At 70.6% G+C, this 57,671-nt stretch carries 42 protein-coding genes (1 of these 42 cut by a window edge); 25 read left to right on the top strand and 17 right to left on the bottom strand.

Going from position 1 to position 57,671, the window contains the following annotated elements:
* Positions 1-170: 170 nt before the first annotated feature.
* Positions 171-2,936, bottom strand: a complete 2,766-nt coding sequence (locus M8445_RS16580) for a DEAD/DEAH box helicase (RefSeq protein ID WP_273991282.1) — start codon at positions 2,934-2,936, stop codon at positions 171-173.
* Positions 2,936-6,883, bottom strand: coding sequence for a hypothetical protein (locus M8445_RS16575; protein ID WP_273991087.1), 3,948 nt, complete (start codon positions 6,881-6,883; stop codon positions 2,936-2,938). The genes M8445_RS16580 and M8445_RS16575 overlap by 1 nt, the downstream gene beginning before the upstream one ends.
* A gap of 251 nt (positions 6,884-7,134) precedes the next feature.
* Here M8445_RS16575 and M8445_RS16570 point away from each other — a divergent pair, with 251 nt between their 5' ends.
* Positions 7,135-7,875 (top strand): hypothetical protein, encoded by a 741-nt coding sequence (locus tag M8445_RS16570; RefSeq protein ID WP_273991086.1) that lies wholly within the window; start codon positions 7,135-7,137, stop codon positions 7,873-7,875.
* Here the strand turns inward: M8445_RS16570 and M8445_RS16565 are convergent.
* From M8445_RS16565 to M8445_RS16555, 3 genes are read right to left on the bottom strand one after another with little or no spacing between them, the layout of a single operon-like run.
* Positions 7,790-9,259 carry a sensor histidine kinase gene (locus M8445_RS16565; RefSeq protein ID WP_273991085.1) on the bottom strand — a complete coding sequence of 490 codons (1,470 nt, stop codon included), beginning with the start codon at positions 9,257-9,259 and terminating at the stop codon, positions 7,790-7,792. The genes M8445_RS16570 and M8445_RS16565 overlap by 86 nt on opposite strands.
* Positions 9,259-9,897, bottom strand: a complete 639-nt coding sequence (locus tag M8445_RS16560) for a response regulator (protein ID WP_273991084.1) — start codon at positions 9,895-9,897, stop codon at positions 9,259-9,261. The genes M8445_RS16565 and M8445_RS16560 overlap by 1 nt, the downstream gene beginning before the upstream one ends.
* Entirely contained in the window at positions 9,884-11,185 is a 1,302-nt protein-coding gene (locus M8445_RS16555) for a hypothetical protein (protein ID WP_273991083.1), read from the bottom strand. The genes M8445_RS16560 and M8445_RS16555 overlap by 14 nt, the downstream gene beginning before the upstream one ends.
* Before the next feature lie 316 nt (positions 11,186-11,501).
* On the opposite strand from M8445_RS16555, the gene M8445_RS16550 reads away from it, so the two are divergent.
* The 7 genes from M8445_RS16550 to M8445_RS16520 all read left to right on the top strand — a co-directional run bounded on the left by M8445_RS16550 (position 11,502) and on the right by M8445_RS16520 (position 17,413).
* Positions 11,502-11,960 carry a hypothetical protein gene (locus M8445_RS16550; RefSeq protein WP_273991082.1) on the top strand — a complete coding sequence of 153 codons (459 nt, stop codon included), beginning with the start codon at positions 11,502-11,504 and terminating at the stop codon, positions 11,958-11,960.
* Between the two features lie 68 nt (positions 11,961-12,028).
* Positions 12,029-12,487 carry a spore coat protein U domain-containing protein gene (locus tag M8445_RS16545; protein ID WP_273991081.1) on the top strand — a complete coding sequence of 153 codons (459 nt, stop codon included), beginning with the start codon at positions 12,029-12,031 and terminating at the stop codon, positions 12,485-12,487.
* A gap of 56 nt (positions 12,488-12,543) precedes the next feature.
* The gene (locus M8445_RS16540) at positions 12,544-13,458 is read left to right on the top strand and encodes a hypothetical protein (protein ID WP_273991080.1); all 915 of its coding nucleotides are present in this window, start codon (positions 12,544-12,546) and stop codon (positions 13,456-13,458) included.
* A gap of 76 nt (positions 13,459-13,534) precedes the next feature.
* On the top strand, positions 13,535-14,050 hold the full coding sequence (locus tag M8445_RS16535; RefSeq protein WP_273991079.1) for a hypothetical protein: 516 nt from the start codon (positions 13,535-13,537) through the stop codon (positions 14,048-14,050).
* Positions 14,051-14,052: 2 nt separating this feature from the next.
* On the top strand, positions 14,053-14,469 hold the full coding sequence (locus M8445_RS16530) for a hypothetical protein (RefSeq protein ID WP_230284219.1): 417 nt from the start codon (positions 14,053-14,055) through the stop codon (positions 14,467-14,469).
* Between the two features lie 162 nt (positions 14,470-14,631).
* Positions 14,632-15,267, top strand: coding sequence for a fimbrial biogenesis chaperone (locus M8445_RS16525; RefSeq protein WP_273991078.1), 636 nt, complete (start codon positions 14,632-14,634; stop codon positions 15,265-15,267).
* Positions 15,257-17,413, top strand: coding sequence for a fimbria/pilus outer membrane usher protein (locus tag M8445_RS16520; protein WP_273991077.1), 2,157 nt, complete (start codon positions 15,257-15,259; stop codon positions 17,411-17,413). Before M8445_RS16525 ends, M8445_RS16520 begins: the two co-directional genes overlap by 11 nt.
* A gap of 375 nt (positions 17,414-17,788) precedes the next feature.
* On the opposite strand, the gene M8445_RS16515 is transcribed toward M8445_RS16520, so the two are convergent.
* The 6 genes from M8445_RS16515 to M8445_RS16490 all read right to left on the bottom strand — a co-directional run bounded on the left by M8445_RS16515 (position 17,789) and on the right by M8445_RS16490 (position 22,949).
* The gene (locus M8445_RS16515) at positions 17,789-18,967 is read right to left on the bottom strand and encodes a zinc-dependent alcohol dehydrogenase (protein WP_273991076.1); all 1,179 of its coding nucleotides are present in this window, start codon (positions 18,965-18,967) and stop codon (positions 17,789-17,791) included.
* The gene (locus M8445_RS16510; RefSeq protein ID WP_273991075.1) at positions 18,964-19,734 is read right to left on the bottom strand and encodes an SRPBCC family protein; all 771 of its coding nucleotides are present in this window, start codon (positions 19,732-19,734) and stop codon (positions 18,964-18,966) included. Before M8445_RS16510 ends, M8445_RS16515 begins: the two co-directional genes overlap by 4 nt.
* A 160-nt stretch (positions 19,735-19,894) precedes the next feature.
* Positions 19,895-20,917 carry an SDR family NAD(P)-dependent oxidoreductase gene (locus M8445_RS16505; protein WP_273991074.1) on the bottom strand — a complete coding sequence of 341 codons (1,023 nt, stop codon included), beginning with the start codon at positions 20,915-20,917 and terminating at the stop codon, positions 19,895-19,897.
* A gap of 223 nt (positions 20,918-21,140) precedes the next feature.
* Positions 21,141-21,887, bottom strand: a complete 747-nt coding sequence (locus M8445_RS16500; protein WP_273991073.1) for an MBL fold metallo-hydrolase — start codon at positions 21,885-21,887, stop codon at positions 21,141-21,143.
* On the bottom strand, positions 21,865-22,281 hold the full coding sequence (locus M8445_RS16495; RefSeq protein WP_273991072.1) for a MerR family transcriptional regulator: 417 nt from the start codon (positions 22,279-22,281) through the stop codon (positions 21,865-21,867). The genes M8445_RS16500 and M8445_RS16495 overlap by 23 nt, the downstream gene beginning before the upstream one ends.
* A gap of 74 nt (positions 22,282-22,355) precedes the next feature.
* Positions 22,356-22,949 (bottom strand): DUF1990 family protein, encoded by a 594-nt coding sequence (locus M8445_RS16490; protein WP_273991071.1) that lies wholly within the window; start codon positions 22,947-22,949, stop codon positions 22,356-22,358.
* 390 nt (positions 22,950-23,339) lie between these two features.
* On the opposite strand from M8445_RS16490, the gene M8445_RS16485 reads away from it, so the two are divergent.
* Both M8445_RS16485 and M8445_RS16480 read left to right on the top strand, forming a co-directional pair.
* Positions 23,340-24,272, top strand: a complete 933-nt coding sequence (locus tag M8445_RS16485; RefSeq protein WP_273991070.1) for a hypothetical protein — start codon at positions 23,340-23,342, stop codon at positions 24,270-24,272.
* 221 nt (positions 24,273-24,493) lie between these two features.
* Positions 24,494-25,654, top strand: coding sequence for an acyl-CoA dehydrogenase family protein (locus M8445_RS16480; protein ID WP_273991069.1), 1,161 nt, complete (start codon positions 24,494-24,496; stop codon positions 25,652-25,654).
* A gap of 43 nt (positions 25,655-25,697) precedes the next feature.
* On the opposite strand, the gene M8445_RS16475 is transcribed toward M8445_RS16480, so the two are convergent.
* From M8445_RS16475 to M8445_RS16465, 3 genes are all read right to left on the bottom strand, one after another.
* Positions 25,698-27,977, bottom strand: coding sequence for a putative bifunctional diguanylate cyclase/phosphodiesterase (locus M8445_RS16475; RefSeq protein WP_273991068.1), 2,280 nt, complete (start codon positions 27,975-27,977; stop codon positions 25,698-25,700).
* Positions 27,978-28,459: 482 nt separating this feature from the next.
* Positions 28,460-29,584 (bottom strand): GGDEF domain-containing protein, encoded by a 1,125-nt coding sequence (locus tag M8445_RS16470; RefSeq protein WP_273991067.1) that lies wholly within the window; start codon positions 29,582-29,584, stop codon positions 28,460-28,462.
* A gap of 237 nt (positions 29,585-29,821) precedes the next feature.
* Positions 29,822-32,092: a putative bifunctional diguanylate cyclase/phosphodiesterase gene (locus tag M8445_RS16465; protein WP_273991066.1), complete on the bottom strand. Its 2,271-nt coding sequence runs from the start codon at positions 32,090-32,092 to the stop codon at positions 29,822-29,824.
* 310 nt (positions 32,093-32,402) lie between these two features.
* Between M8445_RS16465 and M8445_RS16460 the strand changes: the two genes are divergently transcribed.
* Together M8445_RS16460 and M8445_RS16455 are read left to right on the top strand one after the other, a co-directional pair.
* On the top strand, positions 32,403-33,890 hold the full coding sequence (locus tag M8445_RS16460) for a diguanylate cyclase domain-containing protein (RefSeq protein ID WP_273991065.1): 1,488 nt from the start codon (positions 32,403-32,405) through the stop codon (positions 33,888-33,890).
* A 68-nt stretch (positions 33,891-33,958) separates the two neighbouring features.
* On the top strand, positions 33,959-35,137 hold the full coding sequence (locus tag M8445_RS16455) for an HD domain-containing phosphohydrolase (protein WP_337961627.1): 1,179 nt from the start codon (positions 33,959-33,961) through the stop codon (positions 35,135-35,137).
* 90 nt (positions 35,138-35,227) lie between these two features.
* Here M8445_RS16455 and M8445_RS16450 read toward each other — a convergent pair whose 3' ends face one another.
* Together M8445_RS16450 and M8445_RS16445 are read right to left on the bottom strand one after the other, a co-directional pair.
* Complete coding sequence (locus M8445_RS16450; RefSeq protein ID WP_273991064.1) at positions 35,228-35,545, bottom strand: metal-sensitive transcriptional regulator; 318 nt, start codon at positions 35,543-35,545, stop codon at positions 35,228-35,230.
* A 1-nt stretch (position 35,546) separates the two neighbouring features.
* Positions 35,547-35,768: a CopZ family metallochaperone gene (locus tag M8445_RS16445; protein WP_273991063.1), complete on the bottom strand. Its 222-nt coding sequence runs from the start codon at positions 35,766-35,768 to the stop codon at positions 35,547-35,549.
* Between the two features lie 729 nt (positions 35,769-36,497).
* On the opposite strand from M8445_RS16445, the gene M8445_RS16440 reads away from it, so the two are divergent.
* From M8445_RS16440 to M8445_RS16385, 12 genes are all read left to right on the top strand, one after another.
* Positions 36,498-38,951 (top strand): heavy metal translocating P-type ATPase, encoded by a 2,454-nt coding sequence (locus M8445_RS16440; protein ID WP_273991280.1) that lies wholly within the window; start codon positions 36,498-36,500, stop codon positions 38,949-38,951.
* Positions 38,952-39,135: 184 nt separating this feature from the next.
* Entirely contained in the window at positions 39,136-40,527 is a 1,392-nt protein-coding gene (locus M8445_RS16435; RefSeq protein WP_273991062.1) for an NAD-dependent succinate-semialdehyde dehydrogenase, read from the top strand.
* A gap of 148 nt (positions 40,528-40,675) precedes the next feature.
* Positions 40,676-41,719: a GGDEF domain-containing protein gene (locus M8445_RS16430; RefSeq protein ID WP_273991061.1), complete on the top strand. Its 1,044-nt coding sequence runs from the start codon at positions 40,676-40,678 to the stop codon at positions 41,717-41,719.
* A 263-nt stretch (positions 41,720-41,982) separates the two neighbouring features.
* Entirely contained in the window at positions 41,983-43,203 is a 1,221-nt protein-coding gene (locus tag M8445_RS16425; protein ID WP_273991060.1) for a hypothetical protein, read from the top strand.
* Complete coding sequence (locus M8445_RS16420) at positions 43,184-45,139, top strand: glycosyltransferase (RefSeq protein WP_337961626.1); 1,956 nt, start codon at positions 43,184-43,186, stop codon at positions 45,137-45,139. The genes M8445_RS16425 and M8445_RS16420 overlap by 20 nt, the downstream gene beginning before the upstream one ends.
* Positions 45,136-45,453 (top strand): STAS domain-containing protein, encoded by a 318-nt coding sequence (locus M8445_RS16415; protein ID WP_273991059.1) that lies wholly within the window; start codon positions 45,136-45,138, stop codon positions 45,451-45,453. Before M8445_RS16420 ends, M8445_RS16415 begins: the two co-directional genes overlap by 4 nt.
* A gap of 8 nt (positions 45,454-45,461) precedes the next feature.
* Entirely contained in the window at positions 45,462-47,069 is a 1,608-nt protein-coding gene (locus M8445_RS16410; protein WP_273991058.1) for an ATP-binding SpoIIE family protein phosphatase, read from the top strand.
* A 69-nt stretch (positions 47,070-47,138) separates the two neighbouring features.
* Positions 47,139-47,453, top strand: a complete 315-nt coding sequence (locus tag M8445_RS16405) for an STAS domain-containing protein (RefSeq protein WP_273991057.1) — start codon at positions 47,139-47,141, stop codon at positions 47,451-47,453.
* Complete coding sequence (locus tag M8445_RS16400) at positions 47,450-47,860, top strand: response regulator (RefSeq protein ID WP_273991056.1); 411 nt, start codon at positions 47,450-47,452, stop codon at positions 47,858-47,860. Before M8445_RS16405 ends, M8445_RS16400 begins: the two co-directional genes overlap by 4 nt.
* A gap of 166 nt (positions 47,861-48,026) precedes the next feature.
* A complete protein-coding gene (locus tag M8445_RS16395) occupies positions 48,027-51,191 on the top strand; it encodes a hypothetical protein (protein ID WP_273991055.1) in 3,165 nt (1,054 codons plus the stop codon).
* Positions 51,188-52,228, top strand: a complete 1,041-nt coding sequence (locus M8445_RS16390; RefSeq protein WP_273991054.1) for a hypothetical protein — start codon at positions 51,188-51,190, stop codon at positions 52,226-52,228. Before M8445_RS16395 ends, M8445_RS16390 begins: the two co-directional genes overlap by 4 nt.
* Complete coding sequence (locus M8445_RS16385; protein WP_273991053.1) at positions 52,216-53,646, top strand: YdgH/BhsA/McbA family protein; 1,431 nt, start codon at positions 52,216-52,218, stop codon at positions 53,644-53,646. Before M8445_RS16390 ends, M8445_RS16385 begins: the two co-directional genes overlap by 13 nt.
* A gap of 19 nt (positions 53,647-53,665) precedes the next feature.
* Here M8445_RS16385 and M8445_RS16380 read toward each other — a convergent pair whose 3' ends face one another.
* Positions 53,666-55,063, bottom strand: a complete 1,398-nt coding sequence (locus tag M8445_RS16380; protein ID WP_273991052.1) for a hypothetical protein — start codon at positions 55,061-55,063, stop codon at positions 53,666-53,668.
* Between the two features lie 103 nt (positions 55,064-55,166).
* Between M8445_RS16380 and M8445_RS16375 the strand changes: the two genes are divergently transcribed.
* Positions 55,167-57,671, top strand: the 5' portion of a protein-coding gene (locus M8445_RS16375) for a hypothetical protein (protein WP_273991051.1). 705 nt of this gene lie beyond the right edge of the window; 2,505 of the gene's 3,210 nt are visible here — the first part of the coding sequence; it begins with the start codon at positions 55,167-55,169; its stop codon lies off the right edge, out of view.

Below are 57,671 nucleotides of genomic sequence, written 5' to 3'. Positions count from 1 at the left end.
TCGCACGCAGCTGCGCGAGCGCGTCGATGAACTGCGTGTTCAGCTGCTGCCCCTGTTCAATGAGACGGACTCCGATTAGGTCAGTTCCACGCATGGAGGCATCGGGAATTGGGACTTCTGGTGCATCCATTGTGCGTTCTGTTGAGTGAGGGAAACAGACGGAGTTCGTCTCAGTCGGCGTTCCATGCCACGCCGGTCACGAGGTACCCGGCTGGGTGCAGGTCGTCGCTGGCACTGGCGGCGAGAAGGTCGTGCAGGGCGCGTTCGAAGTCCGGCCACGCCTCGGGCGTGAGCATCGGCATGCCCGGCGTGTCTGCGGCGGGTTGCAGGAGGTGCCGGCTGAACGCCGGCGGATTGACTGTGACACCGTCCTGCTGCCGCTGGAGAACCACGAACCGTTCACTAAGGGGTCGGCCGCGGTCGTCCTGCCAGCGCAGCGTCGCGCAGGCCGTGCCGCCTTCCCCGAGGGGCGTCTGGGCGACGTGACCACTGAAAGCGTACGTTCCGGCCGTTTCGAGGAGGGCGCTGAGCAGGGGAGAGCGGCTGTCGAGCAGCGTGGCTTTGTGCTTGCTGGCTGAGAGGCGGTTGAACGCGACGCGCTGGTTCTGCTTGAGGTTCAACTGGCGCTGCAGGTCCTCCGGGAGCTTGATCTCCCAGACCTGACCTGCGTGGAGGCGGTGGGTGACGGTCACGCCGAGCTGCTCGAACATCCCGTCCACGAACGCGGTCAGGTGCGCCTCGCCCACTGGGAGTTCGCCGCGCAGGGCGTCCGGGTCGAAGCCGCTGGAGTGGCGCAGCAGGTCGTCCTGCTGCCGCGCGGCCTGCCGGGCGCGTTCAAGGGCTTCCTCGATGCGGGCCTGCGTGCGGCTGGGCGTGTGCGTGGCGGCCTCGGCCAGGATGGCGCTCACGTTGAGGAAACTCGCGACTTCACCGACGATGTCTTCCTGCAGGCCCTCGCGGTACTCGTCGGCGACGGAGGCGAGGTCGGCGGCGACCGCATCGAGCCGCGTGTACATCTGCCGCAGGATCTCGTCGTCGAGGCTGCCCGCGACGCTGAGGTTGAACACCACGACTGGTCGCTCCTGCCCGTATCGGTAGAGGCGCCCGACGCGCTGCACGAGCCGCATGGGATTCCACGGCAGGTCGTAGTTCACGAGGACGTGACAGCGGCGCTGCAGGTTGAAGCCCTCCCCGCCGGCCTCGGTGGACACCAGAAACTGCCCGGCGTCCTCGAAGTGAGCGATGGCCGCGGCGCGCTCCTCCAGGTTCTGCCCGCCGTGGATGACGTCCACGCGGCCCGGCGCGAGCCGCTCGAGGGTCTGAACGAGGTAGTCCTGCGTGGAGCGGTACTCGGTGAAGATCAGCACCCGCTCGTCCGGGTTGCCTGCCAGGATGCCGCCGATGAGGGTCTGCGTGAACGCCTGCAGTTTCGTGTCGTGCGCCCGCAGTTCCCGCGCGAGGCTGATCAGACCGCGCAGCATCTCGGTCTCGCCGGAGAAGAACTCGCTGCGGGTGCCGCTGACCTGCTCCTCGCTTTCCACGAACGGGCTGCTGTCGTCCGGGTCGTCCGGCTGGGTGGGTACTGGCTGAACCGCCGCCTGCTCCTGGCGTTGCAGGCGCAGCAGGCGGCGTTCCAGGGCGCCCTGGATGGCCGTCACACTCGACGCGGCGAGTTTGCGGTAGATGGTCATCACGAACCCGATCGCAATGGCTTTCCGGTTTTCCCTGCTGGCGTCGTAGCCCTGCCTCAGGTAGCGGCGCAGCGCCCGGTCGAACACCTCCTCCGGCTCGTTCTGCGGCGCGGTGACTGCGCGGGTAACTTTACCCTTGAAGATGAAGTTCCCCTGCGCGTCGGTCACGTCCGCCTTGCGGTTGCGGATGACCAGCCCCGCGAGCAGCTGCGGTTCGAGGCGCAGCCGCGCGATCCGCTCCCGCCAGACCGGGCCGGGCCGCAGCAGTTCGAGCAGCGCCTCGAAGCGGTCGAGATTCCCCTGGTGCGGCGTGCCGCTGAGCAGCACGACGTTCTCGGTCAGCGTTCGCAGCGTCGCGGCCAGCCTGTAGCGTTCGGACGTCTGGTATGTCAGGCCGTACAGGCTACGGGAGAGGCGGTGCGCTTCATCGAACACCACCACATCCCAGCGGCCCGACTGCCGCACGAGTTCCAGTTGCCGCTCGTGTTTCAGGCGGTCCATGGAGGCGATCACCACCTCGAACAGCGGCCACTGGGCGGGGTCGCTGATCTCGAAGTCCTGCCCGTAGATCACCGCCTGGGTCATCCCGAAACGGATGCGGAGTTCCGCCTGCCACTGCCGGGTCAGGCCCGCCGGGACGACCAGCAGGAAGCGGCGCAGGCCCCGCGCCCGCAGCGCGGCGAGCAGCAGTCCCACCTCGATCGTCTTGCCCAACCCGACGTCGTCCGCGATGAGCCAGTTGAGGTTCCCGCTCTGCAGGATGCGCTGCACGAGGTGCAACTGGTGCGGCAGCGGGTCGATGTCCACCTGCGCCAGCGCGCCCGTCGTGCGGTGCCAGTGCTGCAACGCCAGCGCCAGGTGCCGCAGCCGGAAGCGCTCCGCGAAGCCCGGCAGGGGCGTCACGCCCTGCTCGAACAGGGACTGGGCGCTCCAGACGGGCACGAGCTGCTCCCACGGCAACCACTGCCGCTCCCCGGCCGCCCAGAACTCCACCAGGGCCTGTTCCCGCCCGCCGAGGGTCCGCACGTCCAGCACGCGGCCCTCCCCGAGGGATGGGCGCAGGCTGCGCGGCTGATCCTGCACGACCTGCCCGGCGCTCAGGCCGCAGCGGACGTCCGCCCGGGCCACGCGCGTCACGTGCCCGGACGGCCACGTCACGACCAGCCGGCCCCCCTCATGCCCGGTGACCGTGCCGGTCTGCCCGTCCCGGACGCCCGTGACGAACGCCCCGATCGCCGGGAGCATCACCGGCCCTCCCGGGTGCTCAGCCAGTAGTCCAGGTCCACGTCCGGGTCCGCCTGATCGAGGATCGCCCCGAGCCGCTGCGAGAACGCCGGCAGGGACCGTGGCGAGCAGGCCACCTGCGCGTACTCGTAGAGCCGCTCGAGCAGCAGGATCATGTCGTCCAGGCACGGCACGCCCGCGCAGCGGCGGATCAGGGCGATCCCCAGACTCCACGGCAGGCTGTCGTACCGGGCGGTGTACGGCGACTGGTAGTGCGTCTGATCATGCCAGTACGCGCGCAGTTCCAGCAGCAGTTCGAACTCGTCGGGCGTCATGCCCCGCTCGATCTCCCGCTCGATGCTCTCCCGCAGCTGCCCCCAGCGGTCCCGGTCCAGGGCGTCCGCGATGAGGTGGAAGCCCTTCTCCCAGTCGTACTGGTCACTGATGCGCACCGCTTCCCGCTCGGCCCGCTGCCGCCGGGTGAGTCGTCCGGTCGCGGGCTCCGGCAGCGGCCCCCTGGGCTCCGGGGCCGAAGGCCGCGCGACCGGGAGGGGCGGCAGCGGCACGCCACGCACCGGGGGCAGGAGCGGGGCAGGCCGGACCACCGGCCGGGACGGGCCGGGACCGGCCAGGGGACGCGGCGGCGGCGTGGTCGGCATGGGTGGCGGCGTCACGGGAGACGGCCGGACGGGTGCTGAAGAGACGGGCCAGGGCAGGCTGAGCGCCGGAGTGGTCAGGGGCAGCGTCATCCCACGTGCGGCGGGCGGGACGGGCAGAATCACGGCCGGGCCGGTCTGCATGTCCGGCGCGACGGGAGGCAGCGGCGCCGGACGCAGGACCGGGGCAGCCACGTTCTGTACGGGCACACTCGGTACGGACGGACGGGCCACTGGGGCCGGGCGGACCGGTGTGGGCTGAACCGGGCGCGGAGGAACGGGCCATCGCGGAGTCGCCTGGTCCACCGAAGGGGCCATCGCTGGCGATCGCCCGGGGAGTGGCGGCCCCGTGGAGGCAGACCGGGCCGGGCTGGCGGGCGCGGCGCGTGCCGCGTCCGGGATGGGTGCGGGGGGCCGCGCGGGGGCTGCCGGTGCTGGAAGATTCCGTGGCGGTCTGTCTGGCACGGGGCGGTCCGGCAGCGTGGGGCCTGGCAGGGCGCCCATCCCAGTGAGCCACGCCGCCTGACGCAGGGCGGCCACCGTGCGCGCTCCGGCCGGCCAGGAGGCGCACAGGGCCGTGAGGTCTTCCTGTGCGGCCTGCTGCTCCCGCCGGGCGTCCTGCAACTCCGCCCAGAGTTGCTCGCCCTCGGCGCGGCGTGGCCACAGTGACCGCGCCCAGGTGTCCGGGTGCAGGGGCAGCCCGTGGCGGCCGCTCACCGCCGCCCACGCCCGCTTCCACCCGCCGGGCAGAGCCGGGGGCGCGGAAGCGGGTGCGGGCCGGTTCACGAGCGCCTTCCACTGCGCGTCCAGGGGTTGCAGTCGCCGGTTGAACGCCGCGAGTTCCTCCTCGATCAGCGTCTCGATCCGCCGGAGCGCCGGAGCCGGAGAGAACCCCAGCGCGGCGGCCTGCGCGGCGTACGCCTGCCGGACGTCGTACAGGCGGCGTTCCGCGCGCGGCAGCGCCGCCCCACTGGCACGCGCCAGTTCATGCTCCGCCTGCCTGACCGCCCGCGCCTGCTCCTGCAGCGCCCGCAGCGGGCCGAGTACCGCCGCCGACCGGTCCTTCTCAGCCTGCACGGCCGCCTGCACCTGGGCCCTTTCTGTCTGCGTGCTCAGATCCGCGGGCAGGGAGCTGCGCGTCCACGCCTCGAGTGCCTGCGTGATCTCACCGGGCAGGGGACCACTGACCAGCTGGCCGAGCCGCACACCGTCCAGGCCAGGGCCGGCCCAGCGGTCCAGCGCGGCACGCCCCCTGACCTCGCGGGCGCCCGCCGAGTCGAACCGGGCGAGCAGCGCCCGCACCTGCCGCACCTGCGCGGCCGTCAGTGAAGGCGCGGCAGGCAGCGCGGAACGCCCGGCGGCCTCGACCGCCTGACGCAGCGCCCCGACCTGCCGGGACGCGGCGGGCCACTCGGCCCACAGCGGCGTCATCTGCCCTTCGAGATCCGTCATGGTGTCCCGCGCACCCTGCCACTGACGCCAGAACGTCATTCCCTTCTCACGTGCCGTCCACAGGCGGCACCAGGTGTCCAGCGTGACCGGCACGTCCAGAGTGGCGCGGAACGCCAGCCAGGCCGCCGCGTCCTCTGAGCCTGTGACGGGCAGTGTGGTCTCACCCCAGGACGTGGCGGGCCGGGCGTTCCAGGCCGCGACGAGATCCTGCATCCCGGCCGGGAGTGGACGCGTCACCAGCTCCGCGAGCCGCGGGGCGTCCACTCCGGCCCCGGCCCACTCCACGAGTGCCTCAAGGCACATGGCCGCCTGCGCCGCCGCGCCCGCATGCCGGACCAGCAGCGCCTTCGCGTCCGCCAGTTGTGTGCCTTCAAGGCGCACCGGAGCAGCGGCGACCGGCGAGGCTTCCCGCGGCTGAGGCGCCGGAACGTGAGGAGCTGCCACTGGCGCGGTCACTGGCGCAGGCGACGCAGCGCTCACCGCTGCTCCGCCCGCCGCGCCACGTTCCTCCTGAGCTGATCCCAGCGCGAGGACCTGCGCCCCGGCCTGCCTTACGCGGTCCGCTGCCTCCGCGTGCCGCTGCACCGCCGTCAGGGCCGCCCGTCTCTCCTGCAGGGCGTCCAGGAAGGTGAGGCGACCCTCGTGCCGGCGAGCCGCCTGTGCTTCCTGAATCCGCTGCGCCTCCTGAATCCGCTCCGCTTCCACGGCGCGCTGCCGCTCCTGCTCCTCGTGAAGGCGGGCCTCGTGAATCCGGGCCGTTTCAAGCGCCCCGGCCCGCCCCTGTAACGTCCACAGGAGCGCGGCGCGCCACGCGTGCCGTTCGACCTGCTCGCGCGCCGCCTGCCGCCGGGTACGGGCGGCCTCCCCGAGCGCGCCGAGCTGCCGCTTCACGTCCACCGGGTCACGCAGGTGTGCCGGGAACGTCGCCAGGTGACCCTCCAGGGCGCCCATGGCGTCCTCCAACTGACGTTCCGCGTCCGCGTGCCGTTCCCAGAGGGGACGCGCGTCCTCCCGGCGGCCCCAGAGGTCCACCCAGCGGTCCCAGGCGGGCAGCGCGTGAACCTGCTGCGCGGTCTCCCAGGCAGAGGCTGCCCGCTGGCGCAGCGTCCGGATCCTGGCGCGTGTCCCCTCGTCCTGGTCGTCCAGTGCCGACAGCTCACTCAGGATGGCGTGGTGCTGCCGGGCCAGTTCCCGCCCCTGCTCATTGAGGCGGCTCTGTTCCCGCGCGACCTGACCAGCCACGCCCGCCGCGTCCGGCACCGGCTGCACGCCCAGCTGACGGGCGCGGGTTTCGTATGCCTGCAGGGCGCTCACCTCATCCTGGCGGGCCTGATCCACCTCCCGCTGCAGGGCGCTGGCCTGTCCGGACACGGCGCTCCACAGGGTGGCGAGGCCGCGCCCCTGCAGGCCCGCCAGTCGGGTCAGCGCCTGCGCGAGCCGCGTACGCACGGTATTGAGCTGATCGGCGCTCGGCTGCAAGGCTGCCAGCGCCTTCACGTACCCCGACTCCTGCTCGTGAGCAGTGCGTTGCGCCGTGACGACCGCGAGGTCCGCCGTCCGCTGCGCCCGTTTCTCCTGCCGGCGCGTCAGTTCCTGCTGCATGTACAGGGCGCGGTTCTCTGCATCCTGCTGCTTCCAGACAGCCGCCGCGACCGCGCCGGGCAACTCAACGGAATTCAGCAGCAACAGGCCGGCGAACGCCACGTCCGGGCCCGCCCAGGCGACCAGGGCTTCCCGGCACCCGGCGAGGTGCGCGGCTGCCTCATCCCGCTGCCACGACAGGGCGCGGAACGCAGCCAGTTGCTGTTCATCCGGCCCGGCAGAAGCTGCGGGCAGCAGGTCGGCGCGCACGCCTGTCACGCTGTCACGCCGGATCCTCGGTCCGCTGGAGCACACGCTTTGTTCGGGTGGCCCCTTCCGGCCACCAGCTGGGACACCTGTTCATGCTGTGCCCATTGTGTCACCCGGTCGGATCGCCCGCTGCCGCACCTGCGGACGGATCACCTGTGGAGGGACGGTGGCGGAAGCGTGGAACTGCGGAGCCGGGCTCGACTCTGCCGGCAGACGTCATTCTCTCTTTCCGCTCCTGCAAGCTGTTCTAGACTGCGGGTGTGGATCCACGCACACACGACCTGCACCTGCTGCACATCACCGGAGATGAACGGCGGTCCTTCGAGGAGAAACGCTGGATTCTCGTGTTGCTGATCCTGTCGCCCCTGGTCGGGTTTACCGCCACGTACGCCGTGCAACTCACGCAACCGGTGCGGGAACCGTACGTCATCTACCTGTACCCGGTCATGGCGCCCGTGATGCTGGGCGCGCTGCTGTGGAACCTGCTGGGCGGGTACAGCCGCCTCGCCGAGCGGATCGCAGTGGTGGTGCAGGTGGCGCTGGCCCTCCTGCACAACCTGTCGTTCGCGTTGCAGCCGACCCTGCCGGACTCGCCGTCGTTCGTGGGCAGCGCGTCGTACTGGACGCTGGTCCTGAACGCCTGCGTGATCCTGCTGCTTGTGCCCGTCCAGCGCGCCGCGTGGCTGGTCGTGACGCTGTACCTGGTGTGCGTGGCGTTGCCCTGGACGCTGAATTTCGACGTGTTCAGGCCGTACCTGGGCGCCATGGTGCGCACGCAGGGGGGCGTGTTCTCGGTCCTGCTGGCCATCCTGTGCCTCGCATGGTACCGGCAGCGGTACGTGGAACGCGCCCGTGAGGCCCTGATGCTCCGGCAACTGGCGACCACGGACCTGTTCGCCGTCCGCACGCCGGACCTCAGTGCGGAGCGGGCGGCAGGTACAGCGGCAGGCACAGCTGGAAGACCGTCCACGGGTGATCCGATCCGCTCCGCGCGTACGTGACCGTTCCCCCGTACCGCTCCGCGATGCGCCGCGTCAGGTACAACCCGAAGCCCGTGCCGCTTCCCCGCGTGGACGTCCGGAAACGCTTGAACAGGTGCGGCACCTGCCCCTCCGGCACGCCCGGCCCCTGATCCATCACCTCCACCACGGCCGACGCGCCCTGCGCGCGCAGAGTGACCTTCACGAACACTCCCTGCGGGCTGAACTTCATGGCGTTCTCCAGCAGGTTCTGCACGGCCCGGCGCAGGTCGTACGCGTGCCCGATCACCTGACAGGCCTGCAGGTCCAGCTCGAAGTGAATGCCCCGCTCGCGCCCACGCACCTGCACGTCACTGATCACGCTGCGGATCACGCCGTCCAGGTCCACGGTGCCGTCCGCCTCGCCGGTCAGGTCGCCGCTCTCGTACTCGGCCAGCAGCATCAGTTGATCCGATACGGTCAACAGGTCCCGGTTCCCCTGTTGCGAGTGCCGCAGGAACTCCGCCAGTTCCGGTGACAGCGGCCCGTACAGCCCCCCGAGCGCCGCTTCCGAATGCAGGATGTTCGCGGTGATGGGCGTGCGCAGGTCGTGCGAGAAGGCGTACACGAGGTCCCGCAGCAACTCACGCTGCGTATGCACCTGACTGACCAGCGCAGCGCGTTCCAGCTGTAGTTGCAGCACGCGCGCGGCGTCCTCGATGAACGATGTGGGCGCATTCGGGCGCGTCAGTTCCACCAGCAGGTCCCGCTGCCCCGGTTGTGCGAAACGTACGAGCACGTGCCCCGCTGCGGTCTGCCAGACGGTCCGTCCCGCTGCCGGCGGCTCATGCAGACGCGTGCCCGGCGGCTGGAACAGGCGGCGCCGGCCAGGGTCCATCTGACCGGCCAGTGGCTGACGTTCAGCCCACTCGCGGGCATTCTCGACCCGGTGCACCTGATGACCGCGCGCCCCGGACAGGTACGCCAGCATCTGCGCGGCCCGCTCGGCTGGCAGTACGTCGCCCTCCAGAACAGGTAACGTCATCGGTTCGGCGCGCGTGACGGTCCCCTGCCGCGCCTGCCACGTCGCCCAGATGCCCGCCAGCAGGACAAGGAGCGTGACGCCCAGACGCATCAGGATTACCTGCGGGTCCAGGCCGCTGCGCAGCACGTCCAGCGTACCGGCGGCGGCGCTGCCGAGCACGGACAGCGCCGTCAGGCGCGACGTGAGCCGCTCGGAGCGCCCGATCAGAGACGCGAACGGCAGTGGCGCGAGCCCTACCGCCATCGGCAACGAGGTGGGGGTCAGGGCGTCCACGATCACCACGACCACCACCGTGATCAGCGTGGCCCGCGCGATGGGTGCCTGCTCGGGCTGGTCGAGCAGGCGCAGCAGGTCGCTGGTGGCGGGTGGCGCGCGCCGCATCAGATCAGGCCCGCCCGGAAGGCCTTGATGGCCGCCTGGGTGCGGTCCGTGGCCTGGAGTTTCTCCAGGATCTCACCGATGTGCTTTTTCACCAAGCCGACACTGATGCCCAGCGCAGCGGCAATGTCCTTGTTCGCGTTGCCGTCCGCCACGAGCCGCAGGATGGCCATGTCCCGCTCGGTTAGGGGGGCCAGGGGCGCGCTGCCCTGCACGGTGTGCAGCAGGTGCCGCGCACTTTCCGGATCGAAGAACACCGCGCCCGACGCGGCCGAACGGATCGCCTGGAACATCACCTCCGGCGGCGCGGACTTCAGGCAGTACGCCACCGCCCCCGACGCGAGCGCCGCGAACAGCTGATCGCGCCGGTTGGACGCCGTGAACATCACCACCTGCGCGTCCGGCCGGACCCGGCGCACCTCCTGCGCCGCGTGAATGCCGTCCATGCCGGGCAGGTTGATGTCCATCAGGACGACGTCCACCTCGAACCGCGCGAGCCCCTCGAGACCCTCCTCGGCGGTGCGGGCCTCAGCGGTGACCTGAAAGTCCGGCTGTGCGGACAGCAGCATGCGCAGGCCAAAGCGGGTCAGGTCGTGATCCTCGACCAGTTGCAGGCGGATAGGGCGGTCAATCGTGTCCATCAGGTGATCCTTTCCTGAGCTGAGCAGGAAAGCGTTCCGTACTCGGGCGGGTGGGGGAGGGGGGCATCAGGCCCAGAGTGTAGAGTCCGGGCGAGTCGGGACCGCGCATAGACACGCGGTTCGATGAGGAACGCGGCGGGGGTCCAGTGGCACCGTGGGCGTGCCGTGGCTTCTGCGCGTGCCGGACACTGTGCGCGTGACCGGTCACGTCGCCACCTGCGTCCCTGTGCCGCCTCCCGGCGGGGCGCGTCCGGGCATGCGCCGCTGGACGGGATGCGCGGGTCGCATGGGGGCTCCCGGCAGGACGGCCGCCACGCAGGGCCGGGGCGTGAAGCGTGAGGCCCAGGCCCACACCGGCTGCAGGTGCGCCACCCAGCACGACGAACCGGACGTCCAGCCAGCCTGTCAGTGCCTCCGCCAGCGCCGCGCTGTTCAGGGTGTCTGCCTCTCCGCGCAGTACGACGGTCAGTGCCTGCGCCGGGCCGTCCTGACAGGCTCGCGCCACCTGAGTGCCTAGCTCGTGCGCGTACGCCTGCGCCGCCATTCCGGGCGGCACGTGCAGACTCAGGACGCTCTGCCCGTCAGCTTCCAGCAGTGCCTGCACGCTGCCCATGGGCCGTTGCCACTTCGCCGCGTCACCGGCCAGCCACGTCGCGCCACCTTCCAGCCAGCCGGCCAGCAGCGCCTGAGCCAGTGGCTCTTGCGTGGGCAGGGTTCCGTCCCACAGTTCTGCCAGTTCCGCGCTCAGCGACCCGTGAAGCGCCGTCCCGGCACGGCACAGCGACAGGAACCGCGCCAGCGTACCCGCCGACGGCAGGGGCGCCCCCGGCACGCACCACGCCCGGCCCAGCAGCTCCTCCCGATCCGTAACGCGCGCCGCCTCGCGCAGCAGGGCCTCCTGCGCCTGGGCGGCCAGCCCTTCACGACGAGTGAATACCCAGTCCTCCAGCTCGGGACTCACGCCAGACAAGTCCACGCCCCATAGGAACTCGGCGCCAGGACCAGAGGCCTCGCCAGCCAGATGATCGCTCGGATGCTCGGCACTCAGATACTCCCCGTCCGTGGTGACGGTCACGCCCCAGCCCCTGAGTTTGCACAGGCTGACACGCAGGTTGTTCTTCGGATCGGCTGTACCCGCCCACAACAGCTGAGCAAGCCGGTCACGCGGCGTGGCTCCCTCGATCAGCAGGTAGGCCAGCAGCAGCAGCGGTTTCGGTTCCTGAACCGTGCCCAGACTCAGACCGCCCAGTGTCTGAAGGGAACAGGCATTGATGAAAGTGTCAGGCATGGCGTGAGGACCCCCTCACCAACCTTAGAAAACCTGTGGCGGTTTCTCATGTCTATCTGGACATGTCGTGTGGCCATATGGCCACAGCTGCCCACTTTCCGCCGCGATAACCAGGGTCTCGCCGCCCATCAGCTGCGAAGAAGCTGCATCAGTCACTGTTTCCAGGCTTCAGTTGTACCGGCATGGGGAGACGAGATCTTACAAAATTCCCACTTAACGCTTCGTTAACGCCCCGCCCCTTAGTGTGGCCCCATCGGAAGACAGATCACCGATACCAGGCGCTGCTCTCATAGGGGCACACGCCACAGGAGAACTCATGAAAAAAATCGTTGCTCTCGGTCTGGCCACTGCCCTCTTCACCTCCACCGCCCTGGCGGGCACGGCCAGCGCGCCCATCACCGTGAACGCCACCGTCCTGAGCTCCTGCATGTTCGACAGCGCGGCAACCGGCAGCGCCAGCTTCAGCTACGACGCCATCACCGGATCGGCCAGCGCGATGTCCGGTAGTGCCACCCTGTACTGCAACTCCGGCACGACCATCACGCTGAACACGGCTGCCAACGCTTCCCTGATCCTCACCAGCGCCAGCAAAAGCAAGTCCCTGAACGCCAGCTACACCCTGACGAGCGTTGCAACCCCCGGAGCGGGAACCGGCACCTTCGCCGGCGCCGACAAATACGTCTACACCGTTGCACCCAGCGCCGTGGCTGGTCAGTGGGGCGCGCCGACCGCCACCGATTACACCGGCATCGTCAACGTTAACGTCACGTTCTGACCCGACACCGGATGAACCGGCCGAATCCTGACCGGTTCATCCTTCTTCTGCTGCAACCAAGGAGTGCCATGCACCTGAATACAGTTCCCTTCCTCCTGGCCGCCACCCTGCTGAGCGGAGCGGTGGCTGCCAGCCCCGCCAACGCCCCGGTCGCCGTGAACGCCACCGTGACGGATGCCTGCGAAATCACAGCGGCCGACCAGATCCTGTTCAACTACCAGGCAGCCACCTCGACGGCCGCCACCGGTTCCGGCAAGGTCAGCGTGCGCTGCAACCTGGACTCCAGCCCGTTCCTGGGCTACTGGGACGACACCCAGTGGAATGCCAACGGCAGCATCGATCTGATGAACGGCGCCAACAAACTGAACGTGGTGCTCACCACCGACATCGACCCCACGCTGGTCCCCAGCAACCCTGCTGACGGCAGCCGCTACACCTACGGCCTGACGGCGACGGCAGCGGCGCAGCAGTGGACAGCCCCGAACGGTTCGTACAGCGCTGTCGTTGACTACTACATCGGCTGGTAACTCCACTCTGTACACCTACCGAGGCCAGCACCAAATAGTTTTCTACAGTACAACCGTTGACGATTGAGCTGATTACCAAGTACTTAATCGCCTTACTTTCAGGAGAAGTTATGAAAAAGTTGTCTTTTTTGTTGGGAGTATCAATCGTTCTTGCTTCATGTGGTCAGGTGCCTTCTGCTCCTGTGTCCGCCTACTCGCCAGATCGTCTTAAGATTTCGTCATTCGTTACTGAATTTGAAGCGCGGGTTCAATTGGATATTCAGCGTCTTGGATTGAGTAGCGCGGTGACGAGTCAAATTGTTTCTGCTCCTAAATCCTATTTAAATGTCTTGAAGGTGACCAGTAGCACGGCTCGTGCTTACTTTAAGACTACCTATCCGCAAAGCACTCCCTGCAGTATTGAATGGGGCGATGGATCTATTAGCACAGTGACAACGCCAACGCCCAGCTCGCTGAGTAACCAGACCCAGAATCATGAGTACGTCAATAGCGGCACGTACGCCATTAGACTCATCTGTGGAAATGACATAAAGACTGTAAATTTCACGGCAGTCGTCTCGGATTCCGGAATAGACTTTGAGGATGTAGGCGCAGGTATTGGAGTGGGGAATGCTGCGTTTGTTGGCTCTCCCTATATTTACAAAGGCTTCGCGCTAGGAGCTCCAACTCTTGTTCTTGACAATAGCATTTATTTACCACAGGGTCGTACTGGTATCTACTTTTCGGGTGGAGGAACCATAGGAAAAGTAGACGGAAGCACATTTAATCTTAAATCTATGACTGTTGCTTCGGATGGTTCGCCCGTCACTCTGACGGCAATAGATAACAGCGATCAGGTTATTGGTCAGATTACTTTCAGCAACACCTATAACCAGGGCTACGCCACACTTGCCTTGAACTGGAGAGGGGTCAAACGTGTCACGAGTTCTTCGCCACAATGGTGGATGGACGACTTGACGCTGGTGCAGTGAGTCATATTGCTGTCATCATGCAACTGACTGAGTTGTCTCTGTTGAATAGTTCTTTCCCGTTCATAGAGGAAGATAAGTGAAACTCCATCGGATGATCATTGCAATAGTGCTGCCCAGTCTCTGGAGCGCGAATGCCACTGCGGCCACCACGACCAACACAGTTACCGTCAATGCGGCAACCCAGTCGGCCTGTCAGTTTAGTACGGGCAACAGTAATTCCGAAATTAATATGAGCGATTACGAGGCGGCCCTGGCTAGCGGATACAGTGATAGTGCCGATTCGGTGGGTGTAAGCGTGTTCTGCAACGCGGGCACGTCATTGACAGGCCGCCGCATCGGTGGGAGTGCCGCTGCCACTGCGAGAGGGACGGCCATCACGGTGCCCCTGACGTTGGATGGCACTCCGGGCAATCCGACTCTCAATACGCTGGTCTGGTACTCGCCTGTTAGCAGTAACATCCAAGCCAATGGCCCTTTCAAGGGCGCCGTGAGGTACCCGTCGAACATTTTCGCGGGTTACCCCCAGCAGGCGCAGTTCGGTGCGCCGACCGGGTTCTATACCGGCACGGTTGATTTCACGGTGGAGTTCTAATCGTGCCTGGACGGGCTGCTGCGGGCCACTGGGTCAGGAGTGGGGCGCTGATCGCCTGCCTGTGCGGGGCCGTCCAGGCGTCGTGCGTGTTCGGCGCGCCGGTCGCGGGAAGCGTCGGAGCTTACCAGTACGCGCAGGACTGGCGGGTGTCGTTGCAGGTGCCCGTTACGTGCGCCAGTGGCGAGTCCGTTAGTGGTGTGGAACTCAGTAGTGCTGGCGGCAGGGTCGAGGTGAGTACGGGCCGGTTCCTGGGCGTCATGCGGTTCGGGGCGTCCTCGCTGGCGTACGTGATTCCGAACGCGGCGGCCCTGCGGGTGGTGGGGGGGACGCTGACCCTTCCCGTGACGGTCCCGGCGGGGCAGTGGGGCGCGGTGACGGGAGAGTACACGGACGACCTGACGTTGACCGTCATTTTTTGAACCCGGGCGGGCCGCGTCCTGTCCGGGTTGCTCATTAACAGAGGAAGCTTTTTTCAGGCGTTCACCGCCGCAGACCTAAGGATGATCATGTCAAATTTGAGAAGAGTTGCGTTGTTGATGGGTGTGTTGCTCGCCGGGCAGGTTGACGCGGCGAGGTTCGTGATGAGTCCGGTCCTGCTGAACCTGAACCCGGCGCAGGGTCTGACGACGTCCACGACCGTCACGAACACGGACACGGACGAAGCGGCGTTCACGGCGGAAGTGGTGGCGTGGACGCAGCGGGACGGGCAGGAAGTGCTGGTGCCCACCCGGGACGCGGTGGTCAGTCCGGGGTCGTTCACGGTCGCGGCGGGCCGTAGTCAGGTGGTGCGCGTGGCGTTGCGGCAGACGCCGACGTCGGCGTCGGTCACGTACCGGTTGATTCTGCGGCAGAAGGTGACGGCCGCGCCGTCCGGGGCGTCGGGGACCACGGGGGCGACCATCACGCCCCGGTACGTGTTCAGCCTGCCGCTGTTCGTGGAGCGTCCCGCCGCGAAACCGCAGATCAGCGTGACGCTGTCCCCGGCGGGTGCGCCCCGGGCGCTGGTGCTGCGCAACAGTGGGGATGGGTACGGCGTGTTCCGGAACATCCGCGTCACGGCGGGCGGGCAGGCGTTCGATCTGGGCGCGCAGTACGTGCTGAGTGGTGCCACGATGCAGGTGCCGCTGCCGGCGGAGGCGCAGAACGCCGCGACGCTGGAGTTCACGGCAACGGACCTGAATCAGAAGCCCGTGAGGTTGATGGTCGATGCGAAGTGAGCGGCCCGAGCGGCTGTTCGTGAGGCGGTGTGCGGTTCTCACGGCGTTTCTGGCCGTTCTGAGTGCCTCGGCGGGAGCGCAGCAGGTCTCTTCCGTCTGCGACGCTCCGGAGGAACTGGCGGATGTGCGCGTGGGCGGCGTGAACCGGGGGACGTTCCTGGTTCGCCGGCCGGCCGGTCAGGTGTGGGTGCAGATCGACGCCCTGAAACCCGGCGAGGAACGGTACGGTGAGGAACGCGCCGTGTGCGACAGTCTGGCCTTCACGCGGCTGAGTGCCGCGCTGGGCGCCACGTTCGACCCGGAGCAACTGTCCGTCACGTTCGAGCCGCAGCTGAAGCTGCTGCCGGACTACGTGGTGAACGTCGGAACGCCGCCTGAAGTGGCCGCTCCGGACACCGTGACGGACATTCCGCTGTACTCGGTGGAATACGGCTTGGACCTGTACCGGTCCGGCGCGGGCGTCCTCGAGCAGCGGGCCCGGCTGGAAGGTGCGTTCACGCAGGGTCCGGTCAGTGCCCGGGTGGGTGTCACGGAAAGCGGGTCGTCGGTACGGGCCGTGCAGGTCACGCCGTCCGCGTCGGCGCGCTATCAGCTGGACCGGGATTCTCACGTGCAGGTCGGCTGGAACGTACCGCCGCGCCTGACTGGCGGGCAGGAACTGCTGAGTGGCGTTCAGGCGACGGGCGAGATCCGCGCGGCGCGCCTCACGGAATTCACGGTGAACCTGCCGTTGCCGGGTACCGTGACCCTGACCTCCGGCGGGAAGCGACTGGGCCGCTGGACCCTCGGTGCGGGCCGCGTCCTGTTCCAGCAGGTGCCGCTTGCCGGAAGTTCCGGCAGCATTGTGGCCACTGTGGAGGACGCCGCCGGGCGGCGCGAAGTGTCGGCCGATTACCGGTTCCCGGCGGCCCTCCTGCCGCCCGGCACGACCCGGGCGACCGTGGAAGCGGGCGCGCTGGGCGCTGCGCCTTACGCGGCAGCCCAGGCCGCGTACGGGCTGTCTTCCGCCGTGATGGTCAGCGGGCAGGCCAGCGTGAAAGGAGGTGAGACCAGTGGCGCTCTGGTCGTCACGACCGCCGGTGAGAACCACGAGTTGAACGTGGGCCTCTCCCGGAACGTGGGCGTACCCGGCACGTCGCTCTCAGCGGCCTTCAGCACCCGGCTGAACGATCAGGTGGGCCTGGGGATCAGGGCACAGATCCCACTTCAGAACGCCCGCGCAGGCACGGGAGAAGTGAACGTCGCCTCCACCCTCAGCGGCATTGCCACCTCGGCGGGTGTGGGATTCAGTGGCGCGCAGGACGGCTGGTTCGGCCGGGTGCAGGCCAGCGGCGACCTGACCGAACAGATCCGCGTCAGCGCCGCCGCGCGCGTCGGTGAACGCTCCCGGCAGTTCAGTCTGACGCTCGGGTACAGACCGGACTCGCAGTGGAGTTCCGTCGTGAGTGCCGCCGGGGGCACGGGCGCGCCCTCCGTGCGTGCCACCACGACCTTCACTCCCACGCCGGGCCAGCGGGCCACCCTGACCTACGGTGCGGGCCTGCTGTACGGCGAGTACGAACGGCAGGGCGTCACGGACGTGAAGATCGGAGCAGGATCGGACGGACAGGTGGCCCTGAACGTGGCGGGGGCCGCCGCGTTCACGCAGGGCCGCGCGTACGCCCGCTCGGTGCGCGGAGGGACGGTATCTGTCCTGCTGGAAACCGGAGTTCCCAACCTGCCCATCTTCGTCTCGGGAGTCCTGCAGGGCCGAACGGACGCCAACGGGTCGCTGGTACTCGCGGTCTCTCCCGGAGAAGAGGCAGAGATTCAGGTGGACACCGCCACGCTCCCCATCGAGATCACCGTGCGGGAAGCCAAGCTGCAACTCGGCACACTGGAGGCCGGAGCGGTACGGGTGAACTGGCGAGGAAACTTCCAGCGGTCCCAGGTCCTCCAGTTCCTGACGTTCGCCGGAGCAGAAGCGACCTACGGCACCGTTCGCCTGCCGGACGGGCAGGAATTCACACTGGACGGATTCGGCACCGCCCTGATTCCCGATCAGCCGGCCGCGACGACGGCGGAACTCATTCTGGAAAACGGGGAACAGTGCCGCGTGACACTCGGCCAACCGGGCACCCAGGGCACCGTCCGCTGCAACCCGTGACTGCGGCCTGATCCAGTCACGCAGTTTCCCCTTTCGGGAGCTGCTGCCGCAACAGCCTGAAGCCTCACCGAGAGATGAGGCTTCTCGAAGGGCAGTTCCAGACGCGGTTCTGGAACCGCTGGCGGTGACAGGCTCAGTTGGAGCCGCTGTCCGCGAACGGACGATGGAGCGCCGTCTGTCCGTGACGATCCGGAACGACACCGCGCCGTCTACGCCCGGCACCCGCCCCGGCTCCCGAGGCTCCCGCATTCCGGACAGAGGGAGCCCTGAAAGGCTGCGCCTGTATGCACTGGGCGGACACTGATGGGCCTGTCGAGTGCATACAGGCTGCGATCCGCGAGACTTCCCCGCAAGAACTCAGGCGAACCACCCGGCTTACGCCCAGGGGTTGAGGACGACCTTAACGCAGCCGTCGTGTTTGTCGCGGAAGGTCCTGTACAGGTCCGGGGCCTGGTCCAGTGAGGCGCGGTGCGTGATCACGAAGCTCGGGTCGATTTCACCTGCTTCGATGCGGGAGAGCAGCGGCCCGATGTGGCGGTGCGTGTGCGTCTGCCCCATCTTGAAGGTCAGGCCCTTGGCGAACGCGGCGCCCATGGGGACCTTGTCGATCAGGCCGCCGTACACGCCGGGCAGGCTGACCGTGCCGCCCTTGGCGCAGCTGAGCAGGGCCCAGCGCAGAGCGGTGATGCGGTCGAAGCTGAGTTTCAGGCGCTGCTTGGCCGTGTCGACCAGCGCGCCGGGGCCGTGTCCGTGGGCTTCCATGCCGACGGCGTCGATCACGTGGTCCGGGCCGCGCCCGCCGGTCGCTTCGCGCAGCGCGATCAGCACGTCCTCCTGCTCGTAGTTGATGACCTGACACCCGGCCGCGGCGGCCATGGCGAGCCGTTCGGGAACCCGGTCGATCACGATGACGTTCGCGGCGCCCAGCATCTGCGCGCTGCGCGCCGCGAACTGCCCGACGGGGCCCGCGCCGAACACGGCGACCACGTCCCGGCCGGGAACGATGCCGCAGTTCTCGGCCGCCTGGTACCCGGTGGGGAAGATGTCCGTGAGGAACAGCACCTGCTCGTCGCGCAGGTCCGACTCGATCCTGTAGGGCCCGACGTCCGCGAAGGGAACGCGCACGTACTGCGCCTGCCCGCCCGCGTACCCGCCGTACATGTGCGAGTACCCGAACAGGCCGCCGCCACTGACCCCGCCGTACAGGGCCTCGGCCATGCGGTGGTTCGGGTTGGAGTTGTCGCACGCGCTGAACAGGCCCCGCCGGCACGGATCGCACGCGCCGCAGGCGATGTTGAACGGCACGACCACCCGGTCGCCGACCTTCAACTTGCGGACGTCCCGCCCGACTTCCACGACCTCCCCCATGAACTCGTGCCCGAGGATGTCGCCCTTCTCCATGCTGGGGATCACGCCGTCGAGCAGGTGCAGGTCCGACCCGCAGATCGCGGTGGACGTGACCCGCACGATGGCGTCCGTGGGCAGCAGCAGCGTGGGGTCCGGCACGGTTTCCACGCCGACGCTGTTCGTGCCCTGCCAGACGATGGCCTTCACGCCTGACCCCCGTGGGCGGCGCGGCCGCTGCTCTGGCCCTCTGTAGTGGGCGCGAAGCCCAGTTCCTGCTCCCGTTTGAAGCGCATCAGGTCGTCGCGCAGTTGCTGCGCGGGTTCCTCCCCGAACAGGCGCGCGGCGACCGCGCCGACCGTTCCACCCGGCGGGCGGTAGGCGAGGCGCACCACGACTTCCGTGCCCCGGTCACCAGGCGCCTCGCGGAACACGACCTCGCCGTGGTTCTCGATGGCCGCGCCCGGCAGGGACGCCCACGCGAGGCGGCGGCCCGGTTCGTCCGCCGTGATCTGCGCGTCCCAGCTGACCGTGCCGGTGGGCGCCCTGACCGTCCAGCGGGACCGCGTGTCGTCCAGCACCTCGACCGATTGCAGGTGCGTCATCAGGCGCGGCAGGCCCGCCAGGTCCCGCCACACGCCGTACAGGACGTCTGCGGGCTTCCCGACCGTGACGGCGTCACGCACGAGCACCTCGCCCTGCCCGGTCTGCCGGATCTTCAGGGCGGCCGCGATGGGGTTACGGCCGGTGGCGGCCATCGCGGTCAGGCCGGCCCCCACGCCCCCCAGCACGAGTTTCTGGAAGGGGCGGGCGCTGCGCAGGCCGGCGCCCATCAGCGCCACGCCGACGCTGCCCATCACGGAGCGCTCCAGCGTGGGCAGGTGCGCAGTGCCGGTCTCTGTCAGGTCGGCCTCCGGCGCCGCATCCGGCAGGGCGGCCGGGTCGGTCGGGTTCGTGGTGGGTCGGTCTGCGCTCATGGGGAACCTCCAGCGGCGCACGCCAGCGGGCGTACGGGGAAAGAAAACGGATGGAATGGAGTGCGCAAGGAAGTCGAAGCAGACGGAATCCGCATCAGTCAACTCCGCCTCACGCGGGCTCTTTGCGGAACCGGTTACTGTGTGACTATCTTCTCAAGGATCACTTCAGGTCGCCCGGCGTCCCTTCCCGGTGCGCTCCGAGCTGGTTGAACTCCACCTCGGCCGCGCGCTTGATGGGATTCCGCTGAGTGACCGTGCCCTCCACCTCACGTCCCACCCGCGTAACAGTGGAACCGGCCGGGGCGGGCAGTAGGCGATTGGTCAGGCCCATCAGGTCCGCCGTGAGCTGCGGTGCCAGCGCCTGCGCTACCCGCAGCAGCCACGCCGGGCCGCCCACCATGGTCTCCGCGTCCCCGCGCACCAGGGCATCCACGATGCGCCGCGCCGCCTCCCGCGCGTCCAGCGACACCACCGGCAGACTGTCCGCCGTGGCGAACCACGCGTACTCCTGCGCGTGGCGGCCCTTCACGCTGGCGTTCATGGGACTCCCGGTCCGCATCAGGCCCGGCAGGACCGTCGTGACCGTGATGCCCTCCCGCGCCAGTTCCGTCCGCAGCGCCTGCCCCAGCCCCGCCGAAGCGAACTTGCTCACCGAGTACGGCGCCAGGTGCGGCACCGCCACCCTCCCACCCACCGACGACACGATCAGCACGCGCCCCCCGCCCCGCAGGTGCGGACGCGCGGCGAGCGTCAGGCGCAGCGGCGCCAGGGCGTTCACTTCCAGAATCTCCCGGAAGTCCTCCTCGGTCATGTCCGCCAGGGGACCCACCTGAATCAGCCCCGCGTTGTTCACCAGCACGTCCAGCCGCCCGTGCGCCCGCACGGTCTGCTCGACGGCCCGCTCGATGTCGGCCGTGACGGTCACGTCACCCGCCACCACCTGCACCCGCTCGCCCGCGTTCAGACTGGCCTGCGCGCGCTCCAGGTCCCCGGCCGAGCGGGCCATCAGGGTCACGCGCGCCCCCCGGTCCAGTAGTTCGCGGGCCAGGGCCAGCCCCAGCCCGCGCGACCCGCCGGTGATCAGCGCCGCGCGGCCCGTCAGGTCGTACGGCGCACGGAAGGCGCGGCGGGCGGCGACAGCCCCCACGGCAGCGGTCAGCAGCAGTCGTTTCGGGATTCTCATGCCCGCAGTGTGCCGCCCGGCGCCGCGCGGGCGGCGCTGCGTGAAGCCCACCACAAGTCCCGCCGCACAGACGATGAACGTGCCAGGGGAGGTGCGGGTCACTCATGCGAACTCCGGCTGAAAGGATTGTAAAACCATTGCCATCCGGGCGGACTCGCAGAGCGGCGCCGCAGAGCAAGTGGGAGCTGTACGGGTTCCGTCTGTTTCATCAACGGAACCCGTATCAGTTCAGGGTCAGGGTCTCCCCGTCCTGCGGGACGAGCAGGCGCGCCGCGACTCCGGCCTCCTGCGCCGCTTCCCGGAGGGCGTTGCGGGAAGTGAAGCAGTGGTCGAGGCTTTCCAGGTGCACGGCCACGACCGTCGCGTCTGGGGCGGCGCGCAGCACGTCCACCGTCTGCGCGGCGTCCATGATCAGCAGCGTGCCGCCCAGCGCCGCGCCGCCCGAGTGGGTGACGATCACGGCCGGCTGCTCCCGCGCGATGGTGTCCCGAACGGCCGGGATCAGGACGGTGTCGCCCGCCCAGTACAGGGTGGGTTCGCCGGGGGCGCGCAGGACGAAGCCCATCGCGGCCCCCATCTGCGTGAGGATCTCGCCGCTGCCGTGCTCGCCGTCCGTGCGGGTGAAGGTCAGGCCAGCCACGCTGACCGTGCCTTGAAGCGGCGTGACGTTCTGGAAGCCGTGCCCTTGCAGGGTGGCCTCGTCGCCCGGCTGGCACAGCAGCGGCAGGTCCTTCGGGAGGGCCGCGATGGCCGCCGGGTCCAGGTGATCCGGGTGGAGGTGCGACACGACCAGCAGGGTCATGCCGTCCAGCACCGCGTCGGGCGTCATGGGCAGGGGCACGGTGGGATTGGCCTCGATGCCCGCGAACGACGGCAGGGTGTGCCGCCCGCCGAGCATCGGGTCGATCAGGACCGTCTGCCCGGCAATGTTCAGGCGCAGGGTGGCGTTACGGACGAGGGTCAGGTTCATGTGGATCCTCCGGGAGTGGGGCGGCGCAGGTCGTGCCGGAGCGTTCGAGGTCACTCAGCTGCGCGGTCAGGCGGTCGCGGATGACGTGCAGGTCGCGCAGCTGCCCGTCGATCTCCGCGAGTTTGCGGCGGTAAAAGTCGGCGGCCGCGACACCCGGAACGGGATCGCCGGGCTTCAGGTCGCCCTGCCAGCACGGGGCGTACTGGCGGATCTCGTCGAGGGTGAAGCCGACCGACAGGAACATGCGGATCAGGCGCACGCGGCCCACGTCTTCCGGCGTGAAGGTGCGGTAGCCGTTGTCCTGGCGGGCGCTGCTGAGGACACCCATCCGGTCGTAGTGCCGCAGGGCGCGGACGCTGCTGCCGGTGAGGTTTGCGAGTTCGCCGATTCGCATGCCAGCAGGCTAGACCCTGACACTGGTGTCAGGGTCAAGAGGGGGCCCCGCCCGGTCTGCCCGGTGTGACGCGCTCAGGGCCACTCTGCCGTGGTGGTGCCGTGACTGACCTTGCGGCCACCGCTGGAACGCAGGATGCGGCGCAGGCCCGCCTCCCACGTCAGGCGTTGCAGGATGCCCACGCCCAGCAGGTACGCCAGCCGGTCGAACCAGCTGCTGGCCCGCACCTGCGACACCACCTGCAGGCGGTAGCGGTCTTCTCCCAGCAGCTCGGCGTGAAACTCGATCCAGCCGGACTCGGAGTGCTGTTTCAGGGTTTCCAGGCGGAAGCAGCCGGAGCGGACGCCCGTCACCTGCACCCGCGCGCGGCGCACCCCGAGCATCAGGATGGTGAACTGATCGCCGACCACCGTCCGTCCCGGGCCGGGCCGAACCCGCCGGAACCAGGCCAGGGGTTTCGGGAGGCGGGCGGGCAGGTGTTGCAGGGCGCTGTCCACCACGTCCGTCATGGCCCGGGCAGGCCCAGCGAGGTCCACCCAGTACGTGCGGCGCGTGACCGGGCCGACCCCGTCCCGCAGGTCGGTAGCGCGCCAGCCGCCGACCGGGAGGCGCAGGAAGCGCGTGGCGTAGGCGGCCGTGAGGAGCACCCAGAATCGGTGGGCCGTCATGCGCCGCCGCAGGCTGACAGCAGACCGGGCGCGGGCCGGACAGTGTAGCTTCTCATACGGCAGTCTCGCCGCTGCCGGTCGCGGGCCCGTGAGCCCCGCCTGAACGGCTGAGCGTGAACCTCTCATCTCGCCGCAGTGCAGCACCAGACCGGCATCCTTTCGTATGAGATGGATTCCGTCTGTTTCGTTGACAACCCGGAACGACACCAGGTTGCCAACTCCACGCCCGGAACCCGCTTTGCTCCCACTCGCATCCGCTCGGATGGAACGGTTTTGCAAACTGTTCCACCGGAGTCCGTATGAGACGACTGCTGGCGTTCCGTTCAGAGTCCCTTGGACGGCGCTTATGGATCGGCTGTCCCGTTCTCACGGCCCCCTACCATGCCCCTCATGACTTTGAACGCAGACCGTCTGTCCCACCGCCTCTCCTGGCGAGGTGTTCTCGCCGGCATGGTGATGGGCCTCGTTACTACCTTCACCCTGCTGGCCCTGGGCACCGTCATCACGGCCCTGACCGGCCTGACCCTTTCTGGCGTCGGTATCGCGGCCGCCATCTGGTCCGGCATCGCGGCCCTGGTCGGTGCGTACGTCGCCGGCCTGACGGCCGTGCGCGCCGCCGCGCCCGCCACCCGTAACGACGACGGGATCGCCGCCATGACCCACGAAGACGCCACCCTGACCGGACTCGTGACCGCCGGCATGATCGTCCTGCTGAGCACCCTGTTCGCCTTCAACAGCGCCAGCCGCCTGCTGGGAACCGCCACCGCCACCGCCGGGAACGTCCTCGGCGCGGGCGCGACCGCCACGGCCGCCGCCGGTACGGCCACTGCCCAGAGCGGCGGCGTGCAGGACTTCATCAGCGGCATCAACGAGGACGACATCGTCGATCTGATCGCCGGGAACAGCGAGGACCTGAACGAGCAGCAGGTGCAGGCCACCTCGAACGTCGTGAGCGGCATCTTCCGCCGCGCGCAGTACGACCTGGGTCAGCAGGACCTGGGCAACGTCACCGACTTCGCCGGTGCCCGCGTGACCGCCATCAAGAACGCCCTGACCGGTGAGCAGTTCGTGACCCGCCTGGAACGCCAGGGCCTGAGTGCCGCGCAGGCCCAGGAAGTCCGCACGGTTGTCACCACCGAAGTGGACCGCCTCGAGAAGCAGGCCCAGCAGGTTGCTGACGCCACCGAGCGCACTGCCCGCACCGCCGCCAGCACCGCCGGCTGGGCCTGGCTGCTCGCCGCCGGCCTGACCATCGCCGCCAGCGTCTTCGGAGCCCGCAGCGCCGCCACCAGTCGTACGGTGACTCCCGCTACCCGCCGCTGATTCAACCCCCCCCCGCAGGGCGGTCAACCGAACAGGGTTGATCGCCCTGCCTGCGTGGCGCCGCGTACCACTCCCGCTGCCAGGGCACCGGTCAGGGGCAGTGGGCGTCACCGCGGCAGTACAGCCCTGCGGCGGTCCCTGGCGGCGTAGACTGTCCTCCTCAAATTCTGCTGGTCTGACGGGCGGCGCGCGACTGGCGTTCCGGGTCCGCCGAGGTGCGTATGTTCGATGAATTCAGTGTGCACGAGTTACTGTCAGCCGATGAGCGGCTGGTCCGCGAAAGCGTGCGGGGTTTCTGCGACGCGGAGTTGATGCCGGAAGTCGCGGCGTGGTGGGATGACGGCTCGCTGCCGGTGCGCAGCGTCATGCGCCGCTTCGGTGAGATGGGCCTGCTGGGCCCGACCGTTCCCGAGGAGTATGGCGGGGCGGGCGTGTCCTACAGCGCGTACGGCGCGATGATGTACGAACTCGAACGCGTGGACAGCGGCCTGCGCAGCGCCGCGAGCGTGCAGGGCAGCCTGGTCATGTTCCCGATCTACACGTACGGCAGTGACGAGCAGCGGCGCCGCTGGCTGCCCGGACTGGCGTCCGGTGAACTGATCGGCTGTTTCGGCCTGACCGAACCGGACGGCGGCAGCGACCCCGGCGCGATGCGCACCCGCGCCCGCCGCGACGGGGACCACTGGGTGCTCAACGGGAACAAGATGTGGATCACCAACAGCCCCGAAGCGGACGTGGCCGTCGTGTGGGCCAAGGACGACGAGGGAACCGTGCGGGGATTCATCGTGCCGACCGACACGCCGGGCTTCAGCGCGCCGCCCATTCACCGCAAGATGAGCCTGCGCGCCAGCGTGACCGGCGAGATCGTCCTGCAGGACTGCCGCATTCCGGCCGCGAACCTGCTGCCCGGCAGCGCCGGCCTGAAAAGCCCGCTGTCCTGCCTGACGTCCGCCCGCTTCGGCATCGCGTGGGGCGCGATGGGCGCGCTCGAAGCCGTGCTGCAGGCCACCCTGGAGTATACGGGCAGCCGCACGACCTTCGGGAAACCCATCGCGTCACGGCAACTCGTGCAGGACAAACTGGTGCGCATGGCCACCGACCACAGCTTGGGCACGCTGCTGGCGTGGCGCCTGGGCACCCTGAAAGACGCCGGGCGCATGAACTTCGCGCAGGTCAGTTACGCCAAACGCAACAACGTCCGCGTGGCCCTGCAGGGCGCGCGACTGGCACGCGAACTGCACGGCGGGAACGGCATCACCACCGAGTACCCGGTCATCCGGCACATGCTGAACCTCGAAACCGTCGACACCTACGAGGGCACGCACGACATTCACACCCTGATCGTGGGTCGCCACCTGACCGGCCAGGGCGCCCTGGAATAGGTCATACGGATAAGGTTTGCAAGCCTTTCAACCCGAGTCTGTATCAGGTGCGCAGGGCCAGCAGGTCTTCCAGGTAATCCGGGCGGGAGACGTGGTAGCCCTGCGCGTACTCGCAGCCCAGCTCCTGCAGGCGCTGGAGCATGCCCGCGTCCTCGACCCCCTCGGCCACCGTGGCGAGGTCCAGATCCCGCGCGAGGCGGATGGTGTTGCGCAGCAGCGCGCCGCGCGCCGTGTCCTGAATGCCTTCGCGCAGGAAGGACCGGTCGAGTTTCACGACGTCCAGCGGCAGCTCGGTCAGCAGCGACAGGCTGGAGTGGCCGCTGCCGAAATCATCCAGCGCGATCCGCACGCCCGCGCTGCGCAGGCGCGCCAGGTGCCGGCAGGCGAGGTCCACGTTCTGCATGACGGTACTTTCCGTCACCTCGAAGGTCAGCAGGGTGGGGGAGACGCCGAGATCCGACAGGATCTTCAGGGCGCGCTCTGCAAAATCCGGCATGAGCAGCTGCACGGGGCTGACGTTCACGTTCACGTGCGCCCCGGGCCACAGTGCGCGCGCCTCCTGAATGTCACGCGCGGCCGTCTGCAGCGCCCAGTCGCCCAGCTGGTAGATCTGCCCGCTGCGTTCCGCCACCGGAATGAACGTGCTGGGCGGCACGGTGCCCAGCTGCGGGTGCTGCCAGCGCATCAGCGCTTCCAGTGACACCCACTGCCCGGTCAGCACGTCACTGATCGGCTGGTACATCAGCGACAGCTCGTTTCGCGTGACGGCCCCCTGCAACTGCGTTTCCAGCGTGTGCCCGTACTGGCTGCGGCGCAGCATCTCCTCGTTGAAGATCCCCAGGTGCTCCTTGCGGTCCATGGCGTGCTGCAGGGCCAGGAACGCCTGCCGCTGCAACGCGGAGAACGGTACGGGGTACGCGGACTGCGAGAACCCCGCCACCAATTTCAGCGTGACCTCCCCCTCCCGCAGGGCGAACGGGCGTTCCAGACCTTCCAGGACGGCCAGCGGGTCGGTCGTGGCGGGCAGCCGCGTGATCAGCGCCAAGCCGTTCGAACTGAGCCGCCCCACCACGTGATCCGGCCCGAGCTCCTGCAATCGGCCCGCCAGTTCACTGATCAGGCGGTCCACGAACGGGCTGCCGTACAGGCCGCTGAGTTCCTGCAGACGCGGCACCTCGACCAGCAGCGCGCTGCGGATGGTGGGGTCCTCGCGCAGCAGTTCGGTCAGGCCCGCGCGGGAGTACGTGCCCGTCAGCTCGTCGCGGCGTCCCTGCTCGCGCAGCTGCGCCTCGCGGCCCTGCAGGTGATCAAGCAGGTCGTTGATGGTGAGCGCCAGCACGCCCAGCTCCGTGCGGTTCTGGCCGTCCAGCCGGTGCCCCGGGTCCCGCGCGATGCGCTGGGTGTCCTGCACGTAGTTGCCCAGCACCCGCAGCACCCGGCGGTTCAGGAAGAGCAGGAACGCCATCGCCGTAAGAAGCGTAAACAGCCCCGCCGCGACCTTCAACTGGAAGACCGTCGCCTGAGCGGCGCGGTACATGTCCCGCGGAATGCTGAGGTGCAGCGCCAGTTGTGGCGGGCCGTTCGGGGCGAGCAGAGGCGTCGTCGCGTGCACGGTCGACGGTGTAAACTTCGGAGCTTCAGCTCCACCAGCAGGCACCGTGGTAATGCGCGCCGTGAAGGTTTTTTCCCGGTGCATCAACTGATCAAGCGCCTGCGGATTCAGAGCGCGGGCGAACATCAGCACGCCCCCGTCACCGCTGCCATCGTCGCGCGTGATGGTCCGTCCGGCCAGCAGGTACGGCTTTCCACGCACCTGCACCACACCAGACGCCCCGCCCGGCGGCAGGGTGCGCGGCAGGCTGGCCAGCAGGGTCCTGACCAGATCCGTGGCGGCCACGACCGTGTCTCCCTTCAGTGTCAGGCCCGTGATCAACTGCCGGCCCGGTGACGTGATGCCCACGTAATCGATCCGGCCGCCCGTGAAGGTACTTGCTCCCAGGGCACTCTGCGGAAAGATCATGTTCCGGCCGGCCGCGAACTCGTACGTTTCGCTCCACTGAGTGAAGTTCAGTACGAACAGAGAGATCCGGCGCTCCTCGGTCAGCAGGTCCTCCTGCGCAATCTGCGTGAACTGCGTCACCTGATCCCGCTCGATCTGCGCGAATCGCCGCTCGAGGATGCCCGGAATGACCACCAGCGCCAGCGCCAGCGCCGGGAGGATCAGGATAGTCAGCAGCAGCAGCACCTGCGTCCGCAGGGACTGACGGGCGCCCTCGGGGCCGGACCACCACTGGCGGATGGGCGGACCGTTCAGGCGAAACATAGACCGCCGACCTGCGGCGCACGCGGGGGCGTGACCGGACGGAACAGCAGGGAAGGGAAGCTCATCAGCGTACGGCGTTGTCCTTGTCGGCAGGGGGAAGGTGGGGGGAGAGTGCAGAACACCCGGAGTCAGACCCTGCACCCTGCGGGTGAACCGGGCGAAGCGAGAAGAATAGAGTCTGCCGCAGGGGAGAGCCGCGGTGCGCCTGACTGGCCAGCGCCTGCTGAGCGGATGAGTCGCAGGAGGCCTGCCGCTCACATGATCCCCCTCAGGAGAGCGTGTCGTGAGCGGATGGGCCATGAGCGAAAGGTCAGTGCCCCGTTGAGACGGATCTCACTGAAAGCCCCCGGGTCATCAGCCGGTTCTCATTTTTACGCAGCCGCCCCCCTGAAAGGTGAGTGAGGTTCACACCATTTTTAGGTTCGGGGGGGCGGGTGGGGTACCCCCATCACCGCCTGCCCCTTACTCGCTGCCCTGTGCGCTCAGCTGCGCTTGAGCTGCTCGAGCTGACGGCCGCCGCCCGAACTTTTCGGGTCCCGCGCGCTGTCCGGATGGAAGTGCTGAACGCGCACGCTGTTCCGACCGCCCTGCTTGACGCGGTACAGCGCCTCGTCGGCGTCCCACAGGGTCCGCGTTCGGGACCACAGGCCGAATGACGCCCCGCCCACCGAGACCGTCACGCGTTCCAGGGGTTCCGGGAAGGTGATCCCGGCAATCAGTTCCCGCAGGCGGTGCGCGACCTCCTCGATGCGGGCGTCCGGCACGCGCCGCAGGATCACCGCGAACTCCTCGCCGCCGTACCGGTAGGCGCGGTCCCGGCCGCGCAGCGTTTCCGACAGGACCTTGCCGATGGCGCGCAGCACCTCATCCCCGACCGGATGCCCGAAGCGGTCGTTCACCTGCTTGAAGTGATCCACGTCGATCAGCAGCAGCGCGTCGCCCGGCGCGGTGAACGGCAGGTCCAGCTCGAACTGACGCCGGTTCGGTAACCCCGACAGGGCGTCCTGATGCGCCTGCTCCCGGAACGCATCGGTACTCTGCAGCAGGGAAACCCGGCCCGTGATCATGCTGGCCGCCGCCCAGAACCCCAGCACGTGGAAGGCCAGGGTCAGCAGGTACGTGGACTGCAGCAGGTCCGCGCCGCCCGGCAGGAGTGCGAGCCCCAGGTTGTACGGCACGAACATCAGGACCGCCACCCACGCGTGCCGGTGCAGGGACCCGTGCGGATCGTTGATGTTCAGCGTCCAGCGGAACAGGTGCGTGATACCGCTGACCAGCAGCAGGTTGATCAGCCCCAGGGCCACGCCCAGCGTCACCGGATCGTCCGGTGTCCTGGCGGCGCACAGCAGGGGCAGCAGCGCCGCCGGCAGGCCGATCAGGGCGCCGCTGCCGACGCCGTAGCGCAGCACCATCAGTGCCACCGGCACCAGCGACAGGTCCAGGTGAACCCCGTGCGGTAAGGACGGCGAGAGCAGGTGCAGCGCCACCGTGGACACCAGCGTCAGCCCCAGCCGCACGCTTTTCAGCTGCCAGCCCGGCGGCGGCGGCCACGCGCGGTAGGTCAGGCTCAACACGAACGTCAACGTGACCAGCACGCTGAAATTCATGAAGAGTTGGTACAGCAGCGACAGTTCCACGGCAGGCAGGACTCCGGGCGAAACAGTTCAGGCGGGCGCGAGGTGACCACGCGCGTGAAAAGGGGTCAACACCACTACTGTTTCACACCCCGCCGCGCGCGTCTGCCGGAGTTGCCTTTCCCCCGGATGGGGGCGCACCGCGCCTTCCTCTGTGGACAGGCCCTCCCTGCACAGCCCCGCCCGGCAGCGCGCCGGGGCGTCCGGGCTTCAGGCGTGCGCGCGCGCGAACGCGGCGGCCACCTCAGCGTCGGCCGGACGCGCGAACAGGAAGCCCTGCGCGAACCGGCAGCCCAGGTCCTGCACGGCCCGCGCCTGCTCCGGCGTCTCGATCCCCTCGGCCACCACGCGCATGCTCATGTGCCGCGCCAGCGTGACCACGCTCGCCACGATCGCTGAGTGCCGGTCGTCTCCGTCACCGGGCAGCGGCGCCACGAAACTCCGGTCGATCTTCAGGGTGTCGACCGGGAACCGCTGCGCGGCGGCCAGCGACGCGAAGCCCGTGCCGAAATCGTCCAGCATCAGCGGCACGCCCCGGCGGTGCAGGGCCCGCATGGTCCGCATCGCCTCGGGCGTATCGACCAGACTGGTCTCGGTGATTTCCAGGTGCAGACCCTCCGGGAAGGTCATGGCCAGCAGGTCGTGCTCGCCGCCGGCCTCCACCTGAAGCTGCTGACCACTGAGATTCACGGACACCAGCAGGTGCGCCAGCTGCGGATCGGTCTGCCACTCCAGGAGTTGCCGGGACGCCTCGCGCAGCACCCACGCGCCCAGCGGCACGATCAGCCCGGTGCGCTCCGCGACTTCCAGGAATGCGCCGGGACCCAGCAGGCCGCGCGCCGGATGCTGCCAGCGCACCAGCGCCTCGAAGCCCACGCAGCGACCCGGGGCGAGTTCCATGATCGGCTGGTAGTGCAGCCGGAACTGCCCGTCCCGGAGCGCGTCACGCAGTTGCCGTTCGGTATCCACGCGTTCCTGCGCCTGATCATGCATGGACTGCTCGAACAGCACCGTGCGGTTCTTGCCGCGCCGCTTGGCGACGTACATGGCGGTGTCCGCGTCCCGCAGCGGCTCCTCGGTGCGGGTGTAGGCGCGCCGGGCGTTCGCCAGCCCGATGGACGTGGACACCCGCACCTCGTCACGCTGCAGGCGGAACGGGCGGGCCATGGCCCGCTGAAGCCGCTCGGCGACACGCAGGGCGTTCACCTCGTCGCAGGGGGCGTCGAGCAGCACCGCGAACTCGTCGCCGCCCAGACGGGCGACCGTGTCGGTCTTGCGCACGGCGTCCTTGAGGCGCGCCGCCGTTTCCAGCAGCAGGCGGTCGCCGGTCAGGTGCCCGTACAAGTCGTTCACGTTCTTGAAGTCGTCCAGGTCCAGGAACATCACCGCGTACGGGTTGTTCGGCTCGCGCTCGAAGCGCTGCATGGTCTTTTCCAGCAGGCTGTGCAGCAGCGACCGGTTCGGCAGCCCGGTCAGGCGGTCGTGCAGCGCCTCGTGCCGCAGCCGCGACTCGGCGTGCTTGCGGTCCGTGATGTCATGCATGGCCACCACCGCGCCGAGCGCCTGCCCGCCCGGCCCGGTCAGCGGCCCGCCGGACGCCACGACCGTGCGGCGCGCCAGTCCGCGCGGCGCGATGACCATCTCGGTGCCCTGCACCAGTTCGCCGCGCAGCGCCCGGTACAGCGGCACGCGCTCCTGCGTCAGCGGGGTCACGCCGTCCACCTCGAACAGGTCGTAATGCCGGCTCCACTGCGACGGGTCGATCTCGGCGCGGTCCAGGCCGTGCATCTCGCGGCTCATGCGGTTGAAGACCGTCAGTTTCCCCTCGGCGTCGCAGGCGACAATGCCGTCCTGCACGTTCTCCAGCAGCGCTTCCAGCGCCGCGCGGGCCAGGTGCGCTTCCCGGACCGCCTCGACCTGACCGGTGATCTCGCGGCCCTCCACGATCACCCGCACGACCTGACCGGCGCGCTGCACCGGCGTGAACTGCAGGGCCAGCACCACCGGCCGGCCCTCACGCCCGCGCGCCGGCAGTTTCAGCGACGCCCCCTCACCGCGCCCGGCCTGCGCCACGGCCGACCGCAGCGCCGCCCGGCTGTCCGGGTCGCGTGGCCACCACGGCGCGTCCCACAGCGGCCGGTCCAGCAGGTCCGCGCGGGTCGTCCGCGTCGCCTGCACGGTAGTGTCGTTCAGGTCCAGCAGACGCCCGTGCGGCGTGAGGACCACCTGAAACTGCGAGGCCAGATCGAACGACTCGCGCAGTTCGTCCCGCTCTGTCTTCAGGGATTCCAGGTGGCGGTGCAGTTCGCTCAGGGCGCCCAGCGTTTCCCGCAGGGTCTCCTCGGCGGTCGGGGCGTCCGGCGCGGCTGACTGGGCCGTGGTCAGTACCTGCCGCAGGAGCCCTTCGGGAATCCCGGCGGCGCTGAGCAGGGGGCGCAGGACGTCCAGCAGGTCTGGCGCGTCGCCTGGACTTGAGGTCATGCCGCCGAGTATAGCTTTTATGAAGGAAATCTTCAGGTCAATGCCCGGTTGGTCCGCCCCCCCCACCGCGCGCCCCGGGGGGCGTTCCCGCGCCGCCGCAGCGGTATGCTGAAGAGGACCGCCTCTCACCACCGCTCAGCATCACCGTTCAGGCTTCCGTGTTGCCTCCTTCCGTGTCGCCTCCGTCAGCCCCGTGTCGCCACGCCGCCCGGGTCCCACCTGCGTCCCCGTACCCGCCTGCTGAACCCTGAACCGCTGCCTCCTGAACCGCCTCACCCTGAACGGCCGGACCCCGACTGGATACCGCGTCATGCTGATCACACTGCTGAGCAACCTGGGACTCGTGGCGCTGTTCTCCTACGCGCTGGGCCTCACGTATCGGAGCTGGCCGCCCAGTCACGCACCGGCGGACGTCGCCCGGCGCGTCCTGCTGGCCGCGCTCTCGGCCGTGGTCCTGGGCGTGCATGGCGGGCCGGAAGGTCACCTGTACCTGATTCCACTGGCACTGGCCGCCTTGCGGTACGGGCCGCTGTCAGGAGTGGCCGTGGCGGCTCCCGCAGTGCTGACGTCCCTGCTGATTCCAGGTGCCGTGCTGCCCGCCGCCGTCCACATGCTGATCGCCGCCGCCACACTGACCCTGCTGGCCACGCTCCTGGCCCCCCGCCTGCGCATGGACCTGCCCCCCGACCACCATCACCGGCTGTGGTGGGGGACGCCCCTGCTGTTCGGTCCTGTCCTGCTGATCAGTCACCTGAGCAGCCAGTGGTTCCCGGCGGCCCCACTGCCGGGCGCCGGCTGGGCGAACCTGCTGCCGGAACTGCTGATCAGCTGCCTGTCGGTGGTGCTGCTGCACAGCGCCCTGCACAGCCGCCTGCACCTGCTGCGCGTCTCGGATACCTTCCGGGCCGAGGCGCACACCGACGTGCTGACCGGCCTGAGTAACCGCCGGCAGTTCGATCAGGACCTGCCCTTCCTGCAGCCCGGCGATCACCTGCTGGTCATGGACCTCGACCACTTCAAGCGCGTGAATGACGAGTACGGCCACACCGAAGGCGACGCCGTGCTGCGCCGCGTGGCCCTGCTGCTGCGCGGCACGCTACGTCCCAGCGACCCCGCGTACCGCATCGGTGGCGAGGAATTCGCGGTGATCCTGCGCGGCACCCCCACCCCCCAGGCCGAAGCGGTTGCGCAGCGTTGCCTGAGCGCCGCCCGCCAGTGGACCGGCAGCGGACCCACCGTCACCCTCTCGGCCGGACTGGCCTGCCACGGCCCGAACGACGCGCCCCTGCGCACGCACCAGCGGGCCGACGAGGCCCTGTACGCCGCCAAAAGCAGCGGGACTGCCTGCGCGCCGCGCCGCACAGGGCGGGCCAGCCGACCGCACTACAGCAGCCGCTGCGGGCCGCCCTGCCCCAGTTCCACGGTGACCAGCCGCCCACTCCGTCTGGCTGGCACGCCCTGCTGCAGGCCGCGTGCGAGAGCGTGCCCGGCACCGAAGCCGGCAGTCTGTACGTGGTCGAACACGGCGACTTCGTCCTGCTCGCCCAGTGCGGCTTCGACGACCGCCTGCTGGGCGAGCGCAGCCCCCCTTCCGGACAGCGGGCGTGGTACAGCGGCCCGGACGACCAGTGGACGGCCGGCACTCCCCGCGTCCTGCGGGGCTACGCCGTCACGGCCGCCGCGAACGCCGCGCTACGCGCGACCTTCCAGGTGGGCGGCGAGCAACCGCACGTGCAGTGGCGGCTGGGCGACATCACCGAAACCCTGGGCGTGCCCATCACCGCCGACGGCCACGTGATCGCGTTCCTGAACCTCGACCGCTTCGGGCCGGGCGTGGTCTTCGACGCCTCTGCCCAGGAGACCGGCATGAACTTCGCCGTGCAGGCCGCGCTGCTGCTGGCCTCCCGCGCCCGCCGGGAGCGCGAGGCCCAGCGTACCCGTGAACTCGAAGCGCTGGTGCAGATCACCGCCTCCCTCCGGGATGCCCGCAGCGCCGACGACGTCATCCACGCCATCAGTTCCATGTCGCATGTGGTCCTGAACGCCCGGCAGGCCATCTACCTCAGTTACGACCCGGCCAGCGACACCCTGAACAGCACCACCACGCACGGGCTTCCCAGCCAGACGCCGGTGCACTCGCAGCGCCGGGGCCAGGGACTCTCCTGGGCCGCTATCGCCGCGCGTGACGTGATCCGCGTGAACAACATGGACGCCGACCAGCGCATCCTGCGTGTGGACGGCGTGGGCGGCGGCGCGTGCCTGATCGCTCCCCTTCAGACGCCCGACCGGCTGCTGGGCGTGCTGGTCGTGATCCGCAGCCACCCCTTCGGGGAGAACGACGCGCAACTCGCCCGCACCCTCGCCGCGCAGGGCGTGACCGCCCTGGAACGCGCCGAACGCATCCGCGCCATGGAAGAGGGCCGCGAAGGCATCCTCGCGGCGCTGGGCCGCGCGCTCGAAGCCCGTGACTTCGAAACGCAGGGCCACACCACCCGCGTTCTGGACCTGGCCCTGCAGGTCGGCCGGCGGATGGACCTGGCCCCTGAAGAACTCCGCGAGCTGCGGGACGGCGCGTACCTGCATGACCTGGGAAAGGTGCAGATTCCGGACGCCGTGCTGCTCAAACCCGGTCCCCTCACCGCCGACGAATGGGTGATCATGCGCCAGCACTCACCCGCCGGTGAGGAACTCGCGCGGCATATTCCGGGCCTGAGCCTCCACGCCCTGCAGGTCATCCGGCATCACCACGAACGCTGGGACGGCACCGGCTACCCCGACGGCCTGAGCGGCCCGGCCATTCCGCTGCTGGCCCGCATCTTCAGCGTGTGCGACGTGTTCGACGCCCTGACCAGCACCCGCCCGTACAAGTGCCCCTGGACGGTCCAGGACGCGCTCGACGAGATCCGACGCCAGAGCGGCGTGAACTTCGACCCGCAGGTCGTCCAGGCCTTCCTGACCGTCATGGCCGAGCCGCGGGCCCAGCCCAGCCGGGGTGGCCCCGCCAGCCTGCACCCACGCCTCCCGCCCCGGCAGCCGGGCGAGTAGGGCGGCCGCGTTCTCCGTTCCTTCCCGCCGCGCCGCGCTCCTGCCGGTTCTCGCTCTGCCCGGGTTGTGCGGCAGAGGTACGCAGGTCGCTCAGGTGTACTTCAGGGCTTCCATCAATTCCTCGACGATCTCCACGCTGTCGCCGCGTGTGCTGGCCGTCGCGACATGCGCCTCGAGGTGCCCGCGCAGGACAACCTCGCCCGCGCCGGACAGCGCACCCTGTACCGCCTTGATCTGCCGCAGCACGTCCACGCAGTAGGCGTCCGGGTTGTCCAGCATGCGCACGATGGCGTCGAGGTGCCCGCGCGCGATGTTCAGGCGGCGGGCGGCGCGTTTGCGGGCGTCTTCAGGCATGCACAGGTGGTCTGGACCGGTGTGGCAGGCGGTCGGGGCGGATTTACCGGTCATGTCAGGCGAGGGTGGAGGCGGGAGCGGCGATCTGCGCCTCGTACCCTTCCTCGACCACGGCGGCAATCAGCGCCTGCACGTCGGCGGGACCGGTGACGCTGGCGCGCCCGGCCGCGAGGTCCACGCTGGCACTCTGCACGCCGGCAACCTGCTGCAGCGCTTCCTGAACGGCTTTCTGGCAGTGCCCGCAGGTCATTCCGGTGATGGTCAGTTCAGTACTCATGGCGCGATGGTACCCCCCCCCTGGGGGCCTGTCAATCAGGTTTGCGGACATGGCCCCCGCACGGGCCTGATCCGGTCCCGTGGCCGGCGTTGTGATGAGGGGAAGAGGCGTGGGCAAGACGTCGTGAACGCGCTGTCCGTGCCCGGCCAACGCGCCCGCCCAGCACGGTGGGTGCCGGTGCCTGCCCGTCTCAGTGCGTGACAGCCTCAGTGATCGGCAGGCGTGAGCTGGGAACAGCGCCCGCCGGACTCATACGAACTGCGGTTGAATGGGTTGCCCAAACCAGTTCAACACGAGTGGACTCGGCCAGCCGCGCAGCAGGGCGAAGAGGAGCAGAGCGGGTTCCGGTCGTGGAATTGACGGACTGTTGCCATTCCAAAGCCGTCAATGAAACAGACGGAACCCGTATCACGCGTGCGCGCGGCCAGCCTGGCACCCGTCGAAGATTGGCGGGGCAGGCCGTGAAGGGAGCGCCCTGAAGTGCAGGCAGTGTGCGCCAGGGCCTTGAAAGGGGGGCCGGCAGGGGACTATCTTCGTGGCATACCCCCCGGGGGGGGATTGGGAGAGGGACAGTGCCGATCCCCGATGCCCGGCCGCACTGAACCCCGCCCGTCAATCACTGGAGCCCTGATGAGTCAGCCTGTCAATTCGAACCTGCCGAACCTGCCCATTCCGATCCTGCCGACCGGCGCCCACACGTCGGTCACGGCTGAATTCACCGTGCAGGGCATGACCTGCGCCAGCTGCTCGGCCCGGGTGGAACGCGGCCTGACGAAGGTCAGTGGTGTGCAGCAGGCCAGCGTGAACCTCGCGACCGAACGGGCCAGCGTGACCTTCGACCCGTCGCAGACCAGCCTGACGGACCTCACTGCCCGCGTCCGCGAGATCGGGTACGAACCCCTGACCGCCACCGCCGACCTGAGCGTGCAGGGCATGACCTGCGCCGCCTGCGTGGGCCGCGTGGAACGCGCGCTGAAGAAAGTGGACGGTGTGCTGGACGCGCAGGTGAACCTCGCCACCGAACGCGCCCACGTCACGTACCTGCCTGGCCGCGTGACCGGCAGCGACCTGAACGCCGCCGTCACGCGGGCCGGGTACTCGGTCCTGACCGGCGCGGACAGCGGCGCGCCGTCCGCGCCGGACCGCGCCGCACTGGAACAGGCCGCCCGCGACGACCACGAACGTAGCCTGGAACGCGACCTGCGCGTCAGCGCCGCCTTCGCCGTTCCGCTGCTGCTGCTGGCCATGCTGCCCATGATGTGGATGCCGCTGCATATGACACTGACCGACCTGCTGGGCGAACGCGGCCTGAACGTGCTGATGCTGCTGCTGGCCACGCCCGTGCAGTTCGGGCCGGGCCGCCGCTTCCTGCGTCTCGGCTGGAACAGCCTGCGCCACCGCAGCCCCGACATGAACGCCCTGGTCATGATCGGCACCGGCGCCGCGTACCTGTACTCGCTGCTGGTCACGCTGGCCCCCGGCGTGTTCCCGGCCGGGACCGCGCACGTGTACTTCGAGGCGAGCGCCGTCGTCATCACCCTGATCCTGCTGGGCAAGGTCCTGGAGGCCCGCGCGAAGGGACGCAGCAGCGCCGCCATGACCGCCCTGCTGCGCCTGCAACCCAGCGTCGCCCGCGTGGTCCGCGCCGGGCAGGAACTCGAGATTCCCACCGCCGACGTGCAGACCGGCGACGTGATCCAGGTCCGCCCAGGCGAGCGTGTCCCGGTGGACGGCGACGTGCAGGCCGGGGACTCCTGGGTGGACGAGAGCATGCTGACCGGCGAGAGCGTCCCCGTGCACAAGGGAGTGGGCGCGGCCGTGACGGGCGGCACTGTGAACGGCACCGGCGCCTTCATGTTCCGCGCCACGCACGTCGGCGCGGACACCGCCCTGGCCCGCATCACCCGGCTGGTCGAGGACGCCCAGGCCAGCCGGCCGCCCATCCAGGGCCTCGCGGACCGCGTGGTCGCTGTATTCGTGCCCGTCGTGCTGGTGATCGCGGCCCTGACCTTCCTGACCTGGCTGCTGCTGGGCGGCCCGCAGGGCCTCAGTCACGCGCTGGTGAACACGGTCGCCGTGCTGATCATCGCCTGCCCCTGCGCCATGGGCCTCGCCACGCCCACCAGCGTGATGGTCGGCACGGGCCGCGCCGCCAGCCTGGGCGTGCTGTTCAAGAGCGGCGCGGCCCTGGAAGCCCTGCAACGCGCGGACGTGATCGCCCTCGACAAGACCGGCACCCTGACCCTGGGCCGTCCGGAACTCACCGACCTGATCCTGACCGGCCAGTACGACGCCGCCGCGCTGACCCTGATCGCCGCGGCCGAACGCGGCAGCGAGCACCCGGTCGCGCAGGCCATCCTGACGGCCGCCCGCGCCGAGGGCCTGACCCTGCCGGGCGCCACGGCGTTCCAGGCCCTGCCCGGCGAGGGCATCGAGGCGACCGTGAACGGGCAGCGCGTGTGGGTCGGCAGTGACCGCCTGATGACCCGCCTGGGCCTGAACGTCGCCCCCCTGACCGCCCAGACCGACGCGCTGGCCGACCTGGGCCGCACGCCCCTGTACGCCGCCGTGGACGGCCACATCATCGCCGCGCTGGCCGTGGCGGACCCCATCAAGCCCGGCAGCCTGGAAGCCGTGCAGGCCATCCAGTCCAGTGGCCGCCGGGTCGTCATGATCACCGGCGATCACGCCCGCACCGCGCAGGCCGTCGCCCGGCAACTCGGCATCACGGACGTCCGCGCCGAGGTGCACCCCGCGCAGAAGAGCGCCGCCGTGAAAGAACTCCAGGCAGCCGGACAGCACGTCGCGTTCGTCGGGGACGGCATCAACGACGCGCCCGCCCTGGCGCAGGCGGACGTGGGCGTCGCCATCGGTACCGGCACCGACGTGGCCGCCGAGACGGCCGGCGTGATCCTGATGTCCGGCGACCTGCGCGGCGTCCCGAACGCCGTCGCCCTGAGCCGCGCCACCCTCACCAACATTCGCGGCAACCTGTTCTGGGCCTTCGCGTACAACGCCCTGCTGATCCCGGTCGCGGCTGGAGCGCTGGAGCCCCTGCTGGGCCTGCGCCTGAATCCGGTGCTGGCCGCCGCTGCCATGGGCCTGTCCAGCGTGTTCGTCCTGAGCAACGCCCTGCGCCTGCGCGGCTTCCGGCCCCCGCTGACCGCCCCGGCCACCGCCTGAGGGTGCTGCCGCCCGCACGCTGATCTCCCGCAGGAACGAACCTTTCCGTTCGCGCTGTGGCGTCCTGTCCCTGCTGCTCACCCTGTGCCGGTCACCTCCAGACTGGGCGCAGGGTTCTTAATGAGGGCTTCATGGAGCGCCGTCTCACATTGACGGGCGGGCTGCGCGGACTAGAACGGAAGGCATGCAAAGCGTCAATCCGGCCACGGGCGAACCCTTCGCCACCCACGACGATCACACGACCGAACAGGTCCAGGCGGCCATCACGGCCGCCCACACGGCCTACGGCGAGTACCGCCGCACCACCTTCGCGCAGCGCAGCGAGTGGATGAACGCCGCCGCCGACGTCCTGGAACGCCGCGTGGAGGAACTCGCGCTGCTCGCCACGCGCGAGATGGGCAAGACCCTGGAAGCCGCCCGGCAGGAAGTCCTGAAGTGCGCCTCGGCCTGCCGGTACTACGCCGCGCACGCCGGATCTTTCCTGGCCTCCGAGCCCGTGAAGACCGAGGCGGACGAGGCGTTCGTGACGTACCAGCCCCTCGGTGTGGTGCTGGCCGTCATGCCGTGGAACTTCCCGTACTGGCAGGCGTTCCGGTTCATCGCGCCGACCCTGATGGCCGGGAATACCGGGCTGCTCAAGCACGCCAGTAACGTGCCCGGCTGCGCCCTGGCCATCGAGGACGTGCTGCGCGAGGCGGGCTTTCCGGCGGGCGTGTTCACGACCCTGCTGATCGGCAGCCGTGACGTGGAAGCCGTGCTGAAAGACCCGCGCGTGACCGCCGTGAGCCTCACCGGTTCCGAGGGAGCCGGGCGGGCCGTGTCCGCCACCGCCGGGGCGGAACTCAAGCCCGCCGTGATGGAACTGGGCGGCTCGGACCCGTTCATCGTGATGCCCAGCGCCGACATCGAACTCGCCGCGAAAACGGCCGTGACCGCCCGCACCATCAACAACGGCCAGAGCTGCATCGCCGCCAAACGCTTCATCGTGCATTCGGACGTGTACGACGCCTTCACGGACGCGTTCGTGGCGGGCCTGAGCGCCCTGAAGGTCGGGAACCCCGAACTGGAAGGCACCGACGTGGGCCCGCTCGCCACGCCGCAGATCCGCGAGGACATCGACCGGCAGGTGCAGGACGCCGTGAGCAAGGGCGCGCGCGTCCGTACGGGCGGGCAGGTCCCTGAAGGCCAGGGCAACTACTACCCGGTCACGGCCCTCGATCACCTGACCCCCGACATGGACGTGTGGCTGGAAGAAACCTTCGGGCCGGTCGCGCTGATCTTCCGGGTGGAGAGCCTCGACGAGGCGGTCGAACTGGCCAACACCACCACCTTCGGCCTGGGCAGCAGCGCCTGGACGAACGACGCCGGCGAGAGAGAACGCTTCATCCGCGACCTGGAAGCTGGCGCGGTGTTCATCAACTCCATGGTCGCCAGCGACCCGCGCCTCCCGTTCGGCGGCGTGAAGAACAGCGGCTTCGGCCGGGAACTGGGCCGCCACGGCATCCTGCAATTCGTGAACATCAAATCCGTCTCCATCGGCGCGCCCGACGGCGCACACCGCAGCAAGACCGAGTAATCCGGCCCCCGGTCCGGGCTGCGGAACCTGCAGTGACACACCAATCCGCGCGGCGCGGTGGGGATACCCGGCGGGGGCCGGGTTCCTGCGCCCGCTGCGTGAACGTCACATCAAGAAGGGCCACGGCGAATTGCCTTACGTTGATTGAATGTTCGGAGGTGAGCCTGGCCTGTCGCCCCACCGAGAACGTGAGCAGCACCTGCGGCAGCTGTATGTCGGGATGGCGCTGCTCGCGGCTCTCGTGCAGGCCTGTATCGTGCCGTACGCGCAGGGGGCCGACCTGCCCGGCCTGAACCTGCAGGCGAAGCTGGGCACCGGTTCGAACCTGCTGCTGGTGGGGCTGGCCCTGTGGCCGCGCGTGTCCACGCACGCTTTCCAGTGGATTCTGATCGTGTCCGCCCAGCTGTGGCTGCTGAGTTCCGCGCTGCTGTTCCTGCGCGGCGAGACGCTGTCGGCCACCCTGCTGGTCGGGTACCTGACCGTGACGCTGTTCTCATTCGCGTGGCTGCAGGCCCGCCCGGCGGCCGCGCTGGCCCTGCTGGGCTACCTGCTGCTGTGGGGTCCGGTGAGCGGCCAGCGGACCGTGGACCCCCCGGGACTGCTGATGACCGGGTTCGCCGCGACCCTGATCTGGTTTCTCAGCGCGCACGGACAGAGTCTGTACCGCGCGCACCTGCGCAGCGACGCGCTGGCGACCCTGGCCTTCACCGACCCGCTGACCGGCCTGCTCAACCGCCGGTCGGGGCACGAGAAACTGACGGAGTTGTTCGGCCGCGCGGGCGCCCAGCCTGACCGGCTGGCGGCGGTGCTGGTGGACATCGATCACTTCAAACGCGTGAACGACAGCCTCGGTCACCACCGGGGCGACGAGGTGCTGATCGCGCTGGCCGAACTGATGGAGGGCAGCGTCACGCCGCAGGACGCCGTGATCCGCTGGGGCGGCGAGGAATTCCTCCTGATCCTGACGGGCCGCGACCCGCAAGGCGCCCGGGCGGCCGTGCGGCAGATCGTGGACGCCGTCCGCGTCTACCGCATGCCCGGCTTCCCGCCCGTCACCGTCAGCGCCGGCCTGGCCCTGGCGTCTGAGGTCAGGAGTGTCCCGGACCTGCTGGCCCTGGCCGACGAGCGCCTGTACGCCGCCAAGGAAGCCGGGCGTGACCGCGTGATGGACCGCGCCCGCACCGGCACCTGATCACGCGGGACCTGATACGGCCTCCGGTTGACGGGTGCGCAGTACCCGATCCGGGCGGATGCGAGTGGGAGCCCGGATGTGTTGGCGGGAGTGACGCTCTCCCCGGCGGGCCGCTGAACACCGCTGTCAGACTGGCCCTGACGGGACCCCCACCAGCGCCGAACTTCATGAAGACAGGGCGTGCGCGGCGGCTGTGACGATCTTCACCGCGCACCTGACATGTGAAAGACGCGCGTAAGGTTCCCCCCCGCAGGATGAAGAGTATGAACGCCCGACGAGAATCCATGCAGGGCCTGCTGAGCCTGCTGGCCGTGCTGGGCAGCAGCGCCCTGAACTACGGGTACACGCTGCTGCTGGGGCGGCTGCTGGACCTGCCCGGCTACGGGGCCTTCGCGGCGTTCACGTCCCTGTTCATGCTGACGGCCGCGCTGCCCATCGCGTTCCAGCAGGCCACGTCCCGCCGCGCCCAGGGGGCCAACACCGGAGCCGCCCTGCGCACGGGGGCCCTGGTGGGCGCGGCCCTGCTGCTGCTCTCGCCGCTGCTGGGGCCACGCATCGGGGTTACGGCCGTGTGGGTGGCGGCCTTCGCGGTCACGGTGCCCGCCATGGTGCTGCTGGGCGCCTGGCGCGGCGCGGCCCAGCGGGACGGCCGCAGCGCGGCGTTCGGCTGGAGCCTCATGACCGAGCACGGCGCGAAGGTCGCCCTGACCGCCCCGCTGCTGGCCGCGCTGCCCGGCCCGGCCGCCGCCGTGACCGCCACCCTGCTGGGCCTGCTGCTGGCGCTGCCCGTCGTGCGGCCCCGCTCCGGCGCTGCCCAGGCCGCCGCTGGTGGGGACGTGCCGGTCGTCACGGGCGGCCGTGAGGGCAAGGCGGCCCTGACCTTCGTGGCCGCCGCGCAGAGTGCCCTGCTGTACGGCGACGTGCTGCTGGCCGGCGTGCTGCTGCCTCCCGCCGACGCCGGGGCATACGCGGCGGCCGCCACGCTGGCGCGCGTGGTGTTCTTCGCCGGGTGGGCCGTGCAGGTCGCGGCGTTCCCGGTCGTGGCCCGCCGCGTGGCCGCCGGTGAACGCACGGGGCCGCTGCTGGGAGCGGCGCTGGCGGCCACGCTGGTCATCGCGGGCCTCCCGGCGGCGCTGTTTGCGCTGGCCCCCGCCTGGAGTGCCCAGCTGGCCTTCGGGACCGGCATGGGCGGCGCGGTGATTCCGCTGCTGTCCCTGACGGGCCTGGGCACCCTGGCCCTCACCCTGGCCGGCACCGCCCTGAACCACGCGCTGGCGTCCGGCGGGGCGGCCGTGCTGTGGCGCGTGGGCGGCGCGTACCTGACCGCCAACCTCGTCACCCTCACCTGTGCGTTCCTGGTGTCCCCTGAACCTGCCCACCTCGCCCTGGCGGCCCTGGCCGGCAAGGCCACCCTGATCCTCACGGCCGCTCTCGTTCTTCGCCCCACCACACGGAGGTTCCCTCATATCCTACCCCGCCTTTGAACAGTGGCGCGCCCAGACCCTCGACCGGGTCACGCTGAGCATCGTCATTCCCGCGTACAACGAATCCGAACGGATCCTGCCGACCCTGGCGGCCTTCGCCATCAGTGTCAGCGGCGACGGGGAACCCTGGGAACTGATCGTCAGTGACGACGGCAGCCGCGACGGCACCGCCGACCTCGTTGAGAGCCTCGGCTGGGCGAACCTGCGCGTCATCCGGCACGCGAACACCGGTAAGGGCGGCGCGGTGCGCCGGGGCGTGCAGGCCGCGCGCGGCGAACTGATCCTGTTCGCCGACGCCGACAACAGCACGCCCATCGAGGAACTCCCGCGCCTGATTGCCGCCGTGCGCAGCGGCTCGCACATCGCCATCGGTTCGCGCGCCGCCGAGGGTGCCGAGGAGACCGGCAAGAGCCCGGTCCGCCGGGCCGTGTCCGGGGCCTTGCGCCGCGTGACGCGCGCCGTGACCGGCGTGAAGGCCGAGGACACCCAGTGCGGCTTCAAGCTGCTGCGCGGCGAGGTCGCCCGCGACCTGTTCCGGCGCGGGAAGCTCGACGGGTTCTCCTTCGACCTCGAACTGCTGTACCTCGCGGCGCGCGACGGCCTGCGCGTCACGGAAGTCCCGGTCCGTTGGGTGGACGCCCCGGACAGCAAGGTCGACCCGCTGCGGGACTCCGTGAAATTCCTGAAGGACATGCTGACCCTGCGCCGCCTGCACGCCCGCCCCGAACGCCGCCCGGAGGACCCCCTGCACCTCGCCGTGGTGACCGCGTTTCCGCCGGGCCGCCGCAGCCTCAACGAGTACGGCCTGCACCTGTCGCGCGTGCTGGGCGAGAAAGAAGAGGTCAGCCGCGTGACCATCATCGGGGACCGCGTGAGCCCCGAACTGGCCGCGCAGGACGCCCCGAACGTCCGCCGCGTGTGGGACTTCAACGACCCCCTGAGCGCCGCGCGCATCCTGCTGGCGCTGCGCCGCGCCCGCCCGGACGCCGTGATCTTCAACCTGCAGATGGCCAGCTTCGGGGACCGCCGCGTGCCCGCCGCGCTGGGCCTGCTGACCCCGCTGCTCTCACGCCTGACCGGCACGCCCAGCGTCACGCTGCTGCACAACCTGTTCGAGACCGTGGACCTGGACCGCGCCGGGTTCGGCGGCAACCCCCTCAAGACGGCTGTGACCCGCGCGTTCGGGCAGCTGTTCACGCGGGCGCTGCTCGGCTCGAACCTCGTGGCGACCACCATGCCCCGCTACGTGAAACTGCTGCGCGACAACTACGGCGCGCGCAACGTGTTTCTCGCGCCGCACGGCACGTTCCAGGTGCCGCAGCCGCCCCGGCCGTTCCCGGACGTGCCCACGGTCATGACCTTCGGCAAGTTCGGCACGTACAAACGCGTGGAAGTCCTGATCGAGGCGCACCGCCGCCTGCTGCTGCGAGACCCGCGCACCCGGCTGGTCATCGCGGGCAGCGACACGCCCAACGCGCCCGGCTACCTCGAAGGCGTGCGCCAGGCCACGCAGGACGTCCCGAACATCACCTTCACCGGGTACGTGGCCGAGGAGGACGTGCCCCACGTGTTCAGCGACTGCACGGTCGTCGCGTTCCCGTACAGCGCCACGACCGGCAGCAGCGGCGTGCTGCACCAGGCCGGCGAGTTCGGCCGCGCGGCTGTGATGCCCCGCATCGGGGACCTCGCGGACCTGATCGAGGAGGAAGGCTACCGCGCCGAGTTCTTCACCCCCGAGGACGCCGACAGTCTCGCCGACGCCCTGTGGCGCGTGCTCGGTGACCCCCGGCAGGCCGCCGTGCTCGGCGAGGCCAACTGGCGCGTCGCGTCCGGTCTGCCGCTGGCAGACGTGGCAGACTGGTACCTGCTTCACCTTGAAGACCTGACCGGCCGCGCCCCCCATCCCTTCGTTCCAGCCCAGGAGGCCCAGGCATGACCCGACCACCCGTGACCCTCAATATCGACGTTCAGGGCGACACCACCGAACGCTCCGTTCACCTCAGCGGCCGCCTGGACGCCCATCAGGTTCCCGCCTTCCTGGGGGCCGCCGAGCCGCTCGCGCAGAGCACCACCCTGGACCTGGGCGGCGTGACCTTCATGGACTCCAGCGGCCTGGCCGCGCTGGTCAAACTGGTCCGCGCGGCCCGCACGCAGGGCGGCGCGCTGGAAATCGTGAACGTGCAGGACGCCGTGCGCCTCGCCATGGAAATCACCGGTCTGTACGCCGTGCTGCCCATCCGGACCGCCTGAGCCTCCCCATGAGCAGCCCGCTCAGCCCCGGACTCCAGACGGGCGACAGCCAGGACACGCTGTTCGCCGAACTGCTCGAGCAGGTCGCGGACCTCAGTGATCAGCTGGTGTTCCTGCACCGCCTGATCCCGCAGGCCCTGGCGCTCGACAGCAAGGAGCGGGCCGCCGAACTGGTGCAGGAGGCCGCGACGCTGATCAACACCCCGCGCGCCGCCCTGCACCTGGACGGCCACTGGGTCAGCGACGCGCCCGGCTGGCTGCGCGACCGCCCCGCCCCGCGCCGCCCGACCGTGCTGCCCGCCGGGTCCATGCACACCGGCGCGCCCTACGCCGACGCGTGGCGGCCCACCGCCGTGCTGCTGATCCCCTGCCAGAGCGGCTGGCTGGCCATGTGGGGCAAACGCCAGTTCCAGGCCGGGGAGCGCAGCCTGATCGAGGCGCTCGCCAAGCTGCTCGACGCGGCCCTGCAGGCCCAGCAGGCCCGCGTGGAAGCCGAGCGCTACGCCCTGCAGCAGCGCGACCGCATTCAGGCGCACGCCGTGTGGCGGGCCGTGGCGCCCGAGACGCTGGTCACGCCGGCCGGGTACCACCTGAACCTGCTCAGCCAGCCCGCCAGCGATTTCGGCGGGGACTTCCAGTTTCAGGAGGGTGAGTGGGTGGTCGTCGGTGACGTGAGCGGCAAGGGCCTGCCGGCCGCGATCATCACGGCCATGTTCGCCACGGCGTTCACCGTCGCGGCCCGCAACGCCACCCTCAGCGGCGGGCTGACCGAGGCGCTGCACGACCACCTGGAACGCTCCGGGGCGTTCTGCACGCTGGCCGCCATGCAGATCCGGCCGGACGGGGCGCTGCGCGTGTTCAACGTGGGCCACCCGCCCGTGCTGCTGCGCCGCGCCGACGGCAGCCTCGAAGAGATCCGCGCCAGCGCCCCCCCCATCGGGACGTTCCCGCTGCTGCACCTGGAACTCGAGCGCCTCTGGCTGCATCCCGGCGACGCGCTGATCCTGTACAGCGACGGCCTGTTCGAAGCCGAGACGCCGGGCGCCGAACCCTACGGCCTGGACCGCGTGTTCGACCTGGCCTCCCGCGTGCCGCCCGGCGCGTTCAATCAGGCGGCCCTGCAGGACCTGGGCGCCTACGAGATCGGCGACGACCTGACCCTCCTGACCCTGCAACGCGACTGGCAGGCGCGCGGCGCGCACCGCGTCCTGCCGGGCGACCTGGCCGACCTGCCGCTGATCGGTGACGCGCTGCGCGAGGCGCTGCCCGCCACGCACCCGGCCCTGATGCCGGCCGAACTGGCCGTGACGGAACTCGTCGTGAACGCCATCCGGCACGGCGGCGCGACCCGCGTGGACCTGCGCGTGCACGCCAGCGGCGACGACGCCCTGCTGACCCTCACCGACAACGGTTCGCCGTTCGATCCGACCCGGCAGGACGAACGCAGCGCCGGGGAACTGCGCGAACACGGCTACGGCCTGCTGATCGCCCGGCGCTGCTCGCGCGAGTGGCATTATGCGAGAAAGGGCGCCCTGAACCGCCAGACCCTGCGCCTGCGCGCCCCCGCCCCCGCCGCGCCCGGCGCGCTGTCCGACCTCGCCGCCCAGCTGCTGTGAACACCCCCCGTCCCTCCGCCCCGCTGCCAGCCGTGCCTGCCGCCTCACCGAACAAAGGACCTCACTGACATGTCTTTCAGCTACTCCGCCAGCGGTTCCCACCTGATTCTCGCCGGACGCCTGGACGCCCAGAACGCCGCCGAGCTGCGCCAGACCATCCGCGATCACGTCGCCGCCCACACCGGGAACGTGACCGCCGACCTGAGCGACGTGCCCTTCATGGACTCCAGCGCCCTGGCCGCCCTGGTCGCCGCCCTGAAAGACTGCCGCCGCCAGGGCCGCACCCTGTCCCTGACCGGCGCGAGCGCCTCCGTGCGTGAACTGCTGTCCCTGACCATGCTCGACCGCATCTTCGGCCTGAGTGTTAGCGGGGTCCGCCCGTGACCTCCCACCTGCCCGCGAACGTCACGCTGTTCGGGCAGGTGCCCTCCAAGCACGTCCTGATCGTCGAGGACGCCCCCGGCATGCGCCTGCTGATCCGCCACATCCTCCAGCAGGGCGGACACAAACCCATCGAGGCCGGGAGTGTCGAGGCGGCGCTGGAAGAACTGAAACTCGGCGCGGTCGACGTGATCATCACGGACCTGTTCCTGCCCGGCGACAGCGGCCTGGAACTGCTGCGCGTCCTGCACGGCGACCCGGACGCGCCGCCCGTGATCGTCCTGACCAGTTCCGGCGAGGACCGCCTGCGCGAGCGCGCCCTGACCCTGGGCGCCCGCGCGTTCCTGAGTAAACCCTTCAGCCGCTACGAACTGCTGGACGCCGTGTTCGCCGCCGGAATGCCGCGCTGACCATGCCCCCGGCCCCCGCCGCCCACCCGCCCGGCGTTTCATGACCGGGCCGCGCCGCTCCCGGCGCTCCGCAGCGCCGGTCAGCAGGACAGCACCCGTCAGTACAGCGCTGAACAGTACGGGACCGGTCGGTTGGTCCGGCCGCTACGCCGCCCTGCGCGCGGGAGTGATCCGGCGCCTCCCGGCCCGCCTGCGGGGCGTTCTGAACCGCCGCCCGGCCCGCGCCGCCCGGCCCGACGCCGAGTTGCCGGTGCAGCGGCCCTCGCACGTCATTCCCGGCGCGGCCCTGCCGCCCGGCGAGGACGAACGCGCCGGGCAGCGCCTGCTGGTGTTCGCGCTGCTGATCGTGGTCGTCCTGCACGGCGGGCAGCTGATCAGCGGATCGTTCACCCGCACGTACGACGCCCTGATTCACCTGTACTTCGGCGCGCACTACGCCAAGTCGTTCTTCGACCCCTGGGAGAGCGGCTGGTACACCGGGTTCTCGCTGACCTCCTACCCGCCGCTGAGTCACTACCTGATCGCGCTGTTCAGCCACGTGTTCGGCCTGATGGGCGCGTTCATGGCCACGCAGTTCCTGGCACTGGTGGGCCTGACGGTCGGCATGTACCGCTTCGGGAAGGTGTTCGTCACGGCCCGCGCCGCCGGGTACGGAGCCGTGATCCTGATGCTCTCGAGCGCCATCGCCGAGACGGTGCACGTGTTCGGGCAACTGCCCACCACCCTGAGCCTGGGCCTGCTGCTGAACGCCATTCCGTTCGCGGCGCGGTACGTGCAGACCGGCAAACGCGAACTGCTGCTCAAGGGCGCCATGTTCACGGCCGCCACGACCGCCGCGCACCACGTGACCACCCTGTTCGGCAGCGTGTTCTTCATCGCGCCCGTCCTGCTGGCCATCGTCCTCGAGGGCGCCTCGCGGCCCCGTGATTCCGAACCGCGCGGCGGGGGCCTGGCGCACCTGACCCGCCGCGTGTACCGCGTGCTGCCCCGCGTGTACCGCGCGGCCCTGTACGGCGTGTCGGCCATCACGGCGCTGGTCATGGTGGTGCTGCCCTACTGGCTATGGAGCCGCAGCGACCCGATCACGCAGGTGTCCATCCCGCACGGCAGCCGTGGGAACTTCCTGATCCGCACCGATTACGGCTTCATGTTCTGGCTGGTGCCGTGGGCCACGCTGCTGCCCATCTACTGGGACGCCGCGCGGCGCGGACTGTACAGCCACCAGGGCATTCCGCGCTGGCCGATGCTGGCCAGCATCCTGCTGCTGAGCTTCCTGGGAACGGGCGGCACCACCCCGTACCCGAAGAAACTGCTGGGCGGCGCGTTCGACATCCTGACCCTGGACCGCTTCACGTTCTGGGCCGTGATGCTCATGATGCCCTTTGCCGGGCTGGTCGTGGAATCCTGGCGGCACGGCGCTTGGCGGGTGTACGTGCAGGCCCGCTTCGGCGCGCGCGTGCACCACCTGCTGGGCCTGCTGTTCGTGACGCTGGCCGTCACCCTCACCTGCGCCGTCAGCGCCCTGACGTACTACCGCCGGTTCCAGCCGGCGTTCATCGACGTGCGGCCCATCGTGAAATTCCTGGAATCCGACGGGCACGACCGCTGGCGGTACATGGTGCTGGGCTTCGGGGATCAGATGGCGTGGCTGAGTGCCAACACGCACGCCACCACCCCGGACGGCAACTACCACAGCGCCCGCCGCCTGCCGGAACTGACCGCCACGCCCGTCGAACGGCTCGAAGGCGCCAAGTACACGGGCGTGCCGGGCCTGGGCAGCCTCACGCAGTTCCTGACCACCCCCGCCCGCTACAACCTGCGGTACATGCTCTCCAACGACGCCTTCTACGACCCGGCCCTGCACGCGCTGGGCTGGACGCGGCTGGGCACCCTGGAGGGCGGCATCATGGTCTGGGAGCACGCGGGCATTCCGCCCGTGCAGCCGCGCCTGCCCCGCCGGGAACTGCCGGCCTGGCAGCGGCTGATGTGGGCGCTGCTGCCCAGCGGCGCGGCCGCCGGGGCGCTGCTGACCCTGCTGGTCCGCACGCCCACCACGCTGCCCGGCCGCTCCATCTGGCCGTGGGTGCGCCTGCTGGCCGAGGACAGCCGCGACCCGCCGCCCGGCGTGGGCGGCCGCTGGTGGGATTCGTGGGTGCGCCGCCTGCCGTTCCGGCCCTGGCGGACCGCGCGCCTGAAAGCGCCGCGCCTGAGCCTGCGCCGCCGCCTCGTGAACAGCGTCCTGCTGGCCGGGGCGCTGCTGGGCGGCGCCGCCTTCACCGCCGAGCGCCTGCGTCCCCGCGACTCGGCGCAGGCGGCCGTCCTGAAGTACTGGGACGCCGTGGACTTCAAACGCTTCGGCGACGCGTACCAGATGATCGACCCGCAGGGCGGCCTGAACGAGGAACGCTGGCGGCTGGACCTGTCGGTCGTGGGGGGCCTGCGCACCGGGTACGCGAAACTCGACAGCCTCAAGGTCCGCAGCGTCACGTACAGCGGCCCGCCCGATCAGGTAGGCACGGCCGCCAGCGTGAAGGTGGACCTCGTGTGGTTCACCGCGTTCGGGAACCTGCCCGAGAGCGTCACGCAGGACCTGCGCCTGACCCCGCGTGGCTGGCGCATCACGGCCGAACCGCAACTGAGTATCCGTCCGCCGCGCCGCTTCCAGCCGCTCCCGACCCTGAACCTCAGCGCCCCGCCACCCGGCGACCAGCCCACCGAGGTGCGGGTCCTGAACTCCCGGCTGGTGTCGTTCCGCCGCGAACCGGGCGGACCGCGCACCGTGGCGGTCGTGGGTGAAGCGCAGAACGTCGGGGCGTCCCCGGCCGCCGTGGAGATCACGGGCGCCGTGCAGGACCACACGGGCAGCGAGATGGCCCGCAACACCGCCGGGCAGCGCGCCCTGCACTGGCTGCTGCCCGGCGAGCGCACGCCGTTCGTGGTGACCTTCGACGGGCCCGGCATGAACGTCACGCCCGGCGCGGTCCGCGCCTACAGCGTCCGCGCGGACGGCTGGGTCACCTCACGCGGCCTGGACCGCACCCTGAACGTCTGGCGGCGCGGCGACGAGGTCCGCATCGAGAACCACGGCGCGGGCGAGGCGACCATCACCAACGTCCTCGAAGCCCTGCGTGACCCCGCCGGGACCGCCTGGGTCACGCAGACGTACCTGATGGAAGCCGTGCCGCCCATGCAGTCACGCGCCGCGCCGCTGGTCACGGCCCTGCCGCTCGATTACCTGATCCTGCAACCCGCCCAGCTGGCGCGCGCGGGCAGACCCACCCTGACCGGCACGGCCCTGTACGCCGACGCCTTCCGCCGCGAGGAACCATGAAGCCGGGCACCGTGAGCGCCGCCCGGCCGCGCCCCGCGCTCCTGGCCGTCCTCCTGACCGCCTGCCTGACCGCGTGCCACCGGCCCGGGCCTAGTCCCACCCCCGCTGCCTCCACGGTCGCCCCCTCCACCGCCGATACCGTCACCCTGACCCGCCTGCCCACCCTGACCCTGACCGCCCGCGCCGGCACGCTGACCCTGAGCGCCGCCGGACCGCCCGGCGCGGCGTGGTGGCTGACCTGCGACACCCCCGCCGGCCCCCTGCGCTGGACCGGCCCGGCCAACCAGCCGGTCGCGCCGCGCCCGCTGCCCGCCCAGGCGCACCGCTGCGACGCGAGCCTGCACGCCGCTGCCACGGACGCAGGCAGTCCCCTGCTGCTCAGGCGGACCCTGCGGCTGCCGCGCGCGGCCCCACCGGCCGGAGCCGCCCCGGCGACTGCCGCGCCCGGGAACGGCACGGCCCTTCCGGCCTCCCTGAGCGGCGCGGTCACAGTCGCCCCGGCCGAGTTGCGCATCGGGCTGCGCGAGCCGTGGCTGCTGCGCGCCGCCCTGCGTGGCCCGGACGGCACGCCCGCCCCGGACGGCGTGCCTGTCCTGCTGACCGCGCGCGGCGCGGGCGGCGAGACCCTGAGCGCCACGCGCGTCACCGTGAACGGCGAGGCGCTGTGGCAACTCACGCCGGAAACGCCGGGCGAGTTCACCTTCACCGCCCGCGTGATCCGCCCCGGCCAGCCGGACGCGTGGCGCGGCGCGGCCCGCGCGCAGGCGGTCAGTTCGCTGCTCGGCCGGACCCCGCAGGCCCTGTGGGCCGGGGAGGACCTGACCCTCGGGCCGCTGCGCTGGGTGACGGGCGCCCTCCCGGACGACGGCACGCCCGTCACCCTGCAGGCCCTGTCCCGCTCTGGGACCGTGGTGTGGTCAGCGGTCCTGCCGGTCGCGCAGGGACAGGTGCGGGCGCGCGTGCCCGGCGTGCGCGGAGCCGTCAGCCTGCGCGTGCGCTTCGCCGGGCAGGAGGTGAGCTTCCCGTGGCAGGACTGAGCCCCCCACCCCCCGGCGCCGGTAACACCGGCCCGCGCTCCTCGCTGCTCACCACCCTGAAACGCGCCGTGTTCGTGCTGATCCTCGCCGGCACCCTGCTGGCGGGCGCGGCGGCGGTGTTCATCGCCGGGCAGGGCCTGTCCCGCGTGAGCCGCGTGCAGAACCAGGCGAGCGCCCTGAACTTCGCGCGCCGCTCCGAGCCGGTCACGCCGCTGCGCTGGCAGCCCGCCCCGCCCGGCGTGGGCGTCCCGGACGGCGTGACCCTCGAAGACGTCGCGGACGCGTACCTGATGGGCCACTCGGAACTCACGTACGCGGGCCGAAGCGGCGAGCAGATCGGCCTGAACGGCCGGTTCAGCGGCCCCGCCCTGACCCTGGCCCTGACCGTCAGCGGCCAGCCGGACCGGGTGCTGCTGCTCGACTGGGCGCATCAGGCCACGCCTCTGAGCATGAACGCCGCCCGCACCCAGTTCACGCTGCGCGACCGCTTCTGGTCCCTGCAGGCCCGGCCCGGCCCGGACGGCTGGCAGGACCTGCGCTGGACGGTCCGCACCCAGCAGGTCACGCTGCGGCGCACCCAGGAGGAGTGGCGCACCGACGACTGGACCGTCCTGAACGACACCCTGCCCGCCCTGAAGCCCCCGCCGCCGCTGCCCGTGCGGACGTGGCGGGCCGTGACCTTCCCCGACGACTGGCACCTGTGGCCCGGCTCCCGCTGGACCGCCACCCTGACGGCCGCCCACGCCGCTGGCCTGCGGCAGGTCACGCTGCCCATGAGCGCGGTCCTGTCCCGCCAGCAGGTGGCCGCCATCCGGGACGCCCTGAGCCGCCTGCACGCCGCCGGGTTGCAGGGCGTGGTCGCCGTGAACGGAGCGCTGACCCTGGACAACCTGCAGGCCCGCCTCGCCATCGCGTCGGCCAGCGCCGGCGCGGACGCCTTCATTCCCGGTTCGGTCACCGCCGCCAGCGTGGGCGCGCGCGCCGCGCTGCTCTCGCTGCGCCTGACCTACCCGGACCTGCCGCTGCTCGCCCCAGTCAGCGGCCCGGTCAGCGGCGTGGAACCTGACCCGCCGACTGGCGAGCTACCCCCGCTGACGGGGCTGCTCTCGGCCCGTGTTCAGACCGCCGCGCCCGGCTCGCAGGCACCGGTGGCGCCGCAGGTGCTGCTGGACGTCCCGGCCGTGAAGGGGCTGCCGCTCCCGCTGCCCATCCCGGTGCCCGGCGCGCAGGCCGCCCACGAGGCCGCGCAGGCCGACGCCGCGTGGCGCGGCGGCTGGAACGCCGGACCACTGGGAGACCTGCTCGTCACCGACCCTGAGAGTGGCCTGCCGGCCGTGACCCCCCAGCGGCCCTTCACCCTCACCCCGGCAGGGGAGCAGCTGCTGGGCACGCCCGGAACGGCAGGGGAGACTCCGTGAGGGGACCCCCCCCGGGCCGTCACTCCTGCGCCTGATCCTGTGAACTCTGATCCGGCCCGTTCCGGCCCTGCCCTTTGCGACCCTGCCACGCCCTGAGTAGCGCCGCGCCCAGCAGCGCGCCTGCCAGCGCTGGCCACAGGTCTGCCGCCCAGCCCAGCAGCCACGCCAGCGGCCCCGGCGCGGGCCGCTGTGGGTCCGTCCAGCGGGCCAGGGGCGTGAACGACCCGTCGGGCGTCAGGAAGCCCGCGCGGTCCGCATCCCCGTACAGCACGCCGGCCTCCACGGACCCGCGCGGCCGGCCCTGCAGGAACGCCCGCAGTTGCCAGCCGCGCCGCGCCGCGCCCAGCCGCCCCAGCGGGCCGCGCCATTCGCGGAATACCGGGGCGTCCGCGCCGCCCGCCGTGAAATCTGCCCCGCCGCCCGCCCCACTGCCTGCCCCGCGCAGACCCAGCGGCAGCTCCGCAAAGCGCGCCCGCACCGACTGCCGCCACACGCCCAGCACCTCCGGGTCCGGCGCGCGCCCCGGCGAGAGAATCACGCCCGCCAGCCTCGGGCCGTCCCGCCCGTCGGCGCCCAGCGCGGCGTGCAGGGTCCGCAGGCCCGCCACGTCCAGCCGCGCCACGCGCAGGTCCAGCAGCACCTGCACTTTCTGGGCGGCGGCGCGGGTCAGGACCGCGTCCAGCGCCGCGCCGTACCGGGCGGCGTCCCCGGCGCTGCGGTCCCCCACGACCGGCAGGATCAGCGTGTCGAGGCTCAGTTCCCGCACGGCGTCCACGTCGCGCGCCAGGGTGTCCGCGTCCCGCGCGGCCCAGCCGTCGTCCTCGCGGACAGCGCGGTAGGTGGGTCCCGGGCCGGACTCGGGCGCGGCGGGCAGCGGATCGTCCCGCAGGACCCGCCAGTGATGCACGCGCCAGTTCCCGTCCCCGAGTTCCATGACCACGTCCAGTTCCCGCCGCGCCAGCCGCGACACGCCGCCGGGTCGGGGCGCGGCGTACGTGAACACGTCCGAGAAACTGACGGTCGCGCCGTCCGGAGCGAAGAACTGCAGGGTCGGCGTGTGCGCCCACGTGACCAGCCCGCCACTCCCGGACTGCGCCGCCTGCCGCGCGTCGTCCAGCGCCCCCTGCTGGAACAGGTCCCGCAGGCTCTCCAGGTTTCCGCTGCCCGCCGCGAAGGCCACCTCGCGCTCGCCGCGCAGGTACGCGTCCGTGACGCCCTCGCGCTCGCCGGGCAGTAGCGCCCTCGGGCCGCCCAGGTCCGGCTGCCACGCCAGCAGCCGCGCGCCGTCGCCCAGCGACCCGGCCCCCGTGCTGGCGTCCAGGCCGCCCTGCGTGGTCCGGCAGCCGCCCAGCAGGGCCGCCGTGACCAGCGCCACCAGTACCATCGTTGTGGCGCGCGGAGCGGCGGGACGGGACATGCCCGCATTCAAGCACAGCGTTCTTCAGGTGCCGCGTCCAGGCACGCCGCTCCAGACACGCCCCGCTCCAGACACAGCCCGCCGGATGCTCTACCCTGACCGTGTGCCCCGCCCGGAGGAACCCGTGAGTGCGCCGCCCCCGCGTGGCCGCGTGCGGCACCTGCCGGCGCTGGTGCCGCTGCTCGGCCCCGCCCGCCGCCTCTCCCGCCGGGGCGGCGCGCTGTACCGCTGGGCGCAGCGGCAGTGGCGACAGCTGCGCCCAGCGCCGGGTGGGGCTGACGCGCCGCGCCTGAAAAGCCGCCTGTTCCTGCTGGCCCTGATGCTGACCGGCGCGTACCACGGGACGCTGGTCATGACCCGCGCGTACGCCCGGGGGGACGGCGTGGGCAGCCTGCTGTTCCAGGCCAGCGCGTACGCCCGGAACCTGTTCGACCCCTGGGACGACCGCTGGTACGGCGGCGTGCCCCTGACCGGTCAGCCGCCGCTGGTGCCGCAGCTGATCGCGCTGCTGACCGCGCCGCTGGGCGTGGAGGGTGCGTTCGGCGCGGCGCAGTTCCTGAGCGTGGCGCTGCTGGTCTGGGCCGTGTACCGCGTGACCCTGACCGGCGCGACCCTGATGAACAGCGCGGCCCGGAGCCAGACACAGCGCCCATCGGTGCAGGTCACATCGGTACAGGTCATGACGGCTCAGAGCCTGGCCGCACCCGGTCTGGCCGCTCAGGGAACCGCGCGGCGCGTGGCGGGCGTGGCGGCGCTGCTGTGCACGCTGAGCAGCGCTCTGACGCTGCAACTGAACGTGTTCGGGCATCACGGGTCCGTGCTGGGCGCGGCGCTGGCCCTGCACGCCGCGCCGTCCCTGTGGGCGTGGCTGCGCGCCCCGGCCGGTCGGGGCCGCCGGGCGTTCGGGCAGCGGGCAGCGTTGCCTCTGCTGGCGGCGGGCACGGCCGACCCGGCCAGCGCGCTGCTGATCGGCCTGGGCGCGCTGCTGGCGGGCCTGCCACTGGGCGCGCTGCGCCCCCCGGACCTGGCTCCCCCGGACCTGGCTCCCACTGACCTCCCCGGCTCCCGGCCCGATCAGGGACGCGGCGCGGGGCGGGCGGTTCTGGCGGGCGGGCTGCTGCTCTTGCAGTACCTGCTGTCCGGCTGGGCCGGGTGGTTCTGGTCGCCCGGCGCGGCGCTGCCGCCCGCCGCGCCGCTGGCGTGGGGGCGCAGCGCGTGGCTGTGCCTGGGCCTGCCGCTGTGGAGCGTGCTGTGGACCCTGCCGGCCCTGCCGGGCGTGTTCCGCAGCGGGCCGCGCCAGTGGGGTCTGGCCGCGCGGCTGGCGCTGCTGGCCGCGCCGCTGCTGACGCTGTGCGCGCTGGGCCTGCTGAGCTTCAGTCCGCTGCGCGTGCCGCCCGAGACGCTGGCGTTCCTGGCGGCGTTGCTGCTGCTGCCGCTCTCGGCGCAGGTGGTCCTGCGTGCCTGGGACGCCGCGCGGCAGGTGGGCGCTCAGCTGCCGCTGATGCTGGCGGCTGCCCTGACGCTGCTGGTCACGGTCGGCCTGAACGCCCTGCCGCGCACCCGCGTGCTCGAAGGCCCGGCCGTCAACCTGCAACCCCTGCTGAACTTCATCGAGAAGGACGAACACTGGCGTTACCGGTACCTGACGGTGGGGTTCGGGCGGCAACTGGGGCTGCTGTCCGCGCAGACGCGCGCGGCGACCACGGCTGGGCTGTGGCACCTGCCGCCGGACCTGCCGCAACTGGCCCCGGCCCCCACGGCGTACGCGGCGCTGCCCGAGCGGGCGGTCCTGCCGGGCTTCGGGTCGTTCGCGGAGCAGCTCACGCACCCGGAGCGGGCGTACCTGAAGTTCGTGTACGCGCGCGGCAGCGTCATGGATCCGCTGCTGTACCTGCACGGCTGGCATAACATCGGCACGCTGGAAAACGGCGTGAGCGTCTGGGAGCGTGAGGACGTGCCGCCCATCCCGGCCCGCCTGCCGCGCAGCGCCCTGCCGCTCCCGGTGGCGGTCCTGTGGGGCGTGGGGCCGCTGCTGGCTCTGACGCTGGCCGTCCTGGCCGTGCTGGTGGCCGGGCAGACAGAGCGCCGCGTGCCGATCAGTCCGCCGCACGGGCCGCTGCACCACCCGGCGTGGGTGGGGGACCTGCCGCCGCTGCCAGTGACGGCCGCTTCTCCGGCGGACGCGCGGCAGGTGAAGCGCGCGGCGACCCTGCCCGTGCGAGTCGTGGTGCTCACGGTGCTGGCGGCGCTGCTGGTCGCGTCCGGCCTGCGGTTCGTGCCGGGCTGGGTGACCGCGCGGACCTGGGCGGCGCGCGTGGCGCACCCGCCCACGGGCGGCGGGTTGCGCGGCGAGTACGCCCGCCTGGACGGTTTCCAGGTCCGCCTCGCCCGGCTGTCAGGTGGAGCGCGCCTGGGTCTCACGGCGCACGTCACGGCCCGCTGGTGGACGCCGCTGGGCACGCGGACCACCTACCCGTCCGGGCCGCTGACCCTCGGCACTGGCGGCTGGACCCTCGCGCCAGACACGCCGGACGCGGTCGAGTTGCGTCCCGGTGTGCCCGCAGCGCAGCCGAACGTGGCGTACTACCGCGCGCCGCGCCGCATCACC

This window comes from Deinococcus aquaticus, from assembly GCF_028622095.1.
Taxonomy (GTDB): Bacteria; Deinococcota; Deinococci; order Deinococcales; family Deinococcaceae; genus Deinococcus; species Deinococcus aquaticus.
Note: the sequence above shows the minus strand (reverse complement) of the source record. Positions and strands in the feature narration are given on the sequence as shown.

Bases quoted from the DNA above. Each gene is read 5' to 3' on its own strand.
- M8445_RS16510 (WP_273991075.1), bottom strand. From the start codon at position 19,734: ATGAGCGCAGACCGACCCACCACGAACCCGACCGACCCGGCCGCCCTG.
- M8445_RS16425 (WP_273991060.1), top strand. From the start codon at position 41,983: ATGAACGCCCGACGAGAATCCATGCAGGGCCTGCTGAGCCTGCTGGCC.
- M8445_RS16520 (WP_273991077.1), top strand. From the start codon at position 15,257: ATGCGAAGTGAGCGGCCCGAGCGGCTGTTCGTGAGGCGGTGTGCGGTT.
- M8445_RS16450 (WP_273991064.1), bottom strand. From the start codon at position 35,545: ATGACCGGTAAATCCGCCCCGACCGCCTGCCACACCGGTCCAGACCAC.
- M8445_RS16445 (WP_273991063.1), bottom strand. From the start codon at position 35,768: ATGAGTACTGAACTGACCATCACCGGAATGACCTGCGGGCACTGCCAG.
- M8445_RS16550 (WP_273991082.1), top strand. From the start codon at position 11,502: ATGAAAAAAATCGTTGCTCTCGGTCTGGCCACTGCCCTCTTCACCTCC.
- M8445_RS16485 (WP_273991070.1), top strand. From the start codon at position 23,340: ATGACTTTGAACGCAGACCGTCTGTCCCACCGCCTCTCCTGGCGAGGT.
- M8445_RS16565 (WP_273991085.1), bottom strand. From the start codon at position 9,259: ATGCGGCGCGCGCCACCCGCCACCAGCGACCTGCTGCGCCTGCTCGAC.
- M8445_RS16410 (WP_273991058.1), top strand. From the start codon at position 45,462: ATGAGCAGCCCGCTCAGCCCCGGACTCCAGACGGGCGACAGCCAGGAC.
- M8445_RS16380 (WP_273991052.1), bottom strand. From the start codon at position 55,063: ATGTCCCGTCCCGCCGCTCCGCGCGCCACAACGATGGTACTGGTGGCG.
- M8445_RS16560 (WP_273991084.1), bottom strand. From the start codon at position 9,897: ATGGACACGATTGACCGCCCTATCCGCCTGCAACTGGTCGAGGATCAC.
- M8445_RS16555 (WP_273991083.1), bottom strand. From the start codon at position 11,185: ATGCCTGACACTTTCATCAATGCCTGTTCCCTTCAGACACTGGGCGGT.
- M8445_RS16490 (WP_273991071.1), bottom strand. From the start codon at position 22,949: ATGACGGCCCACCGATTCTGGGTGCTCCTCACGGCCGCCTACGCCACG.
- M8445_RS16390 (WP_273991054.1), top strand. From the start codon at position 51,188: ATGAAGCCGGGCACCGTGAGCGCCGCCCGGCCGCGCCCCGCGCTCCTG.
- M8445_RS16495 (WP_273991072.1), bottom strand. From the start codon at position 22,281: ATGCGAATCGGCGAACTCGCAAACCTCACCGGCAGCAGCGTCCGCGCC.
- M8445_RS16435 (WP_273991062.1), top strand. From the start codon at position 39,136: ATGCAAAGCGTCAATCCGGCCACGGGCGAACCCTTCGCCACCCACGAC.
- M8445_RS16460 (WP_273991065.1), top strand. From the start codon at position 32,403: ATGCTGATCACACTGCTGAGCAACCTGGGACTCGTGGCGCTGTTCTCC.
- M8445_RS16405 (WP_273991057.1), top strand. From the start codon at position 47,139: ATGTCTTTCAGCTACTCCGCCAGCGGTTCCCACCTGATTCTCGCCGGA.
- M8445_RS16430 (WP_273991061.1), top strand. From the start codon at position 40,676: ATGTTCGGAGGTGAGCCTGGCCTGTCGCCCCACCGAGAACGTGAGCAG.
- M8445_RS16500 (WP_273991073.1), bottom strand. From the start codon at position 21,887: ATGAACCTGACCCTCGTCCGTAACGCCACCCTGCGCCTGAACATTGCC.
- M8445_RS16455 (WP_337961627.1), top strand. From the start codon at position 33,959: ATGAACTTCGCCGTGCAGGCCGCGCTGCTGCTGGCCTCCCGCGCCCGC.
- M8445_RS16580 (WP_273991282.1), bottom strand. From the start codon at position 2,936: ATGCTCCCGGCGATCGGGGCGTTCGTCACGGGCGTCCGGGACGGGCAG.
- M8445_RS16415 (WP_273991059.1), top strand. From the start codon at position 45,136: ATGACCCGACCACCCGTGACCCTCAATATCGACGTTCAGGGCGACACC.
- M8445_RS16480 (WP_273991069.1), top strand. From the start codon at position 24,494: ATGTTCGATGAATTCAGTGTGCACGAGTTACTGTCAGCCGATGAGCGG.
- M8445_RS16465 (WP_273991066.1), bottom strand. From the start codon at position 32,092: ATGACCTCAAGTCCAGGCGACGCGCCAGACCTGCTGGACGTCCTGCGC.
- M8445_RS16475 (WP_273991068.1), bottom strand. From the start codon at position 27,977: ATGTTTCGCCTGAACGGTCCGCCCATCCGCCAGTGGTGGTCCGGCCCC.
- M8445_RS16525 (WP_273991078.1), top strand. From the start codon at position 14,632: ATGAGTCCGGTCCTGCTGAACCTGAACCCGGCGCAGGGTCTGACGACG.
- M8445_RS16505 (WP_273991074.1), bottom strand. From the start codon at position 20,917: ATGAGAATCCCGAAACGACTGCTGCTGACCGCTGCCGTGGGGGCTGTC.
- M8445_RS16545 (WP_273991081.1), top strand. From the start codon at position 12,029: ATGCACCTGAATACAGTTCCCTTCCTCCTGGCCGCCACCCTGCTGAGC.
- M8445_RS16440 (WP_273991280.1), top strand. From the start codon at position 36,498: ATGACCTGCGCCAGCTGCTCGGCCCGGGTGGAACGCGGCCTGACGAAG.
- M8445_RS16470 (WP_273991067.1), bottom strand. From the start codon at position 29,584: ATGAATTTCAGCGTGCTGGTCACGTTGACGTTCGTGTTGAGCCTGACC.